Genomic DNA, 56,409 nt, shown 5'->3' with positions numbered 1-56,409 from the left:
TTGAAATAGTGTCAGACCTAAGAACATTGGACTTTAATATAGACAATTCCTTTAACCGCCAAGCGAAATCTGCATCAATGATATCTTGCAGTTCGGATTCAGTTCTAATTTTCATACATTAGAAAACACTTCTTCGCCTAATGGAATAAGTAAGGGCAGTCGTCTAGCAGCAGGCATTCCACTACCAGAACGTTCTTTAAATATTGGCTTATCCCAAATTGATTTTATTTTTTCAAGTGCAATATCTGTTTTTTTGGTATTCCTGGGACCGTAATAAAGTTTAATATTTTTACTCAACCCTGATGCAATTACTTCATAAGCTGATATCGAAAATGCTCCAACGAATCTTTCTCTGTCGCTTTCGTACTTGGTAAAAGCATCATCTCCAGCAATTTCCGCAAGCAAATCAAATGTTTTTTCGAACACAACTTGCTCTTTTGAGTACGAAAACGATTTATCCTTAGAAAATTCGAGCATTTTCTTAGTAATAAACTCACTGATATCCTTAATTGAACTCACCTCATCCAAAGTAGAGTTTTTGTATACAAAAAATCGCAACGCTAATTCTAAATTATACTGCTCCTCGATTTGCCTCTCTGACAATGCCATACATTTTACAAACGAATCATAGTCAGCAAGCTTAACCAGCCATTTATAGAAATCTGGATTCACCATTACCAATAAGCAATTGCGAATCTCTTGGTAGCTAAGGATGCTTCCACCAGTATTCAATCTTTGGAATAACTCATACTTAGCATCTTTATCACTCTGACTTTTTATTATCTTAACATCTAGCTTAGCACGTTTTAACAATAGTTTTTGACCAAGTGAAAATGTTTTTTTTACATTATCACTTTCCCACAACTTGCCCTCTAAGGAAGGAAGATACTCAGTACCTGTTAGTGTACTAGCTTCTATCTTTTTCCCCTCTACGTCCTTCAATTCTCCAACAAACTCAAGAATTGTTGACAGACGTTGAAGTCCATCAATTACGTCCCATACGCCGTCTTCGCGTTGAGAAACAAAAATAGACGGAATAGGGATACCCAATAATATGGATTCTATCAATTTGCTTTTTTGCAGTTGTGACCAACGAAAAAATCTTTGGAATTCGGGGTGAATATCCATCTCACCATCGCGGTACAACGTGATTAATTCCCCAATTGACATAGGATATCCATCAGTGTGAATCTCCTTTGATTTGACGTCGATTTCGGATTGTAGAGACATGATTATTTTTTCTTAGAAGCGCTACCAAATGTAGAACAAGAAACTGAAAGAGGCTGAAGCTCTCGTAGCTTCAGCCTCTTTCAGTTTCTGGCGCAGCGCAGGGCTTTACCGTTGAATGGCGCGGGTAGCGGGGGCGGCGAGCTCCTATTCGCCGATAACAATGCCGGTGCGCTTGATTTCCTGCACGAAGGGGTTCCAGTCGGTGAACTGGGCGGGCGAGAAGGTGTGCGGCTCGATGTAGAAAAAGGGCGCACGGGCCAGCAAATGGGCCAGAGGTCGCACATCAATCGGCGCGGCCCCGGTGAAATCTTCGCTCACGAGGGCCACGTCAATATCCGATTCTTCGCGCTGCTCATTACGGGCGTACGAACCGAATACAATGACTTTTTGCAGCCGCAGGTCCAACTGCTGCACCTCGACGGCGAAACGCCGGACCAGCTCTAAGGCAGTGGGCTGAGTAAACATTGGCGGAAGAGTTCGGTATCGTGCAAAAGCTGCCGGGTGTAGGCTTCGGTAGCAATTTTATAAACGCTACGCTGATAATCAGGGTAACGCCCGTCCATTTGAAATCCGTTCAACTCGGCGATTATCACCTCCTGGGCGGGCGTGAGCACCACGGCGGTGGCAGCTAGCAGCCGCGCCAGGTTGTGGATGCGCGGCGGGTGGTCGTCCACGTTGTCTTTCACCCAATGCGCTTTGCAGAGCTTTTCAATGGTGAGATGCGCCAGAAACAGGCACTGCAAATAGCGTTTGGTTTGCAACAGGTCCTGCGAGGCCAGCCAATCATCTTCAGCGGTTACTTTCCAGTGGAGAATATGGTCGTGCTTGGTCATGAAGCAAGGTAACACTAAAGAGGCTGAAGCTCCCGTAGTTGCAGCCTGTTCTCGTTTCTGCCGCAGCGCAGGGCCTTACCGTTGAATGACGCGGGTAGCGGGGGCGGCGGGGTCCCATTCGCCGACAACGATGCCGGTGCGCTTGATTTCCTGCACGAAGGGGTTCCAGTCGGTGAACTGGGCGGGCGAGAAGGTGTGCGGCTCGATGTCGATAAACTGCTTCTGAATGATGGCGCTGCTGATGAGGCCCACGTCCTGAAACCCGAATCCGGTGAACTCATCGGCGACCAGCGCCACGTCGATATCCGAAAACGCCCGCTGCTCGTTGCGAGCGTAAGAGCCGAACAGAATAACTTTCCGCAGCGAAAGATGCTGGCTGCGGATGCTTTCGGCGAATGCTTTAACCCGTTCTAAGGCAACTGATTGAGTAAGCATTGGCGGAGGTCGGTTACGTCGTGCAGTACCGCTTGGGTGAAGGCCGGGGTGGCTTGCTGGCGCAGGTTGGCCGTGTAGCTTTCATAACGTCCTTCCAGCTGAAAGGTGTTCAATTGCTGCACAAACGTGGCCTGGGCCGGCGTCAGCACTAGGTTTGTATCGGTCAGCAGCCAGCCGGGCAATGTTGTGCGTAAAGGGCGGCGTGTCGCCGGGGTTGTCCTGCACCCAGAGCGCCTTGGCCAGCTTCTCGATAGTGAGGTGGGCCCAGAACAAACACGGCACATACGTACCGGCCGCGAACATGGCCCCGACCTCCTGCCAGTTCTGGGCGGCGGCATTCATCCAGTAGGCAATGTGGTCGGCTTTCGTCACGCTGCAAGTTAGCGCAGAAGCGGCTGAAGCTCCCGTAGCTTCAGCCGCTTTCAGTTTCTGTCGCAGCGCGGGGCTTTGGGGAAGGAGTTGAGCTGCGCTGAACTACTGCGCCTTGCTCACGAACGTCTGCTTCGCCCGGATATCTGTGGAGGAGCTGCCCACCAGCACTTCGAATTCGCCGGGCTCGACTACCCAGTTCATATTGCGGTCGAGCAGGGCCAAATTGTCGGGGCGGAGGGTGAAATGGACGGTTTTGCGCTCGCCGGGGGCCAGGGTCACGCGCTCGAAGCCGCGCAGCTGGCTGTCGTAAGTGATGACGGTGCTGAGCTTGTCGCGCAGGTAGAGCTGGACTACTTCGTCGCCTTTTACCGGGCCGGTATTGGCCACGTCTACCGCTATTTCGATGGGGGCTTGGGGGGCGGCTTCGCGGGGCGTTACCTGAAGGTTGGAATAGGCGAAGGTGGTGTAGCTCAGGCCGAAGCCGAAGGGATAGAGGGGGCCGTTGGTGGCGGTTTTGCCGCCGCCGTTGGGGTCGCCGCCGATGGGCTGGTCGGCCTGGGAGGCGGGCTTGAAGGGGAAGTTGAACTCAATCTGGCCGGTGCTTTTGGGGAAGGTCATGGGGAGTTTGCCGCCGGGGTTGTAGTCGCCGAACAGCGCCTCGGCGATGGCCGTGCCGCCCGATGGGCTCGGAAACCACGCCTCCAGAATGGCCGACACGTTGCGCGCCGCCCAGTTGATGGTGAGCGGCTGGCCGTTGATGAGCACCAGCACCACGGGCTTGCCGGTGGCGTGCAGGGCCTCCAGCAGCTGCTGCTGGCGGCCGGGCAAATCGAGCGAGGTGCGCGAGAGGCTTTCGCCCACGGTTTTGTCGTCCTCGCCCAGCACGGCCACGATGACATCGGCAGCTTGGGCCTTGGCCACGGCTTCGGCAATGCCCTGCTGCTCGGCGGCGCTCAGGGGCGTGGGCACCAGTTCGGTATCGGGCCAGCCGGGGCACACCACGTCGCAGCCCTTGGCGTACTGCACCGTGAGGCCGGGGCCGGCGGCCGCTTTCAGGCCCGCCAGCACGGTGGTGACGGGATTGTTGGAGGGGCCATAGCGGCTGATGGCGGGGTCGGGATTATCGGCCAGCGGGCCGACTACGAGCAGGTTTTTGAGCTGGCTTTTTTGCAGCGGCAGGCGGGCGTTTTCGTTTTTCAGCAGCACAAGTGATTCGCGGTTCACTTGCAGGGCGAAGGCCTCATCGGCGGACGTGTGCACGGTTTTGTCGGCCTGCTGGGGGTTGGGCACGTAGGGCTGGTCGAAGAGGCCGAGGCGGAATTTCACGCGCAGCACTTGGCGCACCCGCTCATCGACGGTGGCCTGGGCCAGGCGGCCGGTTTTCACCAGCTCGCGCACGTTGTTGATGTAGGTGGCGGGGGTGTAGAAGTTGGTCCACACGTTCAGGCCGGCCTCCACGGCCTGGCGCGTGCCATCCAGAAAATCAGGCGCGACGTGGTGCTTCTCGGAGATGAATTCCACCGCCCGGCTATCGGACACCACGTAACCATCGAAGCCGTATTGCTGGCGCAGCAGCTCGGTGAGGAAGTAGTGGCTGGCGGTGATGGGCACGCCGTCCCAGTCGTTGTAGCTGCTCATCACGCCCATGGGGTGGGCCTCCTGAATCACGCGCCGGAAGGGGTACAGAAATAGCTGGTGCAGCTCGCGGGGCGCGACGTGCGGGTCGGTGCGGGCGTTCCCGTCGCGCCCGCCCTTGGGCACGCTGTACACGGCGAAGTGCTTGAGCGTGGCCGCCACGCCCTGGCCCTGCACGCCGAGCACCATCTGCTTGCCCAGCTCCGCGATGAGGAAGGGGTCTTCGCCGTAGCATTCCACCACGCGGCCCCAACGCGGGTCGCGGGCCACGTCCAGGATGGGCACGTACACGTTGGTGTAGCCCAGGGCTTTTGCTTCGCGGCCCACGGTTTCGCCGGCGCGGCGCACCAGCGCCTTGTCCCAACTGCTACCGATGCCGATGGGCGCCGGCAAGGGCGTGGCGCGGTCGTGGTTCAGCCCATGAATGCCCTCGTTGGTGAAATCGACCGGGATGCCCAGCCGTGTTTCCTCCACAAACCAGCGCTGCACGTTGTTGATGCCCACCGCGTGCTGGCTGAACGGAAAGGTGTATTTGCTGGCGGCTTTCGGGGTGTTGCGCACGCCGTTCAGCTCCTCGTCAATGTTGGCGATGCCGTCCTTCCAGACTTCATTTTTCCAGCCGGACGTGGGCATCTCGTCCTTCAGCACCCGCCCGAAACCGTAGAGTGTGGCCATCTGGCAGGTTTTCTCGTCCAGGTTCATCTGGGCCAGCAGGTCGTCCACGCGCTTTTCCAGGAGCTGGGTCACGTCCTCGTACACATCGCGCCGGCCGTTTTTGTTGAAGTCGACCCAGCCTTTGTGGTAGAGGTTTTTTTGGGCGTGCGCGGTGGTGGCCAGCAGGCAGCCCAGGGCCAGCAGCAGGGTTATTCGTTTCATAGAAAGGACGGTTGGGTGGGATAGAGATGCTGTAAACTTCCCGCCATAATGCGCCGAAACCAACGGTTATCTACGCAAACGTTTACAGGTGCAGACGCGGGTCACCTCACCCCCGGCCCCTCTCCCGCGGAGAGGGGAGCCAGTTCTGCGCTGATGCAAATCCCTTCAAACGAAAGAGCCAATTGCGCCCTGCAATTGGCTTTCTTCATTAATAATCGTCAGGCTCCCCTCTCCGCGGGATAGGGGCCGGGGGTGAGGTGACGGCCCGCATCGTAAACTTGTGGGGCTCCAAGCCGGGCCTTGTCTTTTCCACTTTCCGATGAATTTTCGTTTTCGCCAACTCTGGCAGCCGCTGCGCGAGTCGCTGTGGTTTGTGCCGCTGCTGATGGTGCTGGTGGCCCTGGGGCTGGCCTACGGGCTAGTGCAGTTCGACCAGGCCAGCAGCGTGCACGGCACGCGGCGGCTGCCGCTGTTCTTCGGCATTGATGCGGGCGGGGCCAGCGGCATGCTCACGGCCATTGCGGGCTCGATGCTGACGGTGGCGGCGCTCACGTTTTCGCTGCTGCTGGCGGCGCTGGCGCAGGTTAGCAACCAGTATTCGCCGCGGGCGCTGCGCAATTTCATGCGCGACCCGGTGAACCAGTTCGTGATGGGCTACTTTGTGAGCGTATTCACGTTTGCCCTGTTGGTGCAGGGCACCATCCGGGAGGGAGAGGACGTGCGCTTTGTGCCCACCACGGCCGTGCTGATGGGCCTAATGCTGGCCCTGGGCGGGGTGGCGGCGCTCATCTTCTTCATTCACCACGTGGCCGAGTCCCTGCAAACCGGCACCCTCGTGCAGCGGATTACTGCCGAAACCGAGCGCGAGATTACTCACCTCTTTCCCTTCGATTTCGGCGCTGAGCTACACCCCGATACCCGCGCCGACGCCGAAGCCTTCGTGGCCGAGCCCACCGGCTGGGTGGCCATCAATTCCGACGAGGCCGGCTACCTGCAGTACGTCGACGCTCGCGGCCTGCTGGCCTGGACTATCCGCCACCGCACCGTATTGCGCCTCGACTGCCACGTCGGCGACTTCGTGGGCCGGGGCCAGCGCCTGTTCAGCGTGCGCGCCGGCCAGGACCGCACCCCCACCGAACCCACCGACTGGCCCACCGACCTGCGGCGCTACGTGAGCCTGGGCTGCCACCGCAATCCCGAACAGGACGTGGCTTTCGGCCTGCAACAGCTGGTCGACATTGCCCTCAAAGCCCTGTCGCCAGCCATAAACGATACCACCACCGCCATCATGGCCATCGACTACCTGGGCGAGCTGGGCGGACAGCTGGCCCAGCGCGATTTCCCCGGCGTGCTGCGTTCCGACGGCCACCACCTGCGCGTCCTGGTGCGCGTGTACACGTTCGAGGAGTATATGCGCCTGGCCTTCGACCTGGTGCGCGAAAGCGCCGCCGGCAACCCAGCCGTGCTGCGCCGCCTGCTGCGCGCCCTGGCTCTGACGGCCCGCCACGTCCGCGACCCCAACCGCCTGCTCGTGCTGCGCGAGCAGGTAGAGTTAGTAATGACCCAAGCCGAAACCACCCTGCCCACCGACTACCTACGCCAGCAGGTGCGGGAGTTGTATGATGAGCTTAGCCCGGCCTGGGCATGAGCAAAGCAAGCCATTATTGAGGGCAGACAGCCGTATGGGGGCACAAAAATAACGTCATGCTGAGCGTAGCTGAAGCACCTCTACCGCGCAGGCAATCTGTTTACTGCTGCGGTAGAGATGCTTCGGCTACGCTCAGCATGACGTTCTGAATTTAAGACACATACTGCTATACTACGCCGCAGTGGGCAACAGTTCAGCCATGTCTACTTCTTCGCCCGCCGCCCCTCTAGGATTCGGAAAAACGAGCGGGTCTGCACCTCTTCCAGTGTCAAACCAGTTGCCAGGATTTCCTCTTCCGAAATCGCGCCGCAATTCAGGGCTTTAAGGAAGAAGTTGAGCAGGCCCTGGCCGGTAGCGGCGTCGTCGAAAATGTCGCCGGTGAGGGTGGAAATGGCGGCGCGCTCCACAAAGGTGCGCAGGCGGAAAACCGCGTCGTCGTAGCTGCTGAGGAAGAAGTTGTAGGTGGCGGCGTAGCGCATCGGCAGCTGAGCGGGGTTCAGGTCCCAACCCTGGTAGAAGCCGTTGATGAGCGAGTGGGTGCTGTGGTGGTACGCCTGGCGCCACGCGTTATGCACCGACTCGCGGTTTTCGCGTAGCTGGGCGAAGGTCAGGTTATCACCCCGGTGCGGGCCGATGGGCATCACGTTGGTCGCCCCATCAGAAAGGAAGATGCCGGTACTGCCGAGCGCCACTTTGGTCATGTGGTGGGCGAAGTCGTTCACGGGGTGGCCCATGGTCTGATACTTGGCCGTGATGCCGCAGGAGGCTGTGTAGTCGTAGGTGCCGAAATGGGCCGCGATGCAGCGCCCCTCGCTGGCCCGGATGATGCGCATGAGCGGGTTGCGCCCCTCCTCGTCCATGATAATCTGGGTAGCCTCCACCATCGTTTCCATTTTGAGGGTGCCGGGGGCCAGGCCGTTGGCCTTTTCCAGCAGCTCGAACAGGCGCACCATGGTGGTCATCTGCTCGGGGATGGTCACTTTGGGCAGCATCACCACGAAGTTATCGGGGAGCTTGCCGCCGGTTTCGGCTAGCAGCGTGGTCAGGAAGATGTCGAGCGTGCGCACGCCGCGCTGCTTCATATCCTCGGTGAAGGGCTTGATGCGGATGCCGATAAACGGCGAAAGTGTGCCCTGAACCATGCCCTTAGCCACTTCCTTGGCGGCGCGCACGGCAGTTTCGTCCTCCTCGGCATCGGGCCGGTTGCCGAAGCCGTCTTCGAAATCAATACGAAAGTCTTCCACGGCTTCGCGCTTCAGCTTCGCCACGATTTTGTTGTACACCGAGTAGGCCAGCCAGGCGGGCTCCTGCTTGCGGTCCTCGGGACTTTGTGCATCCAGTTTCGCGGTGAGGGCGGCCACGTCGGCTTCCAGGTGCGGCAGGTGCTCGTGGTTTTTGAGTTGCAGCACGCGGGCCAGCTCCACGAAATTGGGCGCGTAGGTGAGCAGGTTGTTAAGGGCGATTTCGCCCATTTTCACGCAGGTATCGGCCTTGAAGAGGTTCGCGCCGCCATACACGGTGTGCACGGGCTGGCGGTCGGGCCGGTCGCCGGGGTAGGTTTTCTGGAATTTGAGGTTGGCCGCGCCCAGCTGGTCGAGCAGGATGGCTTTGTCGGATTCGGGTAAGCTGAGTTTCATGGGGGAATCTGATTGTTCGTTGTCAGTTGTTGGGCAAGTTTTTACAAAACGTCATGCTGAGCTTGTCGAAGCATCTTTACCGCGCAAGCAATTCATTTACTACTGCAGTAGAGATGCTTCGACAAGCTCAGCATGACGCGCTCACGAGCCGCGATAGGTGGAATATCCGAACGGATTCAGGAGCAGCGGCACGTGGTAATGCTCATTACCAGCCACGGTGAACACGATTTCCACGAAGGGATAAAAATTAGCCGTAGCATCCTGCGCGAAATATTCTTCGGTGTAGAATCTCATTTTATACACGCCCAATTCCACCTGTTTTTCTTTCGGCAATAAATCGGGAATGCGGCCGTCGGCGTTGGTTTTGCCGCGTGCAATTTCCTGCCAGTTGTCGCCGACCTGTTGCAGCAGCGCAATGCTCACGTTAGCGGCCGGCTTGCCCTTGGTGGTATCGAGAATGTGGGTGGTTATCTGGCTCATGCGGCAAGGAGTTTTTCGAGGCGGAGGCGGGTGATTTTGTTCTGCTCACCGGCGGCAATTAAAATTTCATCTTCCGGCTTATTCGACAGCCGGGCTTGCAATAAAGCCAGCATCTCATCGGCCGATTTCCCGGTGGCGCACACGATGAAAATGTAGCCAAACTTGCGCTCGTATTCTTCGTTGCCCGTCGCTAATGCCTTTAAAGTGTCTTGCGAAGCCTGCTGCACCGAAGCCTGCTCGCCCTCGGCCCAGTTACTGGTGCTGGCGAATTTGGCACGCAACGCTTCCACATCGCCCCCGATTTTGGGGTGGTGCGTGAAGGCTTCGCGCCAGTCGGCTTCGTCCAGCTTATTCCACGCGGTATTGGCCTCGTCCATCAACGTTTCCACGTCGGACAAGGGGAAGGCAGCGAGCATATTTTCCACCCACGTGGCCGAGCCGCAACACTTTTGCAGCGCTTCGGCGAGGGCGGGTTTGGGGAGGTGATTTAATTCGGTTAAGGTCATAATTTAACTTGTCATCCTGAGCGCAGCGAAGGACCTTATCACCGCTAAACGATTTGCAGTATTTAATATCAAACGGATTGCGCAACGGCGATAAGGTCCTTCGCTGCGCTCAGGATGACAGCACTATGTAATGACAGCTTTAATTGGTTACTGCACCGTTGGAAACCGGTTCACGTTCTTGTAGTAGATGTACACCGACGGCTCCTGGCCCATGGCGGTGGCCCACTGCTGGCAATACGGAGCCATCCAGATGGAATCGCCCTTCTTCACCGGGTACCAGCACTGGTCGAGCATGTAAATGGCCTGGCCTTCGAGATACAGGAGGCCGTGCTCCATGATGTGGGTTTCCACCATCGGCAGGTTGCCCCCAATGCCGTAGGTGAAGATGTTGACAGCCATGTCGAAGCCTGGCGCGTTGGGCAGCAGCTCCTGAATGCGCAGGGCCTCGTCGTTCATGTAAACGGGCGCTTTGCTGAGGTCGCGCTCGCCCCAGCAGATGCCCGGCGTGGCGTGGCCCGCCAGCGGCTCATACACTTTATGGAAGGTGAGCAGCTGCGTGCCGGCGCTGGGCTGGCTGAATTCATACGTCTGACCAACCGAAATATAAACGTACTCGCCCACGGTCAGCATGCGGGTTTCGCCGCCCACGGTGGCCGTGCAGCCGCCCTGCACCACGTAGAAGAAAATCTGCGACGCCTCGGTTTCGCCCTCGAGGTGGCCGGCCTCGGTGAGGGTGATGAGTGTCTGGCAGAGGCGCGCACCCATCTGCTCGTTGATGATGACGTTGGTGGTGCAGCCGGTCCAGCCGGGCACGTTGCTGTTGATGTAGCCGTCGGGGGCGATGATGGCGTGGTTGCGCTTTACAACTGAGCGCGTCAGGGCGGACATTTCCATGTTCTGGGTGGGAATGAATAAGGACTGTCATTGCGAATGGAGCGCCACGAAACGCGGCAATCCATCCGCTACCACCCCAAATTTTCGGAGTGCGACAAATGAAAAAATCAAATCGGCATGCTTCGGCTGCGCGGACGCCAGATGAGCATGACGTTCTTTTTGTTGCGAGTCGGCGCAAAAACCAACAAAGCGGGCGGCAATTTATCACTTCTCCGCTTTCCTTGCCCAGGCGGGCCGAATTAGCTGCGTTGGCCGGCAGTTGCCCCCTCATGCCGGCGCGCCACGTCCACGGCCAGGCGGGCCAGGAACCGGTCGGCCACCTCAATCGCTGCTGTCAAATCGGCGATTTCCACGTCTTCCAGCGGGTTGTGGCTGATGCCCTTGTAGCAGCGGATGAACATCATCGTGACCGGAGCCACGGCCGAAATTGGCACGGCGTCATGGCCCGCGCCGCTCACCAGAGCCACTACTTCGTGGCCGGCATCGGCAATGGCTTCGGCCAGGGTTTCGTTCAGGCCGGCGTCGCAGGCAACGGGCGCGGTATCCTGAATCAGGCTCCAGCCCAGAGCCACGTTGCGCTGAATGGCCAGGGCTTCGGTGTACGTCTGCAGGGCCGCGTAGGCATCAGCCAGCTGGGTGGCGTCGGGGCTGCGCAGGTCCAGGGTGAGGACGACTTCGCCGGGGATGACGTTGCTGGCGGCGCGGCCCAGCGCGAGCTTGCCCACGGTGGCCACCAGCCCGCCCCCGTGGCTAAGGGCGAATTGCTCGGCGATGAGAATGAACTCGGCGGCGGCGCAGAGGGCGTCCTGGCGCATGTCCATGGGCACCGTGCCGGCGTGGCCGGCCATGCCGGTGAAGGTGAGCTCGACGCGCAGCTGGCCGGCAATGGCCGTGACGAACGCCACCGGAATCTGGCGCTCCCACAGCACCGGGCCCTGCTCAATGTGCATCTCAAAATAGCCCAGCCAGTCGGCGGCCGGAATGGCATCGCCGACGATTTGGGTCGCGTCGGCTGCCATTATTTCCAGGGCGTGGGCCAGGGTGATGCCGCCTTCGTCGGCGCGGGTCAGCCAAGCCGGGTCAAACGAGCCGGCCACCACCGTGCTGCCCAGGTAGGTGGTGTGAAAGCGCACGCCTTCCTCGTCGCTGAAGGCAATCAGCTCGACGTGGAAGGGCAAATTGGCCTGCCGCTCCCGCAGGTTTTCGAGCAAATCGAGGCCCATGAGCACGCCCAGCGGGCCGTCGAATTTGCCAGCATTCACCACCGTGTCGATGTGCGAGGCCAGCACGAAGGTTTTAGCCAGCGGGTTGGCGCTGGGCAGGTGGGCGCGCAGGTTGCCAATGCCGTCGAAGCGCGTGGCCAGGCCGGCAGCCTCGAACCAGCCCTGCACCAGAGCGCGGCCCTGCAGGAAAGCGGGCGTGCCGAAGGTGCGCATCACGCCGTCGGTATCTTCGCTGATGGCGGCCAGCGCGTGAATGCGCTGCATAATGTGCGCGGCGCGGGAGGAGTAGTCGGGCTGCATGCGGCTAGCGGGTTAAGAAGGTACCGTGGTTGAGGTGGCGGAAATCAGGGCGTTGGAAGACCAGCTCGCCGGCCAGGAAAGTTAATTCGACCACGCCCGTCAATTCCTGCCAAAGATAGGGCGACACTTTGTGTTTGTGCTCCATCATTTCCTCGCGCACCACGAAGGTTTGCTCGGCATCGAATACGATTAAATCAGCGTCGAACCCGGGCGCGATTTGGCCTTTTTTGCCGGCCTGGCCGGCCAGCTTCGCGGGGTTGGCGCTCAGCCAGCGGGCCATATCTGAGAGGTCGGCCCCGCGCCGGCGGGCGGCCGTCCAGAGCACCGGCAGGGCCAGCTGCAGCGAGGCAATGCCGCCCCAGGCGGTGGTGAAGTCGCCGCTGGCAAGCTGCTTGAGGTCGGGTGGCGCGGGCGAGTGGTCGGTGGCCACAAAGTCGATGATGCCGGTTTGCAGGGCCGCCCACAGCTGGTCGTTGTTCACCTGCTCGCGGATGGGCGGCGCGCACTTGAACTGGGTCTGGCCGTCGGCAATGTCCTCGGCGTTGAAGTAGAGGTAGTGCTGGCCGGTTTCCACCGTCAGGGGCAGGCCCCGGGCCTTGGCGGCGGCAATGGGCGCGATGGAATTGGCCGACGACAGGTGCACGATGTGCACCGGGCAGTCGAACTCCTCGCACAGGCGAATCATCAGGGCTACGGCATCGTCCTCCCACTTTTTGGGGCGCGAAGCCAGGTAGTTCGGGTACGAGCGGGGGTCATTCCGTTTCCAGTCTTCGTTGTCTTCGGATAATTCGCAGTGCACCAGCAGCGGCAGTTGGTGCCGGGCCAGAATGGGCATCACCCGCCGCAAATCTTCCTCCGTCGCGTTCGGGAAATCATCAATCCCCGAGTGCGTGAGAAAGGCCTTGAAACCCAGCACGCCGGCCTCAATTAGCGGCTCAATATCGGCGGCGTTGCCCGGAACCACGCCGCCCCAGAAACCCACGTGGCAGTGCAGCTGGCCCTGGGTGGCGGCTTTTTTCAGTTCTAAATTCGCTACCGAGGTCGTGACGGGCGCGGAGTTCAGCGGCATATCGACCAGCGAGGTGAGGCCGCCGGCCAGGGCGGCCCGGGTGGCCGTGTTAAAGCCCTCCCAGTCGGTGCGGCCGGGCTCGTTGATGTGCACGTGCGGGTCGATGAGGCCGGGCAGAATGGCGCGGTGGCCCACGTCGATGACCTCGGCCGTGGCCACCTCGGCCTCATAGGGCAGCAGGGCGCTGATGCGGCCGGTTTCGATGAGGATAGTGGCGGCGCGCTCGCCCTCGGGCAAAACCACGCGCTGGCTTTTCAGGGCGAGCATGGACATGGGACAGGGTTTTGCACTAAATTGGAAGCTTTTCCGACCAGATTTTCCTCCAGACGATGCGTATTAAACTAGGTGCCAACGGTTACGGCAAAAATGCGGTGAACCTCTCCCGCATCATCCGGCACGAAGGTTACCACGAATTTCGACAAGTCTCGGTGAGCGTGGCCCTGACGGGCGATTTCGACACCGCGCACACCGTGGGCGACAACGCGCTCATCCTGCCCACCGACACCCAGAAAAACACCGTTTACGCGCTGGCCCGCGAACATTTCACGGGGCCCATCGAGGCGTTTGGGTTGGTGCTGAGCCAGCATTTTCTGGCCCGCAACCCGCAGGTGGCCCAGGTGCGCATCGAGCTGGTGGAGCACCTCTGGCAGCGCATGGCGTTCGACGGGGCGGCCCACCCGCACGCCTTCACCGGCGGCGGCTCCGAAAAGCGCACGGCGGTAGTGACGCGCACGGCGGCCGGCCCGACGGTCGTATCGGGCCTGAAGGGGCTGATGCTGCTCAAAACGACCGATTCGGCCTTCGTGGGCTACCCCAAGGACGAGTTCACGGTGCTGCCCGAAACCACCGACCGCATTCTGGCCACGGAGTGCGAGGCGAGTTGGGAATACACGTCGGCTCAGGTGCATTTTGAAGCACTATACCACCGAATCCGGCAGTCGCTGCTGCGCACGTTTTCCGAGCACAAAAGCCTCTCGGTGCAGCACACGCTGTACGCCATCGGCGAGAAAATCCTGCTGGAAAACGAGGAGGTGAAGGAAATCAGCCTGGTGATGCCCAATCGGCACCACATTCCTTTCAACCTGGAACCCTTCGGGCAGGAGAACACGAACGAAATATTTGTAGCCACCGACGCGCCGTTCGGCTACATCACCGGCACCGTGACCCGGGAAGAATAAGCGCCGCCATGCCCCCCTCCCCCCGCGACCTGCCCGTCTGGACCCGCGCCGCCGCCAGCCTGCGGGCCGGCACGCCCGTGGCCCTGTTGCTGGTGCTGCGCAGCGTGGGCAGCAGCCCCGGCCGCCAGGGCTTCAAAATGGCCGTGACGGCCGATACGGTGGCGGGCTCCATCGGTGGGGGCATTATGGAGCACAAGTGGGTGGAGCTGGCCCGCCAGCGCCTGCGCGATACCGACGCCGCGCCCCTGCTGCGCCCCCAGGTGCACCGGCGCGAGGCCCCTGCCGACCGCTCGGGCATGATGTGCTCGGGCGAGCAGGACGTGCTGCTCTGGCCCCTGCGGCCCGCCGACCTGCCGGCCGTGGCCGCCATCGAAGCCAGCCTGCTGAACCTGAGCGGCGGCTTTTTAGCGCTGAGTCCGACGACGGGCCTGCAATTCGCGCCGCCCGCCGACACGGCGGTAGCGCCAGAAGCTCCCACTGCTTTTGCTGCTGCCGAGCCTTCCCCCGCCGCCGGGCAATCTGCTTTCTACGACTACCAGCCCGGCCCGGCGTGGCGCTACCGCGAGCGGCTGGGCTTCCGCGACCAGCTCACCATCGTGGGCGGCGGGCACGTCAGCCTGGCCCTGTCGAACCTGGCGGCGGCGCTCGACTTCGAGCTCACCGTGCTGGACGACCGCCCCGACCTGCCCACGCTGGAGAACAACCGCGCCGCCCACCAGCGCCGCGTCATCGACTACGAAACCGTGGCCGCCGCCGTGCCCGCCGGCCCGCACCGCTACGTGGTGGTGATGACCGTGGGCTACCGCACCGATGCCGTGGTGCTGCGCCATTTGCTTGGCCGGTCCTACCGCTACCTGGGCGTGATGGGCAGCGTGGCCAAAGTGGCCGAGCTGCGCCGGGGCCTACGCGCCGAAGGCTTCTCCGAAGAAGAAATTGCCCGCCTGCGCGGACCAATTGGGTTGTCGATTCAGAGCCAGACACCCGAGGAAATTGCCATCAGCATCGCGGCTGAGCTGATTCAGGTGCGGCGGGAAGCTACGCTTAAGTAATCACGCATAAGTAAGCGCATTGAATAAAACGTCTCATGCTGAGCGCAGTCGAAGCATCTCTACCGCTTCGCATGAGCCGTTCAACGGAGCAGTAGAGATGCTTCGACTGCGCTCAGCATGACTGCCTTTTTGCTACGCTTACTTTGCGCGCTTACTTAATGAGGCGTGAGGAATGAGGGATTATCCGCACGAAAATTCCTCACGGCTCATTGTTGACTAAGCTACAGGCATCTTACCGGTCCGATTCGCTGGCGGCCTCGCCGTTATTGCTCTTGGCGAACTCCTCGGTGAAAATGCGGTAGCGGTCGAGGATGGAGCGAACCGAGCGTTTGAGCACGATTTCGCCCATGGGGCCATCGGGCACGGTCACGCCCGAAGCGTAGCCATTCCAGACGGCGCGGTTGGTTTTCACGTCGATGAGGGTGACGAGCAGGGTGCCTTCGGCCAATAGCAGGCGCACGGGTTGGTAGCCGTGGCGCTGGTCGTCGGGGGTGTCGTCGTTTTCTTCCACGTTGCGCTTTATCCACTGGCCCAGGTCTTCCTGGTCGAAACCGTGGAATCGCATGTCGCCCTCATACACCCGGAAGTTTACCAGCATGTCGGGCCGCCGGGCGGCGCGCCGGTAGCCCTGAGCCCGGAAGCGCTGCTCGATGGCTTCGCGCAGCGACTGGCCCAGGCGGCTGGTATCGGAGATGATGCCAGTCCCAGTCACGAAATCGTAGGTACGGTAGTGGCGGAAATTGCCCCGGTAGCTATAATCCGAGTCAACCCGGGCTTCGCGCATAGCCGCGCAGCCACTCACGGCCAGGGCTAGCCCCAGCAAAATAGTACTAACTAGTTTCATACCGGCGGACGTAGTTGGCGGGAATTGGGACTACCAATCTACGAAATACTAAGCACTTAGGTGCTACGCGCCAGCAGAAAACCCGGCTCAACCGGCAAACTATTTTCCCTCGCCTTGTGCTAGTCCGGGCAAATGGGCGAGGGGTGGATGTGCTGCCGGCTTTTGGCCAGCACCGGATGCTTGGCTTTGCCCTTAGCCCCGCCGCCGCTGAAGCTGATAGTCCAGATGCTGTCGAAATCAGTATCGGGCCATTCCGACACGTCATCGATGCCCAGGTCTTTGGCAATATCGACGATGCTGTTGTGCTCCCACACCACGAGCACCGTACCCCGCAGTTGCCGCAGCTGCCGGGCAAAGGCCTTGGTGTTTTCCACCATGAAGTTGCTGTTGATGGTCAGGTTGTGCTGCACGGCATAGGGCATCACCGTTTGCAGCATCCGCACGCGGGTCGTGTCCTCCTTGTCGGTACCGATGACGGGCACGAAGGTGAGGTTGGGCGGCGAGGGCATCAGCCGGTTGAGCACGGCGGGCAGGGCCAGCGCCCGGTTCAAGCCAACGCAGGAGAGGTTGTCGCCCTCGGCCGGCTTTTCGCCGTGCCGGATAATGACAATTCGGAGCACCGGCGCGGGCGCGGCGGCCGGTGCTTGCGGGGCAAACGGGTGGAGCCTGGATATCAGGTACAGCCGGGCCTTATCGGAATCAGTGAGCTTGGGCATGGTGGGGAAGCAGAAGAAAAAACGGCCGGTTCGGCCCGCCCCAAGGTAGCGGGCAGGTTGTGCCGTGCATACGGTGAAAATCCTCAAACCGTCATGCAGCGCGCAGCAAGCCGTTTAGTTATTCTGTGCTTCTCCCCTACCGGTACCCGGCCGCCTGCAAGGCAAACAGCTCGGCGTAGCGCCCCCCCTTTTCCAGCAGCTCCTCGTGCGAGCCAATCTCCACGAACTGCCCATTCTCAATCACCAGGATGCGGTCGGCCATGCGCACGGTGCTGAAGCGGTGGCTGATTAGCACGGCGGTTTTGCCCTGGGTGAGCTCCTTAAAGCGCTGAAACACCTCGTACTCGGCGCGGGCGTCGAGGGCGGCGGTGGGCTCGTCCAGTATCAGCAGCTGGGCGTCGCGCATGTAGGCGCGGCCGAGGGCGATTTTCTGCCACTCGCCGCCGCTCAGGTCCACGCCGCCGTTGAAGCGGCGACCAATCATCTGGTCGTAGCCGCCGGGCAGCTTAGCGATGACGGTATCAGCCAGGCTCTGGTGAGCAGCGGTTTCGATGCGGGGCTGGTTCTGGCGCTCCTCGATGCGGCCCACGGCCAGGTTCTGGCCGGCCGGCAGCTGGAACCGCACAAAATCCTGGAAAATCACGCCGATTTCCTGGCGCAGCTCGGCGGGGTCGTATTCGCGCAAATCGTGGCCGTCGAGCAGGATGCGACCCTCGGTGGGGTCATATAGACGGGCCAGGAGCTTCACCAGCGTGGTTTTGCCGGCACCGTTCTCACCCACTAACGCCAGTTTCTCGCCGGCTTGCAGCGTAAAGCTCAGGTTGCGAATGGCCCATTTTGTACCATTCTTGTACTGGAACCCGACGTTTTCAAACTCAAACCCCTGTCGGATGGGCCGGGGAAAGGCCCGCGCTATTTCGCCGCTGACTTCCTGCCGCACAATGCGCGGCCGCAGGGCAAAGAAGTCGAAGAAATCCTGCAAATACAAGGCCCCGTCGGCCACCGAGCTGAAGCGGCTGAGAATACCTTCGAGCAGCCCCCGCAGCCGGGCAAAGGAGCCGGCCAGAAAGGTGAGCTGACCCAGCGAAATCTGCCCGGCCACGGTGCGGGCAATGATGTAGACGTAGGCCCCGTAGTAACCGGCCGCCCCAATGCCCGCGAACAGCGCCCCCCAGCCGGCGCGGCGTAGCACTAGGCTTTTGTTCTGGCGGTAGAAGTCGTCGGACAGCTCCCGGAAGCGGTCGATAAGGAAATTCGAGAGCCCGAAAATCTTCACCTCCTTGGCCGTTTCGTCGCTGGCCCCGGTCTGGCGCAGGTAGTCGAGCTCGCGGCGCTCGGGCGTCCAGGAGTGGCTCAGGGAGTAGCTGCGCTCGTTGAAGTGCGACTCGCCGAGGAAGGCGGGCACCACGGCCAGCAGCAGCAGCCCCAGCAGCCACGGCTGGAAGGCCACCAGCCCGCCGGCCAGCAGCACCAGCGTCACGGCATCCTGGCCCTGGGCCAGCACCTGGCTCATGAGCACGGTGCGGGAAAGGGTTTGGCGGCGGGCGCGCTCCAGCTTGTCGTAAAAGGTGCTGTCCTCAAACTGGTCGAGGTCGAGCTCGGCCGCGTGCTCCATGAGGCGGATGGACGACTGGTTGGCGAACAGGTCGCCGAGCAAGCTGTCGAGCAGGGCCACGCCGCGCCCCAGGGCATCGGCCAGCAGCACCAGGCCGAACTCCAGCGCCACCAGCGTGAGCACGGGCGTGAGCACCCGCTCGGGCGCGGGCAGCCGGGTGAGCTGCACCACGGCGTCAATAATGAGCTTGCCCACGTAGAGCGTGGCCAGCGGCAAAAACGCCCGCACGAGGCGCAGGGCAATATTGGCCAGCGCCAGTGCGGGGCTGGTGTGCCAGATGAGCTTCAGAAACGCCGGCAAATGGCGCAGGGCCGATACCCGCTCGCGCACGCTCACGGCGGGCTTTTCGGGGCCGCGCGAGCCGTTAGGGTTCTTGGCAGAAATTGATTTCAGGAATTCAAACATGGCCCGGGCTGGGGCAAGGTTGGGGCCGGGATTGAAGGGCGGCCGTTTTGGCAGGTCCCAACCGCAGCATTTCCCGCAACAGCAAAAGAGGCCCCAACGCGCACGTCGGAGCCTCTTTTTCCTTTTTTCCGAATGGTCGATTCGGTGCTGGCCGAGGGCCTACTTTTTGCCGTTTTGCTTATCCGTCAAGGTGAGTTTCACGGCCCCATCGGGCATGGTAACGGCTACCGTGTTGTAGTTGCGGGTAACGCCGTCGTTGTTGGTTTCCGTCCAGGTGGCATTGTATACGGTGCGCTGGGCGGGGCTCAAAGCCACTGGGAGCACTCCTTTCCACACCGACATGGCGTTTCCCGAGGGGGTCACCATGTTCCCACCGGTCATTCAGCTAGGCCAATCTTGCATTGGGAGGCTTCCGTTCGGGGATTACCGCCGGATTCTTCCTGACCTTTGCGGCACCCACATCCACTGCGATGGCGGCCCGCGCCAGTTGCCCCATCGGCGGCTGGCTCATGAGCCTATCGTTGTTTTTATTCTTCCCGCTCTTTAGTATGTTGCCTCGCCCATCCCGCGCAACCGGATAGCGGCCAGGTAAACGAGCATCCTCTTCCCCGAACTAATTTCTGGCCGTCCCGCTTGCTTATCCGTGGCTATCAACTCTAATCTGCGCCCGCCCGCCGACCTGGCCCGCGTGAACGTTCAATCCAGTCTCAACGTCAATTATTGGTGCCAGACGCTCAACTGCACCGAAACGCGGCTGCGTAATGCCGTGCTGGCCGTGGGCCCGCTGGCCGTGGACGTGCAAGCCTACCTCGCCCGCTAACCAGGCCAACGCTGCCCGTGGCTGGCGCGGGGTTTAGCGCCGCTACCACGGCAGGGACCCCAATAGCCGGCACGAGTCCGGGTGACGCGACGCTGAACCCGCGCCAGCCACGGCCAGCATCCCGCCGGCCCATTCCTGCCGACCTTTGCGGCCCCCATGCCCGCCCCCGCCCCTACTTCCGCCCGCCCCTACACCCTCGGCTTCTGGCTCAAGAGTGTAAAAATTGGAAATACTACCTGATTTCACATTTTCATCTCAACAGGTAGCAAAAAGGGTGGCAGAGTATAACCCTTTCCAAGGTGAGGACGGAGGATTGCGTAGAGTTATGCCCCTTCCAATCACACATGTTCTACTTATATGGCTGAAATCCGTCCGCTTACTGGGTTAAGGTTTTTGGCGGCCTTGTATGTGTTTATATTTCACATAGACATGCCTTTTCGCACGCCGCTTACATGGCTCCCAACCTTTATCCAAAACATTTTGCACCATGGCCGGCTAGGTGTCACCCTCTTTTTTGTATTAAGTGGATTTGTGCTGGTCTATAGTCATCTGAATGAATTTGCATCAGGTGAATTCAAGCCTGCTTCTTACTGGCGCGGTTTTATGTTTAACCGACTAGCCCGTATCTACCCAGTCTTTATCAGTGGGCTTTTGTTCATGGCTCTGCTAAGCACCATGATTGGCCTCAGCCCGCCTCCTTACATCCCCTTGCTTAGCGCTACTTTTCTTCAAATCTATTTCCCTTCGATTGCTATGCAATGGTATGACAGCGGAGCATGGTCGGTAGCGTATGAGATATGCTTTTATCTGCTATTCCCTCTGGCGCTGCCTGTTTTAATACGCCTGCGTTCGCGCAACCACTTGATGCTCGCTTTAATAGGATGCAGCGCCTTCGGGTTTGGAATGGGGCTTTTAGCCTCTCATGCACCAATTTTTGGATTGCATATGTGGAAGGTTGCCTTTTCATTTCCAATAATACGTTTTCCAGAATTCGTGGCTGGTATGATTACAGCGCTACTCGTGACACGGCATCGCTGGAAAGTTCAGCCTTGGCTGGCGGTTATGCTGGTCGTAGTCACCCTGCTGTATTTAGCCAGTTTTGCTCACCGCCTTGGTGGAATCACAATTTCACAAGATTGGATTGTAGTTCCAGTTATTGCTATGCTCATCAGTGCCACCACAGCATCTTCTGACCACGTGTTATTTCGTTGGCTGGGAACATTCCCAATGCGGTATTTAGGGCAAATAAGTTACTCTTTCTATATCGCTCAAATACCCCTCTTATTTTTATTGGACTGGTTGGTTACCTCGCACCGCGTAAGTAATTCCAACGTGTGGGTATTGCCCATATTATTATTCATCAACTTGATTATAAGCGTTTTGATGTATGAAATCATTGAATCACCGACCCACCGCTGGCTCATAGCGTGGAAAAAACGGCACCACTACAATCAAGCAGTAACGTAGCACTGCCCGTAAAAAGGTGGCAGATGCGCGACAAACGTGGCGCACCCAAAACAACATTTAAGCAGCGAAAAGCACATTGAGCGCCGTAAAACCCACTATTACACCTTCCACAGTAGCGCATCCTTATTCTTTAGGGTTCTGGCTCATGTGCCTGTCGTCGTTTCTGTTTTTTCTCAGCTTCAACCTGCTGCTGCCCGAGCTGCCTGACCACCTCACCCGGCTGGGCGGGGGCGAGTACAAGGGCTTCATCATTGCGCTGTTTACCCTCACGGCGGGGCTGAGTCGGCCATTTTCGGGCAAGCTGGCTGACACCGTGGGGCGCATTCCGGTGATGATTTTCGGTTCGCTGGTGTGCTTTATATGTGGGTTTTTCTACCCGTGGGCGCTCACGGTCACGGGGTTTCTGGGGCTGCGGCTGCTGCACGGCTTCAGCACTGGCTTCAAGCCCACGGGCACGGCCGCCTTCATCGCCGACATCGTGCCCGTGGAGCGGCGCGGCGAGGCCATGGGCCTGCTCGGCGTAACGGGCAGCCTGGGCATGGCGGCGGGCCCGGCCTTCGGCTCGTGGGTGGCCACCCATTTCTCCCTGAACGTGATGTTTTACTGCTCGAGCGGGGCGGCGCTGCTTTCGCTGCTGGTGCAGGGCACCCTCACCGAAACCCTGGCCCCGGCCCAGCGGCAGCCCTTCCGTTGGGGCCTGCTGAGGCTGAACTGGAGCGAGGTGCTAGAGCCGCGGGTGCTGCCGGCGGCCCTGGTCACATTGCTGTGCCTGTTTCCGTTCGGGGCCGTGCTCACCGTCATTCCCGACCAGAGCCGGCTGCTGGGCCTCACGGGCACGGGCAAGGGCCTGTTCTACATCTGCTACACGGTGGCCTCCCTGGCGGTACGGCTGATGGCGGGTAAAACCTCCGATAAATACGGCCGGATACTGGTGCTGCGCTGGTCGGCGGCCGGCCTGGCCCTGGGGCTGGCCCTGCTGGTCTGGACGCCCTCGGTGCCAGGGTTTCTGCTGGGCGCGGTAGTATTCGGCCTGGGCACGGGCCTGAACTCGCCCACCCTCTACGCCTGGACCATCGACCTGAGCGACGAGCAGCGCCGGGGCCGGGCCGTGGCCACCATGTACATCGCCCTGGAAGCTGGCATCGGACTGGGCGCGCTGGCAGCGGGCTGGATTTTCGCGAACCAGGCCCCGCGCCTGCCTTATGTGCATGGCCTCAGCCTGCTGGGCGTGCTGGCCGCCCTCGTCTACCTGCTGCGCCTGCCCCTGGATGCGCCCGCCGGCCACCAGCCCGCTGCCGATGCCACCCCCGAGCCGCTGGCCGAAGAAGTGGTGTAATGAGCAGGAAGTGAAAAGAATAGCCTGCCGAACTGACCGGCGTATTTCTGTTGCGCCCGTCATTTAGAAGCTGTTTGGGAAGTCAAAAGCACGTCATGCTTATCTGGCGTCCGCTTGTCGAAGCATCTCTACTGCTTCGTCAGGGCTGTTCAACGGCGCGGTAGAGATGCTTCGACAAGCTCAGCATGACGTGCTGATTGTTTTTGTCGACTTCCTAAACATTTTCTTAGTTAAATGGCTGGCAGAAAGCTACTGCAGATAACGGCAGACAATATAATTTGGAATGAAGGAAGGGTGAAATCTCATAATATTCCAGTATGTTTAGGGGTTGAAGATTGTCTACTCCCTTCTTTTTTATGTTGTTGTGTTCTTTGCGGCGCGTGGCGCTGTTGACGGTGCTTGCTGCCTTGGGGCGTTTGCTACCCGCGCAGGCCCAGGGCGCAGCCAAATTCCCGGCTGCCCCCATCAAATTTGGGCAAATCGAGGCGCAGGACCTGACGGGCGCTCCCTTCGCAGCCGACAGTGCCGCCACGGCCGTAGTGCTGTGCGACTACGGCAGCGCGCGCCTGAAGGGCCAGGGAGCTGGCTTTCAGGTAGTGTTTGAGCGGGTTACGCGCATCAAAATTCTCTCGAAAGCAGGCTTTGAGCACGCCACCGTGGATATTCCGCTGCACCACTCCGGCAGCGCCTCGGAAAAAGTTATTAACCTGCGCGGCTTCACCTACAACCTGGTGAACGGCACGATGGAGAAAACCCGCCTCGAACCCACCGGCGTTTTCCTGGAAAAACGAACCCCCACCGAGGACGTGCAAAAATTTACCATGCCCAACGTACGCGTGGGCTCGGTCATCGAATTTGCCTACACTCAAACATCCGACTACCTCTACACCTTTCAGGGCTGGTATTTTCAGCGGAGCATTCCGGTGCGCTGGAGCGAGTATCGGGTGAGTATCCCCTCATTTTACCGGTACAAAATCATCTATCAGGGAGCCCAGCCGTTCGACGTGAACGTGGCGCATGTAGGAGCCGTGAGCCTGCTGGTCGACAATAAAATAGGGATTAGCAACGGGCTGGCCGCCGGGCAGGTAAATGGCAGCCTGACGGTGAACGCGCCCACTGAGGAGCACCAGTGGGTGCTGAAAAACCTGCCCGCCATCACCACCGAGCCCTACATGACCACGCCGGCGGACTACGCGGCCCGGCTCGATTTCGAGCTCACCGGCGAGCAGTGGCCCGACCGACCCTTCCACCCGCTCGTGGGCGACTGGCAGAAGGTAAACAACGACCTGCTGGCCGACGAAGACTTTGGCTTGCGCATCGAGCGGGCCGGTTTTCTGAAAGAGCAGATGCAGGCCCTGGCCGCCCGCTACCCCGATGTGCCCGCCCGCGCCGCGGCCGTGCGCGAGGCGGTGATGGGAGCCGTGCGCTACGATGGCACCAACCGCTACTTCGCCGAAGCCCCGCTGCGCAAGGCCTACGATGCCCACCACGGCACGGCTGCCGACGTGAACCTGCTGCTGCTTGCCGCCCTGCGCGATGCCGGCCTCACCGCGCACCCGCTGCTGCTCAGCACCCGCAACCACGGCGCGGTGAGCGAGCAGTTTCCGCTGCTCAGCTACTTCAACTACGTGGCGGCCGTGGTGGTGCAGCCCAACGGCCCCGACCTGCTGCTCGATGCCACCAACCCGCTGCTGCCCAGCGGCCTGCTGCCCGAACGCTGCCTCAACCGCCGGGGCTACGTGGTGGGGAACGCGCCCACGGCCGGCCGCTGGCTCGACCTCACCCCTACCCAGCGCTGTGTACGCTACCAGCAGGTAAGCATGGCCCTCGATGCCCAGGGTGGCCTCACGGGCAAGGTGCACGCCGAGCAGGGCGGCTATGCCGCCGCCGAGGAGCGCGCCCACCTGGGCGAGTTGGGCGAGAAAAAGTACCTGGCCGCCGTGGGCCAGCGCCACGAAACCTTCACCCTGGACAAGCCCACCCTGGCACATGCCGACGACGTAACCCGCCCCCTGGCCCTGGACTACGAATTTCGCCAGCCCGGCGCGGGCAATGTCGGCAACACTTTCTACCTGAGTCCGCTGCGCGAATTCGGTAGTACGCAGAACCCTTTCCGCCACGAAACCCGGGCTTTTGCTATTGACTTCGGCATGGCACAGGACGAAACCCTGGTGGTGAGCCTGGCCCTGCCCGTCGGTTACGAGCTGGCGGCCCTACCGGCACCCGCCAATTTGGAGCTGCCCGATGGCGGCGCACGGTTCGTGTGCAGCACAACAACGCCCGCCCCGGGCACGGTCGTGCTCACCAGCCACCTGAGCCTGTCCCGCGCCGTGTACCCGGCCGCGCAGTATGCCAGCCTGCGCGAGCTCTACCGCCGCCTGCTCGAAAAGCAAGGCGAGCAGCTGGTGGTGCAGAAAAAAGCCGGGAGCTAGCCGCCGGGGCCTTCGCCTTTTCACTTATTACGCGCTTCACTTTTCCTTTTATTCTACATGAAAAAACCCCTACCCCTCATCCTGGCCCTGGGAGCTGTGCTGCTGCCCACTACCGCCGTGCTCGCCCAGAGTGCCCCCCTGAAATTCGGGCAGGTCGACCCCAAGGACCTGACGGCCGCGCCCTTCGCGGGCGACAGCGCGGCGGCCGCCGTGGTGCTGTGCGACTACGGCACGACCCGATTTGAGTATGCCAACAACGATTTCAAGCTGGTATCGGAGCGCACCACGCGCATTAAAATCCTGAAAAAAGCGGGCTACGAGGCTGCCACCGTGAAGGTACCCCTCTACCACCAAGGCGAAAACACCGAGAAGGTTTCGTCCCTGCGCGGCCTCACGACCAACCTGGTAGATGGCAAAATGGTCAAAACCAAGCTCGAATTGGGAACCAGTGCGTTTACCGAAGAGCTAACGCCCCGCGTGCGGGTGCGCAAGTTCACGCTGCCCGACGTGCGCGAGGGCTCGGTCATCGAGTATTCGTACACCGTGACGTCGGACTTCTTCACCAACTTTCAGGACTGGACTTTTCAGAGCGAATACCCCGTGCGCTGGAGCGAGTTCCGGGCCAATATTCCGGAGTATTTCCGCTACAACAAGGTGCTGCAGGGCTACCACAGCCTGAACGTACAGACCGAGGATGAAAGCGCCGCGCAGTTTAATATCCACACGGCCGGTGGTTTTTCGGGCGGCGGCTTCAGCACGACCCGCGAGGCGGCTTCGACTGAAACAGTTACGGCCCGCCAGACCAATTCGCGCTGGGTGATGCAGAACGTGCCGGCTTTCCGCAACGAGCCGTTTATGACCACCTCGGCCGATTATGTTGACCGCATCAACTTCCAGCTGGCGGGGGTGCAGTTTCCCGGGCGGGCCTACCAGCCAGTGGCCGGCACCTGGTCTAAGGTAGAGATGGAGCTGCTCAACGACGACAACTTCGGCCTGCAACTCGACCGCGCCGGCTTTTTGAAAGACCAGCTGCAACCGCTGATTGCCCGCTACCCCGATGCCAGCGAGCGGGCCGCCGCCGTGCGCGCCCTGGTAATGAGCGCCGTGCGCTACGACGGCACCAACCGCTACTCGACCACCGCCTCGCTGCGCAAGGCCTACGACGCCCACCTTGGCACCGCCGCCGACGTGAACCTGCTGCTGATTGCGGCCCTGCGCGGGGCCAGCCTGCCGGCCCACCCGGTGTTGCTCAGCACCCGGGCCCACGGCCGCCTCAACCCCAGCATCCCGCTGCTCGACCGCTTCAACTACGTGGTGGCCCTCGTGCCGCTGGGGCCCGATAAAGACCTGCTGCTCGATGCCACCGACCCGCTGCTGCCTTGCGGGGTGCTGCCTGAGCGCTGCCTTAACCAGCAGGGCCGCCTGGTGATGCGCAGCGCGGCCGCCAGCCGCTGGGTCGACCTGGCGCCCGCGCAACGCTTCGTACACTACCAGCAGGTAAACCTGATGCTCGATGCGCAGGGTGGCCTCACGGGCAAGGTCCACGAAGAGCACGGCGGCTACGCCGGCGTGGATACCCGCCGCGAGCTGACCACTCTGGGCGAGAAAAAATACCTGGCCCAGCTGGTGGCCCCCCACAGCGGCTGGACAGTACCCAAGCTCACCGTGACGGGCCGCGAAGACGTGGCCAAGCCCCTGGGCCTCGACTACGAGTTTACGCAGCCGGCCGAGGGCCAGGCGGCCATCGGCACCTTTTACCTGAGTCCGTTGCGGGAATTTGGCACCGAGCAAAACCCCTTCCGGCACGACGACCGCCTGTTTCCGGTTGATTTTGCCGCCCCGCAGGACGAAACCACCATGGTAACGCTAACCCTGCCCGAGGGCTATGAACTGAGTGAAATGCCTAAGCCCGCCGTGGTCGACCTACCCGACGGCGGCGGCCGCTTCCTCTACAGTGTAGCCGCTGGCACGCCCGGCACCGTGCAGATAACCAGCCGCCTGAGCCTGCGCAAATCGGTATATGCGGCGGCCGAATACACCACTCTTCGCGAGTTCTACCGCCTGATGCTGGAAAAGCAGGGGGAGAAGCTGGTGATTAAAAAGAAGGCCTAACCTCGGGCTCATTCTACTTATGAAAGCGCTGCTGCCCATTCTGATTGCCCTGCCCCTGGGGGGAGCGCTGGCCGCCGCGCCCGCGCCGAAATACGCGGTGGCCGATATTCCGGCGGCCCTGCGCGAGGGAGCCCACGCCGTGATTCGCGCCGACGATGAAGTGGTGACTGTGAAGTCAGCTAGCCGGCTGGTACACACCGTACACCGCGTGATAACCGTGCTCGACAATGCCGGCGACGACCTGGGCCGCTTCGGCGTGAGCTACGACGCCCTGCGCACCCTGAGCTACCTGCGCGGCGCCGTGTACGATGCCAACGGCCGCCTGCTGCACCAGCTGCGGGCCGCCGAAATAAAGGACCAGGGCGTGGGCAACGACGGCGTGAACTTCATGACCGATGTGCGCGTGCGCTACGCCGACCTGCGTCAGCCCCAGGGCCCCTACACGGTGGAGTTCGACTACGAAATCGTGTCGGACAACGCCCTGTTCTACCCCGATTTTCAGCCCCAGCAAGACGAGGGTGTAGCCGTGCAGGCCGCCAGCCTGCGCGTGAGCACGCCCACCGCCCTGCCCCTGCGCTACCAGGAGCGGCAGCTGCCCGCCGGCGCGGCCGGAACGCATACCACCGCCGGCAGCCAAGATATATATGAGTGGCAACTGGCCAACCTGGCTGCCATTGACGACGAGGAAGCCGCCCCGCCCCTCACCGACCGCACCCCGGCCGTGGTGCTGGCCCCGGGCAGCTTCGAGGTGCAGGGCCACGCCGGCACCGCCGCCACCTGGCAGGGCCTGGGCCAGTGGACCTACGACCTGAATGCCGGCCGCGACCAGCTGCCGCCCGCCACCGTGGCCAAGGTGCAGGCCCTGGTGAAGGACCTGCCCGATGCCCGCGCCCGCGCCCGCTGCGTGTACGAGCTGCTGCAGGGCAGCACCCGCTACATTTCGGTGCAGCTGGGCCTGGGCGGCTGGCAAACGTTCCCGGCAAGCACCGTGGCCAGCAGCGGCTACGGCGACTGCAAAGCCCTGAGCAACTACACCCGCGCCCTGCTGGCCGCCGCCGGGGTGCCCGCCTACCAGGCCCTGGTGGGGGCCGGGCCCGATGAGGCTGACCTGCGCGCCGACTTCCCCAGCTCGCAGTTCAACCACGTAGTGCTGTGCGCCCCCCTGAGCACTACCGGCCGGCCCGATACGCTGTGGCTGGAGTGCACCAGCCAGACCGCGGCCTTCGGCTACATGGGCAGCTTCACGGGCAACCGCCACGCGCTGCTGCTCACCCCCGAGGGCGGCAAGCTGATTGCGACCCCGCGCTACGGCACGGCCGAAAACCGCCTCGTGCGCCGCCTCGACCTGTTTCTGGATGCTACCGGCGAGGCCACCGCCACCGCCCGCACCCTGCGCACCGGCCAGGAGCAGGACCTCTACGCCGCCCTGCTGCACGAGCTGGGCCCACCCGACCAGAAGAAATATATCGTTGACCATCTCAGGCTGCCCACCTTCACGCTCACCAAATTCAACCTGGCCGCCACGTCGGCCGGCCCGCTACCGGTCGTGGTCGAGAACCTGGCCCTCACGCTGCCCGGCTTCGCCCCGCCCAGCGGCAAGCGCGTGTTCATCAACCCTAACCTGCTGAGCCGCCTGCCGGCCCTGCCCGCCCAAGTGGGCGAGCGGCAGTCGGAGGTATGGCTGCCCCAGGCCAGCCTGCACGCCGATACCGTGCGCCTGCACTTGCCCGCTGGCTTTCATCCCGAAGCCCTGCCCGCCCCGGTGCAGCTCAGCACCGCCTACGGTACCTACGCCACCCAATATGCCACCCTGCCCGATGGCACCATTCAGTATATCCGCCGCCTGGAGCTGAAGCGCGCCCGGCTACCCAAAACTGCTTATCCCGGCTACCTCGACTTCCGCCGTAAAATCAACAGCGCCGATAAGGCCCAGGTGGTGTTGGTAAAAACGGAGAGCTGAAGTGCCGGCCGACGCGCAGCTACTTTCGCCCACCTTTTATTCGCTTTCCTTTCCTCAACCAATGCGTAAGGATTTTCTACTTAGCCTGACGCTGCTGGGCAGTGCCCTGGCCGCCACTGCCCAAACTACCCTGCCCCTGCCAACGGCCGTGGGCGTGCAACGGGTGCGCGTATCGGCCACCGAGATGAACCCCGAAATGGAAGCTGCCCGCACCGCCGACCAGCTCACTGGCCAACTCACGCTCAGTCCCGAGCAAACAACCCGCTTGCGAGCTGCCACCCTCGCGTGGTCGCAGGCGCGGCGCGCCCTGCTAGTCAAGCACAATGGCCTGCGCGACCACAGTACGCTGCAAGCGGAAAGCACCGCTATTGAGTCCCAGTACGAGGAGCAGCTCAAAGCCATTCTGACCCCGGCCCAGGAAGAGCGCCGTCAGCTGATTAACGCCCGTTTCCGAAAGATTCGGGAAGACGCTGACGCGCGTGAAAAAGCGGGCAATTAGCGTAGGAAAGAGCCCTATGCCTGCCTGTACATGGCTCCATCGATGTGGCCAGCAGCATATCCTACTCATGCGTATACTGGCGGGCATCGTAATCGGCGGCGTCGAAGCAGGCGTAGCGGGCCGTACGCTTGAGCTGGTAGCTAACACGCCCTGCGCCAGCGCTAATCCCCTACTCTAGAACAGGTTGAGGTCAATCGCGCAGGCGCAGGGCCTTGTTTTTACGCCAACAAAAAAGCGCCGCCCGGAAAGGCGACGCTTTTTTGTTGGCGTAAAAACAAGGCTGCCTGACATCCTTTTGTCAAAAGCGGGTGCCGGTTGCTATTCCTTGCTCAGTCGCTGGCTCAGGCTGATGGCAGTGCCCGCCGTGCTGGTCAGGCGCACGAGGTAGGTGCCGATGGCCAGGTCAGCCAGGTCCAGAGTACTGGTCAGGCCGCCGCTCAGGTCCAGCTGGCGTACCAGGCGGCCAGTGCCATCGAGCACCGAGACGCGGTAGGAGCCAGCGGGCAGGCGGGTCAGGTCGAGCGTGGTGCGGGCCGAGGCGGGGTTGGGGTACACCGCGAAGGCAGGTGCTGTGGGCGCGAAGGCCACGGTGCGCACCGGCGAGTAGCTAAATGTGCCATCGAGGTCCACCTGCTTCAGGCGGTAGTACACCAGGGTGGCCGTCTGGGCAGCTTCGCGGTCCAAATAGCTGTAGCTGCGGGCGGCGGTACTGGTACCGGCCGCCGCCACGTCGCCCAGGCGCTGGAACGTAGTGCCGTTGGCCGAACGCTCCACTTCAAAGTGGGCGCTGTTTTTCTCCGAGGCCGTGCTCCAGCTCAGGCGGGCGGCCTGGCCTTGGGCCTCGGCCGTGAAGGCGGTAAGCTCGACCGGCAGGGGCTGAGCCCCGATGGTGAACGTGACGGGCAGGGTCGTCACGCCGCCGCGCAGGTCGGTGGTGGTTATGTTCAGGGTGTAGGTGCCGGCTTTGAGCTTGGTGCGGTCAATCACCGTAATCTGGCCCGTGGCGGGGTTGAAGGTCAGCCCCAGCAACGTCAGCGAGGTGATGGCCGGCACCGTGGTGCTGCTGAATACACCCGTGGTCGTGGTCGTTTGCACGCCATTGTTCACGGGGCCGGTGGCTGGCTGGCCGGCATTGGCCCCGGTGAGCTGGTAAATTAGGCCCGAGCCATTGTAGAGTGCCCCGTTGGGGTCAATCACGAAGGCAATCACATCGCCGTTGTTATAAGCGTTGGTCCCGCCTTTCAGGGGCGTATTGGCATACACGGCCGCGTTGTCGGCCCCTACCGGAATCAGGTAGCGGGCGATGTTCGACACCAGCCCGCCATTGTCGAGGGCCTGGTAGGTGAACACCGCGTTGCCCACAAAGCCGCTGTTGGGCAGAAACGCCAGCTGCCCGGCCTGGGTGGTGGTGAGCGTCTGGCCCACCGTCACGGGCGAGCCGCTCAGCGAGAGTACGCCCTGGCTGGCCAGCGGCAGGCTCAGGATGATGAAGGGCGTGGCCGCGTTGAGCGTAGCCAAGCCCTGGGGCTGGGCCTGCAGCGGCGAGAGGGCCAGCGGCACCAGCGCCGAGTTGCCCTCGGGCGAAGTCAGGTTATTCACCACGTTGAAGGCAATCGGGGGCGGGCTGATGATGGTCGTGGTTTGCGAGCCCGTAACCGTGGCCGTGCCGGCTGGGCCGGTGGCGGCCAGGCTGCTGCTCACCGCGAACGACGAACCCACCGCGCCAGGGGCCACGAAGGTCACCGTGCTGCTCACCGAGTTGGCCGCCCCGGCCACCAGCGTGGTCGGAATAGGCAGGGTGATGGTGGTAGGCCCGGGGCCGCCGATAACGATGGGCAGTCCCCCGTTGAGCGAGTAAGCCGTGACGCCGGCCGGCAGCGTGAGGGTTTGCGACACGCCAGTGGCAGTGCTGGGGCCGTTGTTAGTGGCCGCCAGCAGGTAGCTCACTATCGTGCCGGCCGGGGCCGTGGCCGGGCCGGTGACTACCACGGCCAGCATGGCGCTGGGCGTGATGGCCACCGAGGCCACCTGTACGTTGTTAGCCGGGGCCGAGTCGAGCTCGTTGGCCGTAATGCTGGCCGTGGCCACCAGCGGACCCTTGCCCGGCACACTGCTAATTACCACGGAGTAGGAAGTGGTAGCCGTCAGGCTGAGTACCGCCGGGAAGGTGAGCAGGCCGCTGGTATTGTCGTAGTTGGGCGAGAGCGTGCCGCCCGTCACCACGCTGCCGCCGGGGCCGCCGCTTACTGTCACGGTGCCGCCGCTGCTGGTGAGGCCGGCCGGCAGCTGCAGGTATTGCAACACGCCGGTGGCCCCGGTGCCGGGGTTCGAAGTCACGGTCAGGGTCAGCGACTGGCCGGCGGTGAGCGTGGTGGCTGAGGCCATGACAGTCGTCGACACGTCGTTGGAGCCCGTTGCTGGGGCCAGAATGGGCTGGGCCAGGGCAATGTTGTTGCTCTGGTCGGTGTCGAGGATGCCGCCCACCACCACGCGGGCCGTGGCAACCAGCTGGCCAATGTAGCCGGTAGGCAGCACGAAGCCGATGGTAGCCGAAATGCCCGAGCCGCCGGGCGTCAGGTTGGTCTGGGTCGAGAAGGTGACGAGGCCCGGCGTGCCGGAGGCGGGGTTCGAGTCGTAGGTGGCCGAGCTGCCGTCGGGGAAGTTGTAGGTGGCCACTAGGCCACTCACGCTGCTGGGCAGCTGCCCGTTGAGGCGCACCACGTCGGGGCCCGTGCCGGTGATGGGCAAGCTGACGGGCAGGTTCACGGTGGTGCTGGCGCTGGGCGCGATGCTGGGGCCGTTGTTCACGGTGCTCACCCCGAACAATACCGGGTTGCCGCCGCTGGCGTTGGTCGTGAGGAAGCCCGTCGAGCTGATGGTCACCTGCACATCGGCCACCGGCTGCAGCGGGGCCGCCACGCTGGCCGAGTTGTTGGCCAAGTTATTATCGGGCGAAGAGCTTTGCACGGCAGCGGTGTTGGTGAGCACCGTGTTGCCGTTGGCCGGGGCCAGGTAGGTGATGGTATTGCTCACGGCGCTGCCTACGGCCAGTACGGGCAGGGCGGCGGCCGGGAACGTCACGATGCCGGTGAGGGCGTTGTAGGTGGCGGCCGTGGGGCCACTGCCGTAGGTGGCCACGGTGCCGCTCACGCTGGTGGGCAGCGCCCCATTGAGGCGCACCGCCGAGGGGCCGGTCAGGCCCAGCCCGGCCAGGATACTCACCGTCTGGCGCACGGCCTGGGCGTCGGCCGGGCCGTTATTGGTCGTCGTCAGGGTATAGGTGAGCGGCTCGCTGGCCGCCACCGTGGTGGGCCCGGTGAGGGCTACCGACAGGTCGGCCACGCCGGGGTTCACCGTCACCTCAGCCGAGGCTACGTTGTCGCCCAGCACGGGGTCGGGGGTGGTGGTGGCCACCGTGGCCGTGGCCGGAAACACGCCGGCCGTGGTGGCTACGTAGCCCAGGGTGTAGGTATTGGCTGTGCCGCCAGTGCTGCCCGAGGGCTGGGTGGCCACGGCCGGTAGCGTAAAGAGGCCGCTGGTAGTGCTGTAAGTGGCGGTGTTGGTTCCGCTGGTGTAGGTGGCCGTGGTAGCCGTGCTGGCGCTGAGCGTGTAGCCGGCCAGCGTAGGCGCGTTGGCTCCGCTGGTGGGCAGGCCCGGCGGCAGCAGCACGGTGGTTTGAATGCCGGCCGCCGCGTTAGGGCCGTAGTTGCCCTGCTCCACGGTCAGGCTCACGGCCCCGTTCAGGGCCACGGTCGAGGACGAGGGCGAGATGGTGACGTACACATTGGCCGGCGGGCCCGAGCCGGCCGTAGCCGTGGTGGTGGCGGTCGAGGTGTTGTTGGGGCTGGCTCCGTCGGCCGGGCTGGTGGCCACGGTGCCGGTCACGCCAAAGCTGGCGCTGGCCGGGGCCGTGAAACTCACGGTGTTGGTCAGGCGCTGGCCGGGGGCCAGGGCCGCCAGGGCCGGGTAGGTCACGGTGAAGCCCAGGCCCGTGCTGCCCGTAATCACGCCGCCGCCGGTCACGTACACGTTCGAGGCCCCCACCGGGATGCTCACCGTTTGCACCACCTGGGGCGCGGGCGAGGGGAAGGCGGGGTTCACGGGGTTGGTGGTCGTCACGTTGTAGCTCACCTGCGCGCCCTGCACGGCGGTGGCCGGGCCGGCTACGGTCGTCGCCACGTCATATAGTAAATTGGTGGCGTTCACGGCCGTGGCCGTGTTGTTGCCCAGCAGGCCGCCCTCGTTGGTGGTGGTGAGGATGGTAGCCGTGGCCGCCAGCGCGCCGGTCACCGGCTGCGGGTAGCTTACCACCGAGCTGAACGAAGCGCCCGAAGCCAGGCTGTTGGCCGGTAGCCCCGTGTAGCCCACGTAGCTGATGATGCCCGTGGTGGGGTCGTAGGTGCCGCCGTTGGTAGCCGTCACGCCCGTGAGGCCGGGTGGCAGCTGCACCTGGGCCGTCACGCCATCGGCCTGCACCGGCCCGGTAATGCTCTGGTTGCCAAACTGCACCGTGAAGGTGCCCGTGGCCCCGGCACTCACGCCGCCCGTTACGCCCGTTATAGTAGCAAATACGTCGGCCGTGATGATGATGGGCGCGTTGGGGCTGAACTCGGACGTGCCGTAGTTGCTGGCTCCCACCAACGTGGCCGTGGCCGTGAGCAGGCCCGTCGAGGCGGCCCCGTTGTTAGGGGGGGTGTTGTTGGGCACCGTGATGGTGCCCACGAAGTTGCCGTTGGCATCAGCCGTGAGGCTGCCCACGTAGGTGCGGCCCTCGCCGTGGGCCACGCGGCGGCCATCGCCGGCCAGCACCTGGCCGGCATTGTTGGCGGGCACGTTATCGGCGGCATAAAAGTCGACTACTGCCCCGGCAAAGGCCGTTTGGCCAGGGGCCGAGCCAACGTAGCCGCCCACGCTCACGGTGGTGCTGGCCAGCGTGGCCACCCGGGCGTAGGTGATGATGGGGTAATTGATGCCCGCGTTGCCGTAGGCGGTATTCACCGAGGCGGGCCCGTTGTTGGGCGTCACGCCGTCGCCGTTGCCGTAGTCGCGCGCCGCGATGGGATTGGGCGAGCCCACGTAGTAGTTGGCCTGTGGAATCAGGTCGATGCCCAGGTTCGAGCCGGTGGGCGAGTTGAAGGGCGTGCCGTTGAAGTAAATCGAGTTGCGGGTGATGATGACGCCGCGCTGCCCGTAGCCCACCACCACGCCCGAGGCCTGCGACTGGTTGATGACGTTGTAGGCAATCGAGTCGTTGTTGCTGCCCGTGCGGGCACCGTTGCGCTGCAGGTACAGAATGGCCGAGCCTTCGAGCTGCGAGCGGGCAATGGTGAGGCCGCCGTTGCCGTTGTCGTAAAAGGTATTGTAGGTGATGGCGTTGTTGCCGGCAAACGAGCCAATGTCAAACTGCACGCCGTCAGAGTTGGCCGAGCGGATAAGGTTGGCCCGGATGCGCAGCGGCCCGGTGGCGTTGGCCGCGCCATTGTCGCCGGCCGTAATGTTGTCGCCGCCGGCCACGCGGTAGCCATTCTGCACAAACTCGTTGCTGGTCACGTTCACCACGCCGCTGCCGGTGCTGCCGTTGTAAATCAGGCCCGAAGAGTTGGCGTAGGCAATACTGTTGTTGCGCACCAGCCCGCGGCTCACGCCCGTAATCTGCAGGTTGTACTGGCCCGTCGTGTTGGCTTGCAGCACGCTGGGGTCCACAATCGTCAGCGCCGAGGTGCCCAGCATGCACTTTTCCACCAGGAAGTCGAGCGCGCCGGCCAGGGCCACGGTGCCGTTGCCGGCCGTGCCGGCCCCGTGCAGAGCCAGGCCGCGCACCACCGTGTTACCGGCCGTCGAGCGCAGCACATTGGCCAGGGTGTTTTGGCCGAAGATTTCCACCTCGGGCCGGTCAATCAGCGGCAGCGGGCGCGGCGTTTGGGTGCCAGCCGTGGCTCCCACCGTGCCGCCCGTGCCCACCTGCCCGGGATTCGAGTTGTCAATATTGGTCGTTTGCGTAGTTGCATCGAGGGTCGTGGCCGCGTCGGTGATGGTTGGCAGCGGGCTCAGCACCTGCAGGCGAGCCCACAGGTTGGGTCCACTGCCGCCATTCAGGCCGCTGGCCACGGCGGGCGTGCGCTGCAGGCCGGCCGGGGCCGCGCCACCGGCCACGCCGTTCGGAATCATGAAAATACTGGTTTCCTGGCCGGCCGCCTGGCCCAGTTGGGCCAGGCTGGCATTGCCCAGGGCGTTGCTGTTCAGCAAAAACTGGCGCACCGACCCTTGGCCGCTGTCGTTGGTGTTCGTCACCACGTCGTAGCTGAAGCCGAAATCGACGCCGCTCACCGCCCCGGCCGTGGCCGTGAAGGGGGCCACACTCTGCGCGTTCAGCGCACTCAGCGCCTGCCCACCCGTCGAGGCCGGGCCCACCGTAAACGGCTGCGTTACGAAGGTGCTGTAGGCCGCACCATTTTGCACGTTGGCCAGCACCGTAATGCCGTTGATGACCACGTTCACCGTCTGGGCGTTGCCATACCCGCGGTTGGCCGCCGCAAAGCGCACCTGATAAGTACCCAGCGGCAGCGTAAACGACTGGCTGACCGTACCCGTGCCAGCCGGGCTGCTCTGAACAAACGCCGCCTGCGCGCCGCTGCCGGTATTGGGAGGAGTAAAAGCGCTGTTGTTAGCCTGAATGCCCGAGTACGGCGAAAATACCCAGGGCTGCGTGCCGCTCACGGGCACGTTGTATTGATAGCTACCGGAGGCAGTACCGAGCACCGGGTCCTCGAAGCTGGGGTTGCCGATGGGGTTAGTGCCTAGCGGCGTGCCACTCTGCAGCACCTGCACGTTGTCGACGAACAGGCTGGCATCGCCGCCATTGGTCACGCCCCGGAAGCTGAGCGCAATGTTGTTGGCGGCCGTGCTGCCCGTCACCACCAAGCTGCCGGTGTTGGCAGTGCCATCGGTCAGGGCCGGGTTTTCGCCGCCTACGCGCTGGGCGTCGGCTACTCCGGCATTAGTGCGGAAGGTTTGTACCGGCAGCAGGCCCGCCGTCGAGGCCACTGCGGGCCGGGCCGAAGTCAGGGCCGAGTTCACCACGCGCACCGTGTAGGCCGTGCCGCTGCTCAGGCCGCCGATGCTGTAGTTGCCCGTGGCATCGGTGGTAGTGGCCGTGAGGAACGTGCCGCCGGCATCATACAGCTCGACCCGCACGCCCGGCCGTCCAATGGCCCCCGAGGCAAACCCCGAAGCCGAGGCCGCAGTGTTGGCCGTAGCGTAGGTCCGGCCAGCGCCGCCGCCGTAGTTCACATCCTCAAACACGGTGCCCGTCACCGTTTGGCCCCATCCGCTCAGGGCCGTCAACAACAACACCAAGGTTGCCCAAAAAGTGGAAACTTGTTTCATCTGCAGAACTTTTTAAAGAATTTTTACCAGCAAAGGTAGCGCCCTTCAAAACCTACATCTATATCATAATATATTATTTATATTTTAATTATTTCGGCACACCGCCAGTTTTAGCCGTTGAACCCACTTGAACGGCAGTTTTATATTCAGTGAGCCACCCCCAGGTTTGATTAAATCATCGTTTATGTCAATTTAAAATTAATCAGCTCGGTACCTCCCCCCTGCCTGAGCTTACCGCGGGTTCGACCACAACCCCGAAATAGCTGGTGAGCAGCAGGCAGGAAGTGGCACTAAACACGTCCGGCTAGTAGCAGGCAGCCACCAAAATCCTTCCCTAAAACTTCACCCGCAGCTGCGCTTTCACTTCGCTGCGCAGCGCGCCCTGAATGGATTCGAGCCCCGAGCCGACCAAGTCCTGGTGGCGGTAGCGGGTTTCGGCGTAGCGCAGCCAAAGCGTGATGCTGCGGTTGAGGCGGATTTCGGCAATGCCGTACACGCGGGTTCCCTGCCCATAAAGGGCCGGCACCGATACGGCCAGCAGCACGTCCTGCTCATACACGTACTGGCGGGTGTCGTAGTCGTCGGCGTCGAAGATGGCGTAGCGAGCCGTGAGCTTGAGCGAGCGGTTGAGCTGGTAGCCCACATCCTGGGCCAGGGCGAAACCGCTGCGCCAGGCCAGGCCGGTATCGTCGCGCAGGCGCAGGGCCTGCAGGCGGGTGCGCAGCTCCAGCTGGGGGCTGGGGGCCGTGTTGTAGTACACCAGAATGCTCTGGCGCAGCTGCTCGCCCGGTAGCGGCAGGGCCCGGAAAGGGTTGAGGGCGGTAAGCTCGGCCGTGCTCAGGTCGCGGGGCTTGAGGCGCTGGCGCAGCTGCACGTAGAGCAAGCTGGTTTTGGTGGGCGAGTAAGCGATGCGCAGCAGAGCGTCGTGGCCATCGGTGGGGGCGCTGGCCCGGTAGCGCAGCCACGGAAAACGAAACTGGTCGTAGTAGGCCGAGATTTCCCACTTCGCCACGGGCCGTACTTTCAGGCCGATGTACACGCCGGTTTCGTTGATGTTGCGGGTGTTTTCGCTGAAGGCGTTGCCGTAGAGTGTGTGAAAGGTGGGGTCGTAATGCCGCACCAGCAGGGCCGCGTCTACGCTGCTGCCCAGGCTGGCCAGCAGGCCGTTCACGGTGCCCAGGCCGCCGCCGGTGCTGCGGGCGGTTTCGCCAAACAGCAGGAAGTTGCGGTACACGTAGCTGTAGTTCAGGCTCAGGGCCAGGTTTTGTTTGCCGCTGAACTCGAAGCGGTTGTAGGGCTCGGGGCGCTTGAGCACGGCCGTGCCGTAGTGCGTGAATACCCCCGTGGCCCCGATGGCCAGGTTGCCGTCGCGGCTGGTGTAGGTGGCGTTGCCGCCGCCCACGGTTTCGGCCAGCCGGTGGCGGTTGGCCAGTTCCGAAGCCGTGCGGTGGAAGCCGGTGTAGAGCAGCCCCGACGTAAACTCATTAAACTGCGCCAGCGAATCGAGGCGCTGCTGCAGGTTGGCATCCACATTCTTGTGCGACACGAAGCCCGTGGCCTGCACCGTGGGTGCCACCTGGTACGTGGCCGCGCCGCCCCGAAAAAACGAGTTTTCGAGCAGCGACGAGTACGCCCGCACGCCCACCGACGAGCGCCGCAGGGTGGTTATCGTTTCGGCCCCCTTGCCCACGCCCAGCCCCGACGACAGCAGCAGCCCCTGCCCAAATTGCAGCTGGTAGTCGCCCAGCGCCAGCGCCTTCAGCCGGCCGCGCTCCTGCACCAGCAGGTGCGCCGACACGTAGTCGGCCCCAAACTGCCCGTTCTGCGGGTTCCAGATGAGCTGCTCGCCGGCATCCTTTTCCAGCGAAAAGCCCAGGCTAAAATCCTTGGTGTGGCTCACCCGGTAGCGAATCAGCAGCTTATCGGCCGAGCCCAGATAGCGCGTGGTGGGCTGGCCCTGGTAGATGGTGGGCGGCGAGTAACCCTGCCGCTGCTGCAGCACCCGCTCGTAGCGCAGGTACAGGGCGTTGTTGTCTTCGCGGGCAATGCGCTGCCACAAGCTGCCCCGGCTGGCGTTGGCATTGCTGCTCAGCACGCCCACGAAGGGCAGGATGCGCGTAATCGTGCGCAGGTCGTAGCCCTCAATGCTTTGCAGCTCATACACGCTCAGCAGGTCGCCGTTGGCTTCGCGGTGGTTGAGCAGCGTGGTTATCTGGTTCTCGTTCAGCAGCAGCAGCGCGCGCAGTTCCTCGCGGGTAGCGGTATTGAGGTTGATGGGCGTCTGGTAGTACTGGAGCAGCGTTTCGTAGAGGTCCTCGTACGGCACTTCGTCCGACTGAATCTCGGCAAACAGCTCCTGCGTGAGGCGGTCCAAATCGGGTGCGCGCCGCACGTAATCCTGGCCGTTTGCGGTATGAATTAAAAATTGAGAATTAAAAATTAAAAACAGAATGGCCAGTGTAGCACGAAAACGGCTGGAGTCGCGCAACAGCGTCCCCAATAGCAGGCATGCTCGCCGGCAGCTTACAAGTAAAGGCGGGGGCATTTCCATCGAAAATTTTTAATTTTTAATTCTTAATTTTTAATCAAGAATTACTTCCCCCACGCCTTGCTCACGCTCAGGTGCTGGCTGAAACCCAGCGCCTGCTGAAAAGCCGCCGCGTAGTCAATCTGGAACGCGCCGGCCTGCACGCCAATACCCGCGCTGGCCTGCTCCGTGAGCGAGGCCAGCCCCAGCCGCGCGGCCAGCACCGGCACCGGCCGGTACTCCAGCCCCACCTTGAAATTGGCGTCGCGCTCCACGTCCTTCTCGGCTTCTACCAGCAGCAGTACCTGCGCGCCCGGCCGGTAGGCCAGCCCCGCCTTGAGGACGGTGGGCACCCGCTCGTCCTGGTAGCTGGCCAGCTTGGTCTGGCTGATGTTGTAGAGCGCCACCCCGAAGCTGAGCCGGCGCGGCAGCACTTCAATCTGCCCGCCCAGGGTGCCCAGCGCCACGCGCCGGCTGCCCAGGCCCTCAATGCTCACCTGCAGTACATCAACCCGCCCGCCCAGGCTGATTTGCCCAAACCGGTAGCCGTAGCCCACGCCCACCCGCGTCTCGTTGTACAGCTGGCCGCCGAAGCGCTGCGCTTCCAGGCCCACCACGCCGTGCCGCGCCCACGGGCGCGGGGCCGGCGCATCGGAACCACCTTCCGCGCCGGGCATCGTGGCGGCCGGGCCCGTGGCGGCGGCGGGCGGCCGGCCCAGCGGCAGCGCCAAATTGAGGGCAGCTACGTTTAGGGCAGTGCTGAAATAGCGGTTTTCGCCGTAGAAGCCCACAGTGGGGCGTTGCACCTCGCCCAACCCGGCCACGTTGTTGCCCATGCTCCACACATCGCCGCCAAGGGCGACCGAGGCATTGCCCAGCGCGGCGGCCCGCGCCCCGCGCACGCCCGGCCCGTTGCCCTGGGCCCACGCCGAACCAGCCGGCCGCAATACCGCCAAGCTCAAAACAACGCCCAGCATAGAAATATACCGAGGTAAACAGTGTTCCATAGCGGTAAGGTAGCACGGTGGCGACGATTGCCGGAAACCCGGCCGAAATTTATTTCTCCGCTCGGCGGTTAGTCCCTGCTGTCCTCGTTGCAAATGGGCCAGTCTGCCGAATTTTGCGGCTCCCATCACCTGTTTTCCTGCGCTTCCCTGCATGCCCCGTCCCTTTTCTGCCCCCATTCGCCGCGAAACCCTGGCCTACCAGAACCACTCGCTGCACTACACCCTGGTGTTTCGCTCGCGGCGCACCCTCGGCTTCGCCGTGCGGCCCGATGGCAGCGTGCACATCAGCGCCCCGGCTGGCACCACGCCCGAATGGGTGGCCCAGCAGGTGCTCAAAAAAGCCGACTGGATTCTCAAGCACCAGCAGGCTTTCGCCAGTCGCCCGGCCCCCGCGCCCACCCGGCACTTCGACGTCGGCAGCACGCACTACTACCAGGGCCAGCCCTACCGCCTGCGCTTCGCCGAAGCGGCCCGCCCGGCCGTGACGCTGGCTGAGGATGAATTAGTCATTTCTGCTCCTCATTCCCTGAGCGCAGCCCAGACCGAAGCCCTGCTCCACGCCTGGCACGCCCGCCAGGCCGGGCCACTGTTTGCCGCTTCGCTGGCCCGGGTCTGGCCCCGCTTCGCCGAATTTAACCTGACTCGCCCCACGCTGTCCGTTCGCCAGATGCGCACCCGCTGGGGCAGCTGCACGCCGCGCTCGGCCCGCATCCGGCTCTCGCCCGAGCTCGTGCGCGCCCGCCCCGAGTGCCTCGACTACGTGCTGCTGCACGAGTGCTGCCACCTGCTGGTGGGCGACCACTCCCCGGCGTTCTACGACCTGCAAACCCGCCTGCTGCCCGACTGGCAACGTTGGAGGCAGGAGCTGAACGCGCTGCCGAAGTAGCGCCCGCTACTGAACTTTACATTTTTCCTGCTCCATGCTCTCCCGGCTGTTTCGCGCTCTTTTCCTGGGCTTCGTCTGGTTCTACCAGCGCTTCATTTCGCCGCTCACCGCGCCGAGTTGCCGCTATGTGCCCACCTGCTCGGTATATGCGGCGCAGGCCATTGGCAAGTACGGGCCGTGGCGTGGCGGCCGGCTGGCATTGCGGCGCATTGCCAGCTGCCATCCCTGGGGCGGCCACGGCTACGACCCCGTACCTTAAAAGGCGGCATTACGTATAGGCAGGCTCACTTCCAGCTTTACATTGATGCGCGTTCTTCTCCTGCTGCCGGCCGCCGTGGCTCTGTTGTTCACCACCGCCTGCTCGCAGGCGCAATCTGATATTCCCGCCGATAAGAATGCTGCTGGCCAGTCGGCACCCGACCTGCCCAAGGGCGGCGACCGCCGCAAGGACAAAAACGCCGCCGCTGCAATAGCCGGCCTCCGCTCGGTAGGCTCCCTCAAGGGCGTAGTGCCCGAGAGCTCCGGCCTTGCCGCGGCCCCCGAAGCTGGAAAATACTTCAGCTTCGGCGACGATGGCAACTCCCCCACCCTCTACGAAATAGATGCCACGGGCAAGCTGGTGCGCACCATCGAAGTACCCGCTACCAATACCGACTGGGAAAGCCTGAGCCAGGATGGGCGCGGCACCTACTACATCGGCGACTGCGGCAACAACGAGAACCAGCGCCGCGACCTCAAAATCTACACGTTTCGGCCCGATTCGCCCAAGACAGTGGGCACCATTGTCTTCACCTACCCCGACCAGTCCGAATTTCCGCCCAAGAAAAAGCAGCGCAACTTCGATGTCGAAGCCAGCCTCTGGCACGATGGCCAGGTGTGGCTTTTCACGAAAGACCGCGCCCAGGACCGCGCCAGCAAAGTATACACCGTGCCCGAGCAGCCCGGCACCTACACCGCTAAGCTAGTGACCACCCTCGCCATTCCCGGCCAGGTAACCGATGCCGCCCTGCGCGCCGACGGCCAGCGCCTCGTGCTGCTGGGTCGCGGCGAGCTGTTCATCCTCGACGGCAACACCTGGGCCGACATCCTGAAGGCCACGCCCCGCGTGATTTCACTTCAGGGAGCCGGCCAGACCGAAGGAGTCGTGTTCAAAGACAACGGTACGCTGCTCATCAGCACCGAAAAAGGCGACCTCTACGAGTACACCCTGCCGGAGTAGCGGCGAGCGTGGTCTCAGCCCTCCAGCCAGCGCCGAAACTCGGGCGTTTGGGCGGCGCTGGTCGTGAGGGTTGTGGCTGGCCGGGTGCGCAGCTGCACTGCCAGGCGGTTGTTGAAATAGGGCTCCATTCTCTCCACAAAGGCGATATTCACCAGCTCCGAGCGGTTGAGGCGGCCGAAGCGGCGCGGGTCGAGCTGGCGCTCCAGCTCCGCGAGGCTGCCCGTGAGCGGGTAGCGCGTGCCGGCCGAATCCACGGCAAACGTGATGCCTTCATCGGCCTGCACGTAGGCAATATCCTCCACCAGCAGCAGGAAAAGGCCCGTGCGCATCCGCACCGAAAACCGCTGTTTGTACTGCGGCTGGCCGTGCTGGCGCAAGGCTTCGCTCAGCTGCCGCAGCACCTGCGGGCTCAGCGAGGCTTCAGCCGCCCCCGGTTCCGGCGCGGCGGGCATGGCCGGGCGGAAGCTGCCTTGCAGCAGCTGGTACTTATCAAGCGCCTCCCGAAACTGCTCGTACTCGAAGGGCTTGAGCAGATAGGCAATGCCATTGCCTCGAAACGCGGACAGCAAAAACTGGTCGTAAGCCGTGGTGAAAATCACCGGACACGTCACCCGAAACTGCTCGTAGAGGGCAAATACGTTGCCATCGAGCAACTCAATATCGGAAAAAATAAGGTCGGGCATGGGATGGGTTTGCAGCCAGACCAGCGCTTTTTCGATGCTGCGCACCACCGGCGGCGCGGGCTCGCCCAGCCCGGCCCGCTCCAGAAACTGCACCGTTTGGCGGGCTGCCTGCATCTCGTCTTCCAGAATCAGGATATTCATACAGCAGCGGCCAGGGGTTGTAGCACGGCCGGCCGGGCCTGGGCCAGCAGGGGCACCGCCACGGCAAACGTAGCGGGCGTATTAGTCACCACAATTTCCTGCTGCGTGAGCAGGCGGTACCGCTCCCGCAAATTGGCCAGCCCGGTGCCCAGCGAGTCGATGGCCGTGCGCTTGGGCCGGCGCGGGTGCGCTACGGTCAGGCTCGTGGCCGTGGCCCGGATGGTGATGAGCAGCGGCGCATCCTCGTCGCCGGCATTGTGCTTGATGGCGTTTTCGACCAGCAGCTGCACCGTGCCCGGCACCACCAGCAGGCGAGTCGCATCTACGTAATCGGGGAGTTCGGTGCGGAAATCGTAGGCCGTGCCGAAGCGGTGGCGCAGCAGGTACACGAACTCGTCCACGAAGCGCAGCTCGTCGGCCAGCGGCACAAAGTCGTCGTCCTTGTGCCGAATCAGGAACCGGTAGAGGTTGGCAAAGCGGCCCAGGTACTCGTTGGCCTCGGCGGGGTCCTGCTGAATGAGGCCGCGCAGCACATTCAGGTTGTTGAACAGGAAATGCGGGTCAATTTGAGCCTTGAGATTGCGCAGCTCACTCTCGGTCTGGGCCTTCTGGGTTTGTAGCAGGCTGCGCTGCACGTCGGCGTAGCGCTTGCCGGCCAGCAGAATGCCCATCATGCCGTAGCTCTGGGTATGCTGCATCACCGCATACAAAATGCGCAGCGCGCTCCAATGCAGGGGTTGGCCCGTCCGAAACAGCAGCTCGTAGCCCGCCCAGTAAAAATGCGCGTCAATCAGCACGAATACCACCAGCCCCGCCAGCACAACCAGCGGGTTGCGCCGCGTGAGTGCCAGCGGCAGAAACCCAAACACCAGCAGGTACACCGCCGCCGAATCGAGCACCACGGTGTAGCCAATGCCCGCCAGCGCCCGCCCCAGGGCATATTGCTGGCTGTAGCTGAAGAAAATAATGGGCGCCGCCAGCAGCCAGTACACCAGCACCAGCAGCATATCGGAGCGGCCGGGCCGTTGCAGCTGCAGTTCCATGGGGCGAAGCACGACTAAAATGTCAATCAAAAGTAAGTGGAATGTCCTGCTGGGCGCAGTTGAGGCACCGCTACCGCAGCAGTAATCCTGCTGGTTAAATTGCATTGCGCGGTAAAAATGCTTCGCTGCGCTCTGCATGACGTTCTTTTCCTCACAGTATGTTTACTCCTTGTCCGTTTTCACGCGGCCCCGCTCCTCCTCAATGCCTGTGGCGCGCTTGCGGGCGGCTTTCATCTGCGCGTTGCCCAGCCGGTAGCTGAAGCTGGCCCGCAGCTGCCGGCTCTCGCCGTAGCTCAGGAAACGCACATCCAAGTCCTGGTAGCGCACCGTGCCACGCTGCTTGGCCGAGAACAGCGCATCGTTCAGCGACAGCCGGAATGTGGCCCGCTCATTCAGCAGCGTCTTCTGCAAGCCCAGGTTCAGCGCTCCAAACCCCTGGAAATTTATCAGCCCATTCACGCCCGCCGTCTGGTAGTACCCCGATACCTCGAAGGTAAAACCGTGCGGCAGCTTGGTATTCGACTGCGCGTAGAACGTGGCCGCCGTGCGCCCGTTGCGGTAGGTGCTGCCCAGGTACTGGCTCAGGTATTGGTTGTGAAACACGTTTACGCCGGCGTAGCCCGTCATGCGCTTGCCCAGGTTCAGCGGTACGTTCACCGTGGCACTGTAGCGCTCCAAGTGGTCGAGGTTGGCGGTGGTCGAATACACGGCGCTGTCCTCGGTAGCCGTCACTAAGCTAATGGCGTCCTGCGTGCGGCTGTAGCCCAACATGAGAAATGGCTGTTTCTGGTACGTCAGCGCCAACTTATAGTCGTTGGTGAACTGCGGCTTTAGAAACGGGTTGCCGCGCTGCGAGGTGTATGGGTCGAGGTACACGATGCTGGGGTTCAAATCCTGGTAGCTCGGCCGGTCGATGCGGCGGCTGTAGGCCAAGTTCAGCCCCACGGCCTTGTACACCACGCGGTCCAGGCTCAGGCTCGGAAATAGCTGGCCGTAGCTGCGCGCCACCGTGCGCCCATCGGCCCGCGATACGGCCGCCGTGTTCGTCCACTCGCCGCGCAGCCCGCCCTGCCAGTCCACGCCCGCCACTTTTCCCTCCGCCTGCAGGTAGCCCGCCCGAATGCTTTCCGTGTAGCGGAAGTCGTCGTTCCGCGCTACCGCCCCGCCGCTCAGCGCCACCACGCTGCCAATTGTGGCCTGGCTGGCCTTCGCCCCCATCGCCACTTTCAGCCCCGCCCGCACCGGCCGGCGGTAGTCCACCTTGCCCGAGCGCAGGCTGATGTCCGTGAGCTGGTCGTTCTGCAGCTGCTCAGTGCGGCGCAGGCTGCCGGCCGCCACCTCATTCACCAGCCGCCCGTAGCTGTCCGACTGGTAGCGCGAGTAGTCCACATCGGCCGTCAGTTCCTGCCCCAGTGTATCCAGCAGCGCCTTGTAGTTGATGTTGGCCGCGTAGGAGTCGGTGAGCCGGCGCGCGTTGTTGGTGGTTTGCACGCTGGTACCGCTGCTGGCTTCGGTCTGGTTCTGGCCATCCACGCTCGTGCGGTTCGTGTAGCCGTTCAGGAGCAGGCCCACGGTTTGCCGGCGGGGCAGGCTGTAATCAGCTCCCACGCGGAAGGTTTGCACGTTAGCGATGCGCGGCTGGTAGCTACTTTGGCGGTAGCTGCCCGCTGCTTCAGCACCTTGGCGCTCCGTGGTCAGCTGGTCGTAGGTTTTGCGCAGCGTGTACCCATAATTGCCAAACAGGTTGAGTCCTTTGGTGCGATGCGTCAAATCGAGCGTGCCGCTACCCTTGCCAAACCGCCCGTAGCCCCCCCGCCAACGTTAGGGTACCATTAGTGCCCAGGTCCGCGTTTTTGCTCAGAATAATATTGATTATCCCCGCGTTGCCCGCCGCGTCGTGGCTGGCATCGGGCTGGGTCAGCACTTCAATCCGTTCAATGTTACTGCTCGGGAAATCCTTCAGCACACTCACCACGTCGGTGTATTGCGTAGTGCGCCCATCAATCTGAATGAGAACCCCCTCGCGGCCCGCCAGGCTAATGCGGTTGCTCATCACCATCAGTCCCGGCACTTTCTGCAGCGCTTCCAGGGCCGTGGCGCCTGCCGTGAGGCTGCTGGCTACGTTCACCACCATCTTGCCAGCCTGCATTTCCAGCAGCGGCTTGCGGCCCACTACCTGCACCTCGCCCAGGTTCTGCGCGGTGGCTGGCAGCCGCAGGTCGGGCACCCGTCCGCTCTCAGTGCCAACCATAAAGGTGGCACTCCTTCCCTTCCGAAATCCCACGGCCGTCGCCAGCACCTGGTACTGCCCCACCCGCTTCGCATGAAGCAGGTACGCCCCTTGCTCGTCCGCCCGCCCGGCATCTACCGCGGCCGAATCACCGGCCGCTACCAACACCACCGTCGCAAACGGCACTGCTCCCTGCTTGGCGTCCAGCACGCGGCCCGCCACTGGTATTTGCTGGCCAAAGCCACGCCCCAGCGCCAGTAGTAAAATCAGGAAAGTAAAACAGGTTTTCATCGCGTAGGGGTTTTGGTTAAAAGACTCCCAAAACACGCCTTATCGCTCCTCCAAAGCATCTCCTATCTTCCCAACCAACCGAAAACTCCCGCGAAATCAGGTAAACCAGCCACGAACGTCGCTCTGCCTCGGGTTAGGTGTCTACGCCAACAGGCTCCCCTCTCCATTGGAGCGAGGCCCGCCCCGCAGGGGTCTTGTGAGGCGGACCCACCAGCACAAAAAAAGGGACGCCCCTCACGGAGCGTCCCTTTCAAATAAGCAGCTTGCGCTACGAATTAAGCACCAGCTTCATCAGCCTTCGCTTCTTCGCGGCTCTCGCCATCCTTCACGGTTTCCGTAGCGGTGTCAGCCGGAGCCGACTGCTCAACCACGGCGGCCGGAGCAACCGCCTCGCCGGTTACTTCGGTAGCCGAGGTAGCAGCGTCGTCGCCAGCAGCTTTCTTACCACCACGGCTGCGCGAACGACGAGTCGTAGCAGTAGCCTTTTCAGCGGCAGCCGTTTTGGCGTCCATCAGGGTTTCGTTGAAGTCCACCAGCTCGATGATGCACATCTCCGCATTGTCACCCAGACGGGTATCGCTCAGCTTCAGAATGCGGGTGTAGCCACCGGGACGGTTAGCAATTTTGCCCGAGATGTTGCCAAACAGCTCCTTAATCGACTCCTTGTCCTGCAGCGCGGCGAACACCATGCGGCGCGAGTGCGTCGTATCGTCTTTCGACTTGGTCAGCAGGGGCTCGATGTACTTACGCAAGGCTTTCGCCTTGGCTACCGTCGTGGTAACGCGCTTGTACAGGATGAGCGAAGACGACATGTTCGACAACATGGCGTGGCGGTGGGCGGTAGTACGGCCCAGGTGATTGATTTTTCTTCCGTGTCGCATTGGACGTTTGAAAAAGTGTGTGCTTGCGGGCGGCGACCACGGCGGGCCATTGAGGCCTCATTAGAACCGCTGCCCCTTGGGCACACTGGTGAAATAGTAAATTGAATAAAAAAAGATGTGCTAACCCGCTGGACAAGTCCAACCAATCAGCACATCCGGTAACCTAATACTAGTCTTCCTCCAGGCGATACTTGCCCAGGTCCATCCCAAACTCCAAACCACGCTCTTCAACGAGGTTCTCCAGCTCGGTCAGGCTCTTCTTACCAAAGTTGCGGAACTTCATCATGTCGGCGATTTCGAGCTGCACCAGCTCGCCCATCGTCTTGATGTCGGCAGCCTTGAGGCAGTTCTTAGCGCGTACGCTGAGCTCCATGTCCTCCAGAGGAGTCTTGAGCATCTTGCGCATCTGCATAGTTTCCTCATCAATCGGCTCGTCTTCGGTCACGCGAGGACCTTCTAGGGTCATCGTGTTATCCGAGAACAGCATGAAGTGCTGAATGAGAATGTTGGCCGCACCTTTCAGTGCCTCCTCCGGGTGAATCGAACCGTCGGTCTGAATCTCGATAACGAGCTTCTCGTAGTCCGTCTTCTGCTCCACGCGGGTGTTCTCGATGCTATACTTCACGTTCTTGATAGGCGTGTAGATAGCATCGATGGCAATCTGACCGAAAACCTGGTCAGCCGGCTTGTTCTCGTCGGCGGGCACGTAGCCACGGCCCCGAGCAATCGTCAACTCAAACTCCAGCTCGGTGCTAGGGTCCAGGTGAGCAATCACGTGGTCGGGGTTCAGTACTTCGAAGCCGCTGGCGAACTTGGCAATGTCAGCACCCGAAAAGGTATCCTGGCCTTTCACGCGCACCGTAATTTTATCCGAGATGGCATCGCTCGTCTTCTTGAAACGAACCATCTTCAGGTTCAGGATGATTTCGGACATGTCCTCAATCACCCCTTCGATGGTCGAAAACTCGTGCAGCACGCTGCTGGTGCGTACCGACGTGATGGCGAAACCCTCCAGCGACGACAACAGAATGCGACGCAGCGCATTGCCGATGGTGACGCCGTAGCCCTTCTCGAGCGGCTTAAATTCAAACGTCCCGGTGAAGTCGTCGGATTTCTCCATCACCACTTTCTCCGGCATCTGAAAAGCTAAGATTGACATATGTTGGGCGTAAAAGATTTGAAAAAAATTGGTGAAGTATAAGCACAAGAGCGGCCCGACAAAATGCCGGGCCGCTACCAGTAGCGCTATTTACTTCGAATACAGTTCGACGATGAGCTGCTCGGTGATTTTCTCCGGAATCAGCTCACGGGCGGGGGCATTGATGAACTTGCCAGCCAACTCTTTGCCGTCCCACTCCAGCCACGAAAACTGGCGCGAGTTGCGAACCGACAGGCTCGTAGTGATGGCTTCCAACGACTTCGACTTCTCACGCACGGCCACAATGTCGCCGGGACGGAGGTGGTACGAAGGGATGTTCACCACTTCACCGTTCACGGTGATGTGCTTGTGACCAACGAGCTGGCGAGCAGCGCGACGCGTCGAGGCAATGCCCAAACGGTACACGGCGTTGTCCAGACGGGCTTCCAGCAAGGCGAGCAGGTTGTCGCCGGTGATGCCGGGGAGCGCTGCTGCTTTGTGGAATAGGTTTTCGAATTGCTTCTCCAACATGCCGTACATGTACTTCACCTTCTGCTTCTCCATCAGCTGGACAGCGTACTCCGACTGCTTCTTGCGACGGCCGCGGCCGTGCTGGCCCGGAGGATAGGCTTTTTTGTTGAGCGCTTTGCTCGGGCCGAAAATCGCCTCGTTGAAGCGACGGGCAATTTTTGAGGTTGGGCCGGTATAACGTGCCATTGTAATCTACTATCTGAAGTGAAAAACTAAACGCGACGACGCTTGGGAGGGCGGCAGCCGTTGTGGGGCAGCGGCGTTACGTCGCGGATGGTGGTCACCTCAATACCCACGTTGCCGAGGGCGCGGATGGCCGACTCACGGCCCGAACCCGGGCCTTTTACGAATACTTCGGCTTTGCGCATGCCCAGGTCGTGGGCTACTTTACCGCAGTCGCTCATCGCCATTTGGGCGGCGTAGGGCGTGTTCTTCTTCGAACCACGGAAGCCCATTTTGCCGGCCGAAGCCCACGAAATCACTTGACCGTTATTGTTCGTAATCGAGATGATGATGTTGTTGAACGAGGCACGGATGTGTACCTGGCCCACCTGCTCCACCACGACAACGCGCTTCTTGGCTTTGTCTTTTCTTTTTTGTGCCATTTGGTTATCGCAAAAAATGCGGGAGGTGTTGGCGCTGGCTGCGCGAGTACATTACTCGCCAGAGCCAGCGCCGATTCCCGGTTAAGTTTATTTAGTTGCCTTCTTCTTGCCGGCCACGGTCTTACGCTTGCCCTTACGGGTACGCGAGTTGTTCTTGGTACGCTGACCACGAACTGGCAGACCTTTACGGTGACGCAGACCACGGTAGCAACCGATGTCCATCAAACGCTTGATGTTCGTCGTTACTTCCGAGCGCAGCACGCCTTCAGTCTTGTGCTCGGCAGCAATGATGGCGCGGACGGCACCCGACTCCTCGTCGGTCCAGTCCTTCACCTTCTTGTTGACGTCGATGCCAGCTTTTACCAGAATCTTGCTGGCGTTGCTCCGGCCAATGCCGAAAATGTAGGTCAGCGAAATTTCGCCGCGCTTGTTGTCCGGGATATCAACCCCTGCGATACGAGCCATATTGGATGGTTATGTGTTTGCGGACAGAAACCCGGCAACTGCTTGGAAGGCGGGCCGGAGGTGAATAACCAACGACTCAGTACCCAAGGTTCCGGGGTTCTAAAAATTGAATTAACCCTGACGCTGCTTAAAGCGTGGGTTTTTCTTGTTGATGACGTAGAGCTTGCCATTACGGCGGACCAGTTTGCAGTCCACGCTACGCTTTTTCACCGAGGTTTTTACTTTCATGACCTGTGAAGGGAAACGGGTTTATTTATAACGATACTTAATCCGGCCCTTCGACAAGTCGTAGGGTGACATTTCGAGCTTAACCTTGTCGCCGGGCAGAATTTTGATGTAGTGCATCCGCATCTTGCCCGAAATGTGGGCAATCAGTTGGTGACCGTTCTCCAATTCCACGCGGAACATGGCGTTAGAAAGGGCTTCCAGGATGGTTCCGTCCTGCTCAATCGAGGCTTGTTTTGCCATAAGGGCTACTGCTGCAATGCTTTTTCGATGTACTCAAAGGAGGTGAGAATCTCCGCCTTTTCTTTTCTTACTACTATAGTGTGCTCGAAGTGCGCCGAGGGCTTGCGGTCCTTGGTGCGGATAGTCCAGCCATCCGCTTCCTGCACCACATCCTTCTTGCCCAGGTTCACCATCGGCTCAATCGCGATGACCAAACCTGTTTGCAAGAGCGGTCCGGAACCCCGCTTGCCGTAGTTCGGCACCTCGGGTTTCTCGTGCAGCTTCGCGCCAACTCCGTGGCCAACCAACTCGCGCACCACCCCGTAGCCCATCGGGGCCACATGGTTCTGGATAGCGTAGCTGATATCGCCCACGCGGTTGCCGCTCACGGCTTGTTCGATGCCTTTGTACAGCGCTGCTTTGGTTTCCCGCAGCAAAGCCAGTACTTCCGGCGCCACCTCCCCGATTGGGTAGGTGTAAGCACTATCTGAATGAAAGCCATTCAGGAAAACTCCGCCATCCACCGTGAGAATGTCACCATTCTTCAGCGGTTCATCGGTGGCGAACCCGTGCACGACCACCGAATTCGGGGACAGGCAAAGGCTATCTGGAAAACCATACAACCCTTTGAAGGAAGGTACTCCACCGTGGTCCCGGATGAACTCCTCCGCGCGCTTATCGAGCTGCCGCGTCGTTACTCCTTCCTTCACCATACTCGCGACTTCGCCGTGAGCCTTGGCCAGTACAAGCGCACTGGCACGGATGAGGTCAATCTCTTCTTCGGTTTTATATTGAATGCTGCCGCTCGCCATTGTTGCTTTACGAAGCTATCGAAATGGGCTGTGCCGTGCGACCGCGCAGCTTGCCCGACTTCATCATGCCATCGTAGTGCTGCATCAACAAGTAGCTCTGCACCTGGTTCACTGTGTCGAGCACTACACCCACCATAATGATGAGTGACGTACCGCCATAGAAAGCCGAGAATGGACGGGTTACGCCCAATAAAAGTGCAATAGCGGGGAAAATGGCAATGAGGGCCAGCGCTACAGCACCCGGCAGGGTAACACGAGTTAGTATTTCGTCGATGTACTCCGAAGTCTCACGGCCGGGCTTCACGCCGGGCACAAAACCACCACTCCGCTTCAAGTCGTCGGCAATCTGATTAGGATTGACGCTGATGGCCGTGTAGAAGTAGGTGAAGATGATAATCAGCAGACCGAAGGTCAGGTTGTACTGCCACGAAGTGTAGTCCGAGAACTTCACGCCGATGTAGCTGGCGGTATCACTCTGGTTCTGCCATACCGACGCCACAATGGCTGGAACGAACATCAGTGACTGCGCGAAAATGATGGGCATTACGCCAGCGGCATTCACCTTGAGGGGAATGAACTGACGTTGTGCGTCCAGCTGCGTAGTGCCACCAACCTGCTTAGCATATTGCACCGCGATGCGGCGAACAGCTTGCGTAAGCACGATAACGGCCATTACTACGAGGAACAGCACCACCATCTCCAGCAGGAAAATCAGGGATTTGTTCACGCCTTTAGCCGCAGCCTCACCGATTATAGCACCGGGGAGACGCGACACAATGCCAATCATGATGAGCATAGAGATACCGTTGCCGATACCTTTATCCGTAATTTTCTCGCCCAGCCACATGCAGAACAACGTGCCGGCCGTGATGATAATCATGGTCGAAACGGTGAAGAACGTGCCGGGGTTGATGATAGCCTCCGCGTTAATGGTGGCAATAAATCCAACCGATTGGGCCAATACTATCGGAATCGTGAGAATCCGGGTGTACTGGTTGATTTTCTTACGCCCCGATTCGCCTTCTTTCTGGAGCTTCTGGAAGTAAGGCACGGCAATCGTTAGCAACTGCAACACGATAGACGCCGAGATGTACGGCATAATGCCCAGCGCGAAAATCGACGCGTGGCTGAATGCGCCGCCGAGCAGCGTGTCCAGAATACCGAATAGGCCAGCCGCACCCGTTTTGAGTTGGGTGGGGTCCACGCCCGGCAGCACCACGTACACGCCGAGACGATAGATGGCAATGAAAAATAGCGTATTGAGGATTCGCGTACGCAAATCCTCAATCGCAAAGATGTTTTTTATCGACTCGATAAACTTATTCATTGCCGAAGGTAGCTTTTTAGAGCGTAACCGCTTTGCCGCCGGCCTTCTCGATGGCTTCAACAGCCGATTTCGAGAATGCGTGAGCATGAACTTCTACCGCCGTGGCGATTTCGCCGCGACCGAGGATTTTGATTTTAGCGTTCTTGGAAACCAAGCCGTTAGCCACGAAGTAGGCAGCATCCATCGTAGTGGCGCTGTTCTTTTCGAGCAGGGTAGCAAGGGCATCGAGGTTAATGCCTTTATATTCTACACGGTTGATGTTCGTGAAGCCGAACTTAGGCACACGGCGCTGGAGGGGCATCTGGCCACCTTCGAAGCCGGACTTGCGCTTGTAGCCCGAACGCGACTTGGCGCCTTTGTGACCACGGGTCGACGTGCCACCGCGCGTGGAGCCTTCGCCCCGGCCAATCCGCTTCTCGTTTTTAGTCGAGCCGTAGGCGGGCGATAAATTGCTGAGATTGAGCATGACGATTATAGTCTTACAGTTCGGTTACGAGGAGCAAATGCTGCACGCTTTTCACCATGCCCATAACGGACGGGTTTACTTCGTGGGTAGCAGTGCTGTTGAGTTTGTTCAGGCCGAGGGACTGAACGGTGCGCTTCTGACGCTCGGGGCGGTCAATGGCGCTGCGCACGAGCTTTACTTGAATTTGTGCCATGTCAATTAACCGTTAAAAACGCGGGCCAAAGAAATACCACGGGCTTGAGCGATTTGCAAGGGGTCGCGCATTTTGGCGAGGGCTGCAAACGTCGCTTTCACCACGTTGTGAGGGTTCGACGAGCCTTTCGACTTCGCCAGCACATCCTTAATACCGGCGCTCTCGAACACGGCGCGCATGGCACCGCCGGCGATTACACCCGTACCAGCCGCAGCGGGCTGGATGAGCACGAAACCACCGCCGAAGCGGCCTTCCATGAGGTGAGGAACGGTATGCTTGTACATCGGCACTTTCACCACGTTCTTCTTGGCGTCGTCAATGCCTTTGGCAATGGCGTCAGTTACTTCGTTGGCCTTGCCGAGGCCGTGGCCCACGTTGCCGTTGCCATCGCCTACTACCACAATGGCAGAGAAGCTGAAGCGGCGGCCGCCTTTCACCACCTTCGCTACGCGGTTGATGGCTACTACTTTTTCTTTGAAGTCGGAATCAGCCCCCATGCGGGAGTTGTCCTTGTTGCGGTCGCGGTCGTTGCTCCGCTGACGGTCGCCGCCGGGCCGGTTGGTGTTGTCGCGTTCTTGCGCCATGATAGTTTAGAAATTAAGGCCGCCTTCGCGAGCACCTTCAGCCAATGATTTTACGCGACCGTGGTAGAGGTAGCCCGAGCGGTCGAACACCACTTTCGTGATGCCTTTCTCCTGGGCGACGGCGGCGAGCTGCCGGCCTACGGCAGCGGCCAGGGCCACGCCGTTACCACCTTCGGCGGTTACTTTTTTCGACGTTGCGGCGGCCAGGGTACGGCCGGTCGTGTCGTCGATAATCTGAGCATAAATGCCCGTGTTGCTGCGGAACACCGACAGGCGCGGACGCTCCGTGGTACCGGACACTTTCGTGCGGATGATGCGCTGAATCCGCTTGCGGCGAGTTGCTTTATCAAATGCCATGATGCGAATTTATTTAGAGGCCGTTTTACCAGCTTTGCGACGGATAATCTCACCCACGAAACGCACACCTTTGCCTTTGTAGGGCTCCACTTTGCGCAGCGAACGAATTTTGGCGGCCACCTGGCCCAGCAACTGATTGTCGATGCTGGTCAGCGTAACAATCGGGTTTTTGCCTTTGTCGGTAACGGCCGTAGCGGTTACTTCACCCGGCAGGGCGATGTACACGTTGTGCGAGTAGCCAAGAGCCAACTCCAGCGTGCTGCCCACGAGCGAAGCTTTGTAACCTACGCCTACGAGCTCGAGCTTCTTCTCGAAGCCTTTGCTTACGCCTTCCACCATGTTGTTGATGAGCGAGCGGTAGAGACCGTGCATGGCCTTGTGGCGCTTCTGCTCGGTGGGACGGGTTACCGTGAGGGTACCATCTTCAACAGCTACGGTGATGTCGCGGTCTACTTGCGTAGTGAGCGTGCCCTTAGGGCCTTTCACCGTCACTGCGTTATCGTTGTCGACCGAGATAGCGACCCCAGCGGGGACGGAAATCGGCAGTTTACCAATACGTGACATAATTGAATTTGCTAAAGCGGTTCCGGACTAGTACACGTAGCACAGCACCTCGCCGCCCACGTTCTCGGTTTTGCACTCTTTCTCCGTCATCACGCCCTTCGAGGTCGAGATGATGGCGACACCCAAGCCGCTGAGGACGCGGGGGAGGTTGTCGGCGGCCACGTACTGACGCAAGCCGGGCGTCGAAACGCGCTGCAGCTTGGTGATGGCGGGTGCCTTCGTGGTCGGGTTGTACTTCAGAGCAATTTTGATGGTGCCCTGAACCGACGAATCATCAAAACGGTACGACTGAATATAGCCCTTGTGGTAGAGCACCTTCGTGATTTCCTTTTTGATGTTGCTGGCCGGAATTTCTACCACCCGATGATTCGCCTTGATGGCGTTGCGCACCCGGGTTAGGTAGTCGGCAATGGGGTCAGTGTTCATTGATTAGTAAATACGTCCGCTTTTTTCGGAGCGCAAAGATAAGAAAATTTCGCCGGGTGCCCAACGGGACCAACGAAATTTCGGTTAAGACTACTTGGCACGTCCGGCGACGGCACGGCCAATGGTTTCTTTTGGCAACCTGCCAAATGGTTTTGAGGCGAGCCTCGAGGGTTTTGGGAGTGCAAAGGTAGCAGGCTTACAGGGCTTTTGCAAGCGTTGCACTGAACTTTCCTGACTACTTATGATGGGAATGCGTGGCCGATACCTTCTAACCATATACAAACCCTACAAATGAAGAACCCCAGCTGTTAGCACAGCCGGGGTCCAAAAAACTGTTTTTGGTCTTTTCAACCGCTTTTCATAAAGCGTAGTACTGGTGACTAAGCATTTTCGGGTATATATCTGGCATTTGGGTAATTGCCGAGTATGGGCTGTCCAGCCGGGCCATTGGTTACAGCTTCGACCAGCAGCTTACCGCCTACGAAGGCCCCTTTCCAAGATTCGCCCAAACCACCGAACACTTCCTCGCGGTCACCCCGCGAACGCAGCTTGTTGATGCCCACTTTGAAGGAACGTATCTCGCGGGCCGTACGGCGGGCCAGGTCCTCATCATCGGAGGCAATAGCGGC

The 56,409-nt window shown here is 61.3% G+C and carries 53 protein-coding genes (2 of these 53 only partly in view); 13 read left to right on the top strand and 40 right to left on the bottom strand.

What is annotated here, in order from left to right; all coding sequences use genetic code 11:
• The 7 genes from ABIB44_RS12910 to ABIB44_RS12880 all read right to left on the bottom strand — a co-directional run.
• Positions 1-115 carry the 5' portion of an MAE_28990/MAE_18760 family HEPN-like nuclease gene (locus ABIB44_RS12910; protein ID WP_354585052.1) on the bottom strand. It extends 521 nt beyond the left edge of the window, so 115 of the gene's 636 nt are visible here — the first part of the coding sequence; the start codon lies at positions 113-115; its stop codon lies beyond the left edge, outside the window.
• On the bottom strand, positions 112-1,230 hold the full coding sequence (locus ABIB44_RS12905) for a GmrSD restriction endonuclease domain-containing protein (protein ID WP_354585051.1): 1,119 nt from the start codon (positions 1,228-1,230) through the stop codon (positions 112-114). The genes ABIB44_RS12910 and ABIB44_RS12905 overlap by 4 nt, the downstream gene beginning before the upstream one ends.
• A 144-nt stretch (positions 1,231-1,374) precedes the next feature.
• On the bottom strand, positions 1,375-1,695 hold the full coding sequence (locus ABIB44_RS12900; protein WP_354585050.1) for a nucleotidyltransferase domain-containing protein: 321 nt from the start codon (positions 1,693-1,695) through the stop codon (positions 1,375-1,377).
• Positions 1,671-2,063, bottom strand: a complete 393-nt coding sequence (locus ABIB44_RS12895) for a HEPN domain-containing protein (protein ID WP_354585049.1) — start codon at positions 2,061-2,063, stop codon at positions 1,671-1,673. The genes ABIB44_RS12900 and ABIB44_RS12895 overlap by 25 nt, the downstream gene beginning before the upstream one ends.
• Before the next feature lie 75 nt (positions 2,064-2,138).
• Positions 2,139-2,498, bottom strand: a complete 360-nt coding sequence (locus ABIB44_RS12890) for a nucleotidyltransferase domain-containing protein (RefSeq protein WP_354585048.1) — start codon at positions 2,496-2,498, stop codon at positions 2,139-2,141.
• Positions 2,499-2,579: 81 nt separating this feature from the next.
• A complete protein-coding gene (locus ABIB44_RS12885) occupies positions 2,580-2,870 on the bottom strand; it encodes a HEPN domain-containing protein (RefSeq protein ID WP_354585047.1) in 291 nt (96 codons plus the stop codon).
• A gap of 102 nt (positions 2,871-2,972) precedes the next feature.
• Positions 2,973-5,381: a glycoside hydrolase family 3 N-terminal domain-containing protein gene (locus ABIB44_RS12880; RefSeq protein ID WP_354585046.1), complete on the bottom strand. Its 2,409-nt coding sequence runs from the start codon at positions 5,379-5,381 to the stop codon at positions 2,973-2,975.
• A gap of 319 nt (positions 5,382-5,700) precedes the next feature.
• Here ABIB44_RS12880 and ABIB44_RS12875 point away from each other — a divergent pair, with 319 nt between their 5' ends.
• Entirely contained in the window at positions 5,701-7,029 is a 1,329-nt protein-coding gene (locus tag ABIB44_RS12875) for a DUF2254 domain-containing protein (protein WP_354585045.1), read from the top strand.
• A 203-nt stretch (positions 7,030-7,232) separates the two neighbouring features.
• Here the strand turns inward: ABIB44_RS12875 and ABIB44_RS12870 are convergent, their stop codons facing one another.
• The 6 genes from ABIB44_RS12870 to allB form a co-directional block, all read right to left on the bottom strand.
• Complete coding sequence (locus ABIB44_RS12870; RefSeq protein ID WP_354585044.1) at positions 7,233-8,666, bottom strand: DUF6986 family protein; 1,434 nt, start codon at positions 8,664-8,666, stop codon at positions 7,233-7,235.
• Between the two features lie 141 nt (positions 8,667-8,807).
• Complete coding sequence (uraH, locus tag ABIB44_RS12865) at positions 8,808-9,146, bottom strand: hydroxyisourate hydrolase (RefSeq protein WP_354585043.1); 339 nt, start codon at positions 9,144-9,146, stop codon at positions 8,808-8,810.
• Positions 9,143-9,652: a 2-oxo-4-hydroxy-4-carboxy-5-ureidoimidazoline decarboxylase gene (gene uraD / locus ABIB44_RS12860; RefSeq protein WP_354585042.1), complete on the bottom strand. Its 510-nt coding sequence runs from the start codon at positions 9,650-9,652 to the stop codon at positions 9,143-9,145. Before uraD ends, uraH begins: the two co-directional genes overlap by 4 nt.
• Positions 9,653-9,799: 147 nt before the next feature.
• On the bottom strand, positions 9,800-10,546 hold the full coding sequence (gene allE, locus ABIB44_RS12855) for a (S)-ureidoglycine aminohydrolase (RefSeq protein WP_354585041.1): 747 nt from the start codon (positions 10,544-10,546) through the stop codon (positions 9,800-9,802).
• Between the two features lie 239 nt (positions 10,547-10,785).
• The gene (locus ABIB44_RS12850; RefSeq protein WP_354585040.1) at positions 10,786-12,069 is read right to left on the bottom strand and encodes a M20 family metallo-hydrolase; all 1,284 of its coding nucleotides are present in this window, start codon (positions 12,067-12,069) and stop codon (positions 10,786-10,788) included.
• Positions 12,070-12,073: 4 nt separating this feature from the next.
• Positions 12,074-13,411, bottom strand: a complete 1,338-nt coding sequence (gene allB, locus ABIB44_RS12845; RefSeq protein WP_354585039.1) for an allantoinase AllB — start codon at positions 13,409-13,411, stop codon at positions 12,074-12,076.
• 56 nt (positions 13,412-13,467) lie between these two features.
• Between allB and pucL the strand changes: the two genes are divergently transcribed.
• Complete coding sequence (gene pucL / locus ABIB44_RS12840; RefSeq protein WP_354585038.1) at positions 13,468-14,316, top strand: factor-independent urate hydroxylase; 849 nt, start codon at positions 13,468-13,470, stop codon at positions 14,314-14,316.
• 8 nt (positions 14,317-14,324) lie between these two features.
• Positions 14,325-15,365, top strand: a complete 1,041-nt coding sequence (locus ABIB44_RS12835; protein WP_354585037.1) for an XdhC family protein — start codon at positions 14,325-14,327, stop codon at positions 15,363-15,365.
• Between the two features lie 232 nt (positions 15,366-15,597).
• Here ABIB44_RS12835 and ABIB44_RS12830 read toward each other — a convergent pair whose 3' ends face one another.
• From ABIB44_RS12830 to ABIB44_RS12815, 4 genes are all read right to left on the bottom strand, one after another.
• Positions 15,598-16,209 carry a DUF4136 domain-containing protein gene (locus ABIB44_RS12830; RefSeq protein ID WP_354585036.1) on the bottom strand — a complete coding sequence of 204 codons (612 nt, stop codon included), beginning with the start codon at positions 16,207-16,209 and terminating at the stop codon, positions 15,598-15,600.
• Between the two features lie 119 nt (positions 16,210-16,328).
• Entirely contained in the window at positions 16,329-16,925 is a 597-nt protein-coding gene (locus ABIB44_RS12825; protein WP_354585035.1) for a histidine phosphatase family protein, read from the bottom strand.
• A 136-nt stretch (positions 16,926-17,061) separates the two neighbouring features.
• Positions 17,062-18,945: an ABC transporter ATP-binding protein gene (locus ABIB44_RS12820; protein WP_354585034.1), complete on the bottom strand. Its 1,884-nt coding sequence runs from the start codon at positions 18,943-18,945 to the stop codon at positions 17,062-17,064.
• Positions 18,946-19,104: 159 nt separating this feature from the next.
• The gene (locus tag ABIB44_RS12815; RefSeq protein ID WP_354585033.1) at positions 19,105-19,311 is read right to left on the bottom strand and encodes a hypothetical protein; all 207 of its coding nucleotides are present in this window, start codon (positions 19,309-19,311) and stop codon (positions 19,105-19,107) included.
• 277 nt (positions 19,312-19,588) lie between these two features.
• Between ABIB44_RS12815 and ABIB44_RS12810 the strand changes: the two genes are divergently transcribed.
• The 7 genes from ABIB44_RS12810 to ABIB44_RS12780 all read left to right on the top strand — a co-directional run bounded on the left by ABIB44_RS12810 (position 19,589) and on the right by ABIB44_RS12780 (position 29,571).
• A complete protein-coding gene (locus ABIB44_RS12810) occupies positions 19,589-19,765 on the top strand; it encodes a DUF3606 domain-containing protein (protein ID WP_354585032.1) in 177 nt (58 codons plus the stop codon).
• 357 nt (positions 19,766-20,122) lie between these two features.
• Positions 20,123-21,232 (top strand): acyltransferase family protein, encoded by a 1,110-nt coding sequence (locus ABIB44_RS12805; protein WP_354585031.1) that lies wholly within the window; start codon positions 20,123-20,125, stop codon positions 21,230-21,232.
• A gap of 145 nt (positions 21,233-21,377) precedes the next feature.
• A complete protein-coding gene (locus ABIB44_RS12800; RefSeq protein WP_354585030.1) occupies positions 21,378-22,568 on the top strand; it encodes an MFS transporter in 1,191 nt (396 codons plus the stop codon).
• A gap of 356 nt (positions 22,569-22,924) precedes the next feature.
• Positions 22,925-25,000: a DUF3858 domain-containing protein gene (locus ABIB44_RS12795; RefSeq protein WP_354585029.1), complete on the top strand. Its 2,076-nt coding sequence runs from the start codon at positions 22,925-22,927 to the stop codon at positions 24,998-25,000.
• A 57-nt stretch (positions 25,001-25,057) separates the two neighbouring features.
• On the top strand, positions 25,058-27,112 hold the full coding sequence (locus tag ABIB44_RS12790; RefSeq protein WP_354585028.1) for a DUF3858 domain-containing protein: 2,055 nt from the start codon (positions 25,058-25,060) through the stop codon (positions 27,110-27,112).
• 19 nt (positions 27,113-27,131) lie between these two features.
• A complete protein-coding gene (locus ABIB44_RS12785) occupies positions 27,132-29,072 on the top strand; it encodes a DUF3857 domain-containing protein (protein WP_354585027.1) in 1,941 nt (646 codons plus the stop codon).
• 61 nt (positions 29,073-29,133) lie between these two features.
• Positions 29,134-29,571: a hypothetical protein gene (locus tag ABIB44_RS12780; protein ID WP_354585026.1), complete on the top strand. Its 438-nt coding sequence runs from the start codon at positions 29,134-29,136 to the stop codon at positions 29,569-29,571.
• Positions 29,572-29,889: 318 nt separating this feature from the next.
• Here ABIB44_RS12780 and ABIB44_RS12775 read toward each other — a convergent pair whose 3' ends face one another.
• The 3 genes from ABIB44_RS12775 to ABIB44_RS12765 all read right to left on the bottom strand — a co-directional run bounded on the left by ABIB44_RS12775 (position 29,890) and on the right by ABIB44_RS12765 (position 40,461).
• On the bottom strand, positions 29,890-36,957 hold the full coding sequence (locus ABIB44_RS12775; protein WP_354585025.1) for a T9SS type A sorting domain-containing protein: 7,068 nt from the start codon (positions 36,955-36,957) through the stop codon (positions 29,890-29,892).
• A gap of 334 nt (positions 36,958-37,291) precedes the next feature.
• Positions 37,292-39,349, bottom strand: coding sequence for a ComEA family DNA-binding protein (locus tag ABIB44_RS12770; RefSeq protein ID WP_354585024.1), 2,058 nt, complete (start codon positions 39,347-39,349; stop codon positions 37,292-37,294).
• A gap of 200 nt (positions 39,350-39,549) precedes the next feature.
• Entirely contained in the window at positions 39,550-40,461 is a 912-nt protein-coding gene (locus ABIB44_RS12765; protein WP_354585023.1) for a PorV/PorQ family protein, read from the bottom strand.
• 181 nt (positions 40,462-40,642) lie between these two features.
• On the opposite strand from ABIB44_RS12765, the gene ABIB44_RS12760 reads away from it, so the two are divergent.
• Genes ABIB44_RS12760 through ABIB44_RS12750 form a run of 3 tightly spaced genes read left to right on the top strand, consistent with a single transcriptional unit; the run spans position 40,643 to position 42,596 of the window.
• Positions 40,643-41,377 (top strand): M48 family metallopeptidase, encoded by a 735-nt coding sequence (locus ABIB44_RS12760; protein ID WP_354585022.1) that lies wholly within the window; start codon positions 40,643-40,645, stop codon positions 41,375-41,377.
• Positions 41,378-41,411: 34 nt separating this feature from the next.
• Positions 41,412-41,636: a membrane protein insertion efficiency factor YidD gene (gene yidD / locus ABIB44_RS12755; protein ID WP_354585021.1), complete on the top strand. Its 225-nt coding sequence runs from the start codon at positions 41,412-41,414 to the stop codon at positions 41,634-41,636.
• A 45-nt stretch (positions 41,637-41,681) separates the two neighbouring features.
• Positions 41,682-42,596: a hypothetical protein gene (locus ABIB44_RS12750; RefSeq protein WP_354585020.1), complete on the top strand. Its 915-nt coding sequence runs from the start codon at positions 41,682-41,684 to the stop codon at positions 42,594-42,596.
• Positions 42,597-42,610: 14 nt separating this feature from the next.
• On the opposite strand, the gene ABIB44_RS12745 is transcribed toward ABIB44_RS12750, so the two are convergent.
• The 20 genes from ABIB44_RS12745 to ABIB44_RS12650 form a co-directional block, all read right to left on the bottom strand.
• Positions 42,611-43,420 carry a LytR/AlgR family response regulator transcription factor gene (locus tag ABIB44_RS12745; RefSeq protein ID WP_354585019.1) on the bottom strand — a complete coding sequence of 270 codons (810 nt, stop codon included), beginning with the start codon at positions 43,418-43,420 and terminating at the stop codon, positions 42,611-42,613.
• Positions 43,417-44,463: a sensor histidine kinase gene (locus ABIB44_RS12740; protein WP_354585018.1), complete on the bottom strand. Its 1,047-nt coding sequence runs from the start codon at positions 44,461-44,463 to the stop codon at positions 43,417-43,419. The genes ABIB44_RS12745 and ABIB44_RS12740 overlap by 4 nt, the downstream gene beginning before the upstream one ends.
• 162 nt (positions 44,464-44,625) lie before the next feature.
• Positions 44,626-46,233 (bottom strand): outer membrane beta-barrel family protein, encoded by a 1,608-nt coding sequence (locus ABIB44_RS12735; protein WP_354585017.1) that lies wholly within the window; start codon positions 46,231-46,233, stop codon positions 44,626-44,628.
• A gap of 13 nt (positions 46,234-46,246) precedes the next feature.
• A complete protein-coding gene (locus ABIB44_RS12730; RefSeq protein WP_354585016.1) occupies positions 46,247-46,984 on the bottom strand; it encodes a carboxypeptidase-like regulatory domain-containing protein in 738 nt (245 codons plus the stop codon).
• Positions 46,985-47,259: 275 nt separating this feature from the next.
• Positions 47,260-47,865 (bottom strand): 50S ribosomal protein L17, encoded by a 606-nt coding sequence (gene rplQ / locus ABIB44_RS12725; RefSeq protein ID WP_354585015.1) that lies wholly within the window; start codon positions 47,863-47,865, stop codon positions 47,260-47,262.
• Positions 47,866-48,034: 169 nt separating this feature from the next.
• Positions 48,035-49,024 carry a DNA-directed RNA polymerase subunit alpha gene (locus ABIB44_RS12720; protein ID WP_354585014.1) on the bottom strand — a complete coding sequence of 330 codons (990 nt, stop codon included), beginning with the start codon at positions 49,022-49,024 and terminating at the stop codon, positions 48,035-48,037.
• Between the two features lie 90 nt (positions 49,025-49,114).
• On the bottom strand, positions 49,115-49,720 hold the full coding sequence (gene rpsD, locus ABIB44_RS12715) for a 30S ribosomal protein S4 (RefSeq protein ID WP_168672166.1): 606 nt from the start codon (positions 49,718-49,720) through the stop codon (positions 49,115-49,117).
• A 26-nt stretch (positions 49,721-49,746) separates the two neighbouring features.
• Positions 49,747-50,139, bottom strand: coding sequence for a 30S ribosomal protein S11 (rpsK, locus tag ABIB44_RS12710; protein ID WP_035567868.1), 393 nt, complete (start codon positions 50,137-50,139; stop codon positions 49,747-49,749).
• An 87-nt stretch (positions 50,140-50,226) separates the two neighbouring features.
• The gene (gene rpsM, locus ABIB44_RS12705; protein WP_035567870.1) at positions 50,227-50,604 is read right to left on the bottom strand and encodes a 30S ribosomal protein S13; all 378 of its coding nucleotides are present in this window, start codon (positions 50,602-50,604) and stop codon (positions 50,227-50,229) included.
• A gap of 111 nt (positions 50,605-50,715) precedes the next feature.
• The gene (rpmJ, locus tag ABIB44_RS12700; protein WP_046246595.1) at positions 50,716-50,832 is read right to left on the bottom strand and encodes a 50S ribosomal protein L36; all 117 of its coding nucleotides are present in this window, start codon (positions 50,830-50,832) and stop codon (positions 50,716-50,718) included.
• Between the two features lie 21 nt (positions 50,833-50,853).
• Positions 50,854-51,072 (bottom strand): translation initiation factor IF-1, encoded by a 219-nt coding sequence (infA, locus tag ABIB44_RS12695; protein WP_035567874.1) that lies wholly within the window; start codon positions 51,070-51,072, stop codon positions 50,854-50,856.
• 5 nt (positions 51,073-51,077) lie between these two features.
• Positions 51,078-51,863, bottom strand: coding sequence for a type I methionyl aminopeptidase (gene map / locus ABIB44_RS12690; RefSeq protein ID WP_354585013.1), 786 nt, complete (start codon positions 51,861-51,863; stop codon positions 51,078-51,080).
• Positions 51,864-51,870: 7 nt separating this feature from the next.
• Positions 51,871-53,190 carry a preprotein translocase subunit SecY gene (gene secY, locus ABIB44_RS12685; protein ID WP_354585012.1) on the bottom strand — a complete coding sequence of 440 codons (1,320 nt, stop codon included), beginning with the start codon at positions 53,188-53,190 and terminating at the stop codon, positions 51,871-51,873.
• A gap of 16 nt (positions 53,191-53,206) precedes the next feature.
• Positions 53,207-53,656 carry a 50S ribosomal protein L15 gene (gene rplO, locus ABIB44_RS12680; protein WP_354585011.1) on the bottom strand — a complete coding sequence of 150 codons (450 nt, stop codon included), beginning with the start codon at positions 53,654-53,656 and terminating at the stop codon, positions 53,207-53,209.
• A gap of 13 nt (positions 53,657-53,669) precedes the next feature.
• Positions 53,670-53,849, bottom strand: a complete 180-nt coding sequence (rpmD, locus tag ABIB44_RS12675) for a 50S ribosomal protein L30 (protein WP_035567880.1) — start codon at positions 53,847-53,849, stop codon at positions 53,670-53,672.
• 5 nt (positions 53,850-53,854) lie between these two features.
• Positions 53,855-54,346 carry a 30S ribosomal protein S5 gene (gene rpsE / locus ABIB44_RS12670; protein WP_354585095.1) on the bottom strand — a complete coding sequence of 164 codons (492 nt, stop codon included), beginning with the start codon at positions 54,344-54,346 and terminating at the stop codon, positions 53,855-53,857.
• 93 nt (positions 54,347-54,439) lie between these two features.
• Positions 54,440-54,790 (bottom strand): 50S ribosomal protein L18, encoded by a 351-nt coding sequence (gene rplR, locus ABIB44_RS12665; protein WP_188561971.1) that lies wholly within the window; start codon positions 54,788-54,790, stop codon positions 54,440-54,442.
• A gap of 9 nt (positions 54,791-54,799) precedes the next feature.
• Positions 54,800-55,354, bottom strand: coding sequence for a 50S ribosomal protein L6 (rplF, locus tag ABIB44_RS12660; protein WP_354585009.1), 555 nt, complete (start codon positions 55,352-55,354; stop codon positions 54,800-54,802).
• A gap of 27 nt (positions 55,355-55,381) precedes the next feature.
• Complete coding sequence (gene rpsH / locus ABIB44_RS12655; protein WP_068191741.1) at positions 55,382-55,780, bottom strand: 30S ribosomal protein S8; 399 nt, start codon at positions 55,778-55,780, stop codon at positions 55,382-55,384.
• A gap of 380 nt (positions 55,781-56,160) precedes the next feature.
• Positions 56,161-56,409: the 3' portion of an aldehyde dehydrogenase family protein gene (locus ABIB44_RS12650; RefSeq protein WP_354585008.1), read on the bottom strand. It continues 1,296 nt past the right edge of the window; only the last 249 of its 1,545 coding nucleotides appear in the window; its start codon lies off the right edge, out of view; its stop codon occupies positions 56,161-56,163.

Origin of the sequence: Hymenobacter sp. UYCo722 (assembly GCF_040547115.1) — a bacterium.
Taxonomy (GTDB): domain Bacteria; phylum Bacteroidota; class Bacteroidia; order Cytophagales; family Hymenobacteraceae; genus Hymenobacter.
Note: the sequence above shows the minus strand (reverse complement) of the source record. Positions and strands in the feature narration are given on the sequence as shown.

Excerpts from the sequence above, each read along its gene's own strand:
- infA (WP_035567874.1), bottom strand. The coding sequence starts at position 51,072 with ATGGCAAAACAAGCCTCGATTGAGCAGGACGGAACCATCCTGGAAGCC.
- pucL (WP_354585038.1), top strand. The coding sequence starts at position 13,468 with ATGCGTATTAAACTAGGTGCCAACGGTTACGGCAAAAATGCGGTGAAC.
- ABIB44_RS12730 (WP_354585016.1), bottom strand. The coding sequence starts at position 46,984 with ATGAAAACCTGTTTTACTTTCCTGATTTTACTACTGGCGCTGGGGCGT.
- allB (WP_354585039.1), bottom strand. The coding sequence starts at position 13,411 with ATGTCCATGCTCGCCCTGAAAAGCCAGCGCGTGGTTTTGCCCGAGGGC.
- uraD (WP_354585042.1), bottom strand. The coding sequence starts at position 9,652 with ATGACCTTAACCGAATTAAATCACCTCCCCAAACCCGCCCTCGCCGAA.
- rplO (WP_354585011.1), bottom strand. The coding sequence starts at position 53,656 with ATGCTCAATCTCAGCAATTTATCGCCCGCCTACGGCTCGACTAAAAAC.
- rpsK (WP_035567868.1), bottom strand. The coding sequence starts at position 50,139 with ATGGCACAAAAAAGAAAAGACAAAGCCAAGAAGCGCGTTGTCGTGGTG.
- ABIB44_RS12760 (WP_354585022.1), top strand. The coding sequence starts at position 40,643 with ATGCCCCGTCCCTTTTCTGCCCCCATTCGCCGCGAAACCCTGGCCTAC.
- rpsM (WP_035567870.1), bottom strand. The coding sequence starts at position 50,604 with ATGGCTCGTATCGCAGGGGTTGATATCCCGGACAACAAGCGCGGCGAA.
- uraH (WP_354585043.1), bottom strand. The coding sequence starts at position 9,146 with ATGAGCCAGATAACCACCCACATTCTCGATACCACCAAGGGCAAGCCG.
- rplQ (WP_354585015.1), bottom strand. The coding sequence starts at position 47,865 with ATGCGACACGGAAGAAAAATCAATCACCTGGGCCGTACTACCGCCCAC.
- rplR (WP_188561971.1), bottom strand. The coding sequence starts at position 54,790 with ATGGCATTTGATAAAGCAACTCGCCGCAAGCGGATTCAGCGCATCATC.
- ABIB44_RS12745 (WP_354585019.1), bottom strand. The coding sequence starts at position 43,420 with ATGAATATCCTGATTCTGGAAGACGAGATGCAGGCAGCCCGCCAAACG.
- ABIB44_RS12870 (WP_354585044.1), bottom strand. The coding sequence starts at position 8,666 with ATGAAACTCAGCTTACCCGAATCCGACAAAGCCATCCTGCTCGACCAG.
- ABIB44_RS12800 (WP_354585030.1), top strand. The coding sequence starts at position 21,378 with ATGTGCCTGTCGTCGTTTCTGTTTTTTCTCAGCTTCAACCTGCTGCTG.
- rpsH (WP_068191741.1), bottom strand. The coding sequence starts at position 55,780 with ATGAACACTGACCCCATTGCCGACTACCTAACCCGGGTGCGCAACGCC.
- ABIB44_RS12825 (WP_354585035.1), bottom strand. The coding sequence starts at position 16,925 with ATGCCCAAGCTCACTGATTCCGATAAGGCCCGGCTGTACCTGATATCC.
- ABIB44_RS12900 (WP_354585050.1), bottom strand. The coding sequence starts at position 1,695 with ATGTTTACTCAGCCCACTGCCTTAGAGCTGGTCCGGCGTTTCGCCGTC.
- ABIB44_RS12765 (WP_354585023.1), bottom strand. The coding sequence starts at position 40,461 with ATGCTGGGCGTTGTTTTGAGCTTGGCGGTATTGCGGCCGGCTGGTTCG.
- yidD (WP_354585021.1), top strand. The coding sequence starts at position 41,412 with ATGCTCTCCCGGCTGTTTCGCGCTCTTTTCCTGGGCTTCGTCTGGTTC.
- ABIB44_RS12820 (WP_354585034.1), bottom strand. The coding sequence starts at position 18,945 with ATGTTTGAATTCCTGAAATCAATTTCTGCCAAGAACCCTAACGGCTCG.
- ABIB44_RS12880 (WP_354585046.1), bottom strand. The coding sequence starts at position 5,381 with ATGAAACGAATAACCCTGCTGCTGGCCCTGGGCTGCCTGCTGGCCACC.
- ABIB44_RS12895 (WP_354585049.1), bottom strand. The coding sequence starts at position 2,063 with ATGACCAAGCACGACCATATTCTCCACTGGAAAGTAACCGCTGAAGAT.
- map (WP_354585013.1), bottom strand. The coding sequence starts at position 51,863 with ATGGCGAGCGGCAGCATTCAATATAAAACCGAAGAAGAGATTGACCTC.
- rpsE (WP_354585095.1), bottom strand. The coding sequence starts at position 54,346 with ATGGGGGCTGATTCCGACTTCAAAGAAAAAGTAGTAGCCATCAACCGC.
- ABIB44_RS12780 (WP_354585026.1), top strand. The coding sequence starts at position 29,134 with ATGCGTAAGGATTTTCTACTTAGCCTGACGCTGCTGGGCAGTGCCCTG.
- ABIB44_RS12740 (WP_354585018.1), bottom strand. The coding sequence starts at position 44,463 with ATGGAACTGCAGCTGCAACGGCCCGGCCGCTCCGATATGCTGCTGGTG.
- ABIB44_RS12750 (WP_354585020.1), top strand. The coding sequence starts at position 41,682 with ATGCGCGTTCTTCTCCTGCTGCCGGCCGCCGTGGCTCTGTTGTTCACC.
- ABIB44_RS12790 (WP_354585028.1), top strand. The coding sequence starts at position 25,058 with ATGAAAAAACCCCTACCCCTCATCCTGGCCCTGGGAGCTGTGCTGCTG.
- rpmD (WP_035567880.1), bottom strand. The coding sequence starts at position 53,849 with ATGGCACAAATTCAAGTAAAGCTCGTGCGCAGCGCCATTGACCGCCCC.
- ABIB44_RS12850 (WP_354585040.1), bottom strand. The coding sequence starts at position 12,069 with ATGCAGCCCGACTACTCCTCCCGCGCCGCGCACATTATGCAGCGCATT.
- allE (WP_354585041.1), bottom strand. The coding sequence starts at position 10,546 with ATGGAAATGTCCGCCCTGACGCGCTCAGTTGTAAAGCGCAACCACGCC.
- ABIB44_RS12830 (WP_354585036.1), bottom strand. The coding sequence starts at position 16,209 with ATGAAACTAGTTAGTACTATTTTGCTGGGGCTAGCCCTGGCCGTGAGT.
- rpsD (WP_168672166.1), bottom strand. The coding sequence starts at position 49,720 with ATGGCACGTTATACCGGCCCAACCTCAAAAATTGCCCGTCGCTTCAAC.
- ABIB44_RS12875 (WP_354585045.1), top strand. The coding sequence starts at position 5,701 with ATGAATTTTCGTTTTCGCCAACTCTGGCAGCCGCTGCGCGAGTCGCTG.
- ABIB44_RS12835 (WP_354585037.1), top strand. The coding sequence starts at position 14,325 with ATGCCCCCCTCCCCCCGCGACCTGCCCGTCTGGACCCGCGCCGCCGCC.
- rpmJ (WP_046246595.1), bottom strand. The coding sequence starts at position 50,832 with ATGAAAGTAAAAACCTCGGTGAAAAAGCGTAGCGTGGACTGCAAACTG.
- secY (WP_354585012.1), bottom strand. The coding sequence starts at position 53,190 with ATGAATAAGTTTATCGAGTCGATAAAAAACATCTTTGCGATTGAGGAT.
- ABIB44_RS12815 (WP_354585033.1), bottom strand. The coding sequence starts at position 19,311 with ATGGTGACCCCCTCGGGAAACGCCATGTCGGTGTGGAAAGGAGTGCTC.
- ABIB44_RS12795 (WP_354585029.1), top strand. The coding sequence starts at position 22,925 with ATGTTGTTGTGTTCTTTGCGGCGCGTGGCGCTGTTGACGGTGCTTGCT.
- ABIB44_RS12905 (WP_354585051.1), bottom strand. The coding sequence starts at position 1,230 with ATGTCTCTACAATCCGAAATCGACGTCAAATCAAAGGAGATTCACACT.
- ABIB44_RS12805 (WP_354585031.1), top strand. The coding sequence starts at position 20,123 with ATGGCTGAAATCCGTCCGCTTACTGGGTTAAGGTTTTTGGCGGCCTTG.
- ABIB44_RS12720 (WP_354585014.1), bottom strand. The coding sequence starts at position 49,024 with ATGTCAATCTTAGCTTTTCAGATGCCGGAGAAAGTGGTGATGGAGAAA.
- ABIB44_RS12890 (WP_354585048.1), bottom strand. The coding sequence starts at position 2,498 with ATGCTTACTCAATCAGTTGCCTTAGAACGGGTTAAAGCATTCGCCGAA.
- ABIB44_RS12785 (WP_354585027.1), top strand. The coding sequence starts at position 27,132 with ATGAAAGCGCTGCTGCCCATTCTGATTGCCCTGCCCCTGGGGGGAGCG.
- ABIB44_RS12775 (WP_354585025.1), bottom strand. The coding sequence starts at position 36,957 with ATGAAACAAGTTTCCACTTTTTGGGCAACCTTGGTGTTGTTGTTGACG.
- rplF (WP_354585009.1), bottom strand. The coding sequence starts at position 55,354 with ATGTCACGTATTGGTAAACTGCCGATTTCCGTCCCCGCTGGGGTCGCT.